Source organism: Simiduia sp. (assembly GCF_058345725.1).
Map to the genome: position 1 here is coordinate 1 of NZ_JBTUOC010000006.1, position 43,092 is coordinate 43,092.

Annotated in this window: 33 protein-coding genes; 23 read left to right on the plus strand and 10 right to left on the minus strand. The window is 53.9% G+C overall.

Annotated elements, in window-relative coordinates:
* The 11 genes from ACW8F6_RS01585 to ACW8F6_RS01635 form a co-directional block, all read left to right on the plus strand.
* Window positions 1-4,774: LysM peptidoglycan-binding domain-containing protein (locus ACW8F6_RS01585; RefSeq protein ID WP_491574084.1), on the plus strand; the 4,774-nt coding region annotated here is incomplete at its 5' end.
* A gap of 117 nt (window positions 4,775-4,891) precedes the next feature.
* Window positions 4,892-5,767: a type 2 periplasmic-binding domain-containing protein gene (locus ACW8F6_RS01590; RefSeq protein ID WP_491574085.1), complete on the plus strand. Its 876-nt coding sequence runs from the start codon at window positions 4,892-4,894 to the stop codon at window positions 5,765-5,767.
* A 171-nt stretch (window positions 5,768-5,938) separates the two neighbouring features.
* On the plus strand, window positions 5,939-8,521 hold the full coding sequence (locus tag ACW8F6_RS01595; protein WP_491574086.1) for a TonB-dependent receptor: 2,583 nt from the start codon (window positions 5,939-5,941) through the stop codon (window positions 8,519-8,521).
* A 78-nt stretch (window positions 8,522-8,599) separates the two neighbouring features.
* Window positions 8,600-9,313, plus strand: coding sequence for a SapC family protein (locus ACW8F6_RS01600; RefSeq protein WP_491574087.1), 714 nt, complete (start codon window positions 8,600-8,602; stop codon window positions 9,311-9,313).
* Window positions 9,314-9,318: 5 nt separating this feature from the next.
* Entirely contained in the window at window positions 9,319-10,881 is a 1,563-nt protein-coding gene (locus ACW8F6_RS01605) for a tryptophan halogenase family protein (RefSeq protein WP_491574088.1), read from the plus strand.
* A 16-nt stretch (window positions 10,882-10,897) separates the two neighbouring features.
* Window positions 10,898-12,409 (plus strand): tryptophan halogenase family protein, encoded by a 1,512-nt coding sequence (locus tag ACW8F6_RS01610; protein ID WP_491574089.1) that lies wholly within the window; start codon window positions 10,898-10,900, stop codon window positions 12,407-12,409.
* A 255-nt stretch (window positions 12,410-12,664) separates the two neighbouring features.
* The gene (gene nagK / locus ACW8F6_RS01615; RefSeq protein WP_491574090.1) at window positions 12,665-13,570 is read left to right on the plus strand and encodes an N-acetylglucosamine kinase; all 906 of its coding nucleotides are present in this window, start codon (window positions 12,665-12,667) and stop codon (window positions 13,568-13,570) included.
* Window positions 13,571-13,587: 17 nt separating this feature from the next.
* Window positions 13,588-15,975, plus strand: coding sequence for a beta-N-acetylhexosaminidase (locus ACW8F6_RS01620; protein WP_491574091.1), 2,388 nt, complete (start codon window positions 13,588-13,590; stop codon window positions 15,973-15,975).
* A 21-nt stretch (window positions 15,976-15,996) separates the two neighbouring features.
* Window positions 15,997-17,316 carry a sugar MFS transporter gene (locus ACW8F6_RS01625; RefSeq protein WP_491574092.1) on the plus strand — a complete coding sequence of 440 codons (1,320 nt, stop codon included), beginning with the start codon at window positions 15,997-15,999 and terminating at the stop codon, window positions 17,314-17,316.
* 86 nt (window positions 17,317-17,402) lie between these two features.
* The gene (locus tag ACW8F6_RS01630; RefSeq protein WP_491574093.1) at window positions 17,403-18,497 is read left to right on the plus strand and encodes an acyltransferase family protein; all 1,095 of its coding nucleotides are present in this window, start codon (window positions 17,403-17,405) and stop codon (window positions 18,495-18,497) included.
* An 83-nt stretch (window positions 18,498-18,580) separates the two neighbouring features.
* Window positions 18,581-19,465: a glycerophosphodiester phosphodiesterase family protein gene (locus ACW8F6_RS01635; RefSeq protein WP_491574094.1), complete on the plus strand. Its 885-nt coding sequence runs from the start codon at window positions 18,581-18,583 to the stop codon at window positions 19,463-19,465.
* Between the two features lie 2 nt (window positions 19,466-19,467).
* Here the strand turns inward: ACW8F6_RS01635 and cobB are convergent, their stop codons facing one another.
* Both cobB and ACW8F6_RS01645 read right to left on the minus strand, forming a co-directional pair.
* Window positions 19,468-20,172, minus strand: coding sequence for a Sir2 family NAD+-dependent deacetylase (gene cobB / locus ACW8F6_RS01640; protein WP_491574095.1), 705 nt, complete (start codon window positions 20,170-20,172; stop codon window positions 19,468-19,470).
* Window positions 20,159-20,698: a PadR family transcriptional regulator gene (locus tag ACW8F6_RS01645; RefSeq protein WP_491574096.1), complete on the minus strand. Its 540-nt coding sequence runs from the start codon at window positions 20,696-20,698 to the stop codon at window positions 20,159-20,161. The genes cobB and ACW8F6_RS01645 overlap by 14 nt, the downstream gene beginning before the upstream one ends.
* Before the next feature lie 106 nt (window positions 20,699-20,804).
* Here ACW8F6_RS01645 and ACW8F6_RS01650 point away from each other — a divergent pair, with 106 nt between their 5' ends.
* Window positions 20,805-22,427 carry a phytoene desaturase family protein gene (locus ACW8F6_RS01650; RefSeq protein ID WP_491574097.1) on the plus strand — a complete coding sequence of 541 codons (1,623 nt, stop codon included), beginning with the start codon at window positions 20,805-20,807 and terminating at the stop codon, window positions 22,425-22,427.
* Window positions 22,428-22,554: 127 nt separating this feature from the next.
* Here the strand turns inward: ACW8F6_RS01650 and ACW8F6_RS01655 are convergent, their stop codons facing one another.
* Together ACW8F6_RS01655 and trhP are read right to left on the minus strand one after the other, a co-directional pair.
* Entirely contained in the window at window positions 22,555-26,178 is a 3,624-nt protein-coding gene (locus ACW8F6_RS01655; protein ID WP_491574098.1) for a hypothetical protein, read from the minus strand.
* A 502-nt stretch (window positions 26,179-26,680) separates the two neighbouring features.
* Window positions 26,681-27,991 (minus strand): prephenate-dependent tRNA uridine(34) hydroxylase TrhP, encoded by a 1,311-nt coding sequence (gene trhP / locus ACW8F6_RS01660; protein WP_491574099.1) that lies wholly within the window; start codon window positions 27,989-27,991, stop codon window positions 26,681-26,683.
* Window positions 27,992-28,101: 110 nt separating this feature from the next.
* Here trhP and ACW8F6_RS01665 point away from each other — a divergent pair, with 110 nt between their 5' ends.
* Complete coding sequence (locus ACW8F6_RS01665; protein ID WP_491574100.1) at window positions 28,102-29,196, plus strand: GGDEF domain-containing protein; 1,095 nt, start codon at window positions 28,102-28,104, stop codon at window positions 29,194-29,196.
* Here the strand turns inward: ACW8F6_RS01665 and ACW8F6_RS01670 are convergent.
* Window positions 29,182-29,970: a glutaminyl-peptide cyclotransferase gene (locus ACW8F6_RS01670; RefSeq protein ID WP_491574101.1), complete on the minus strand. Its 789-nt coding sequence runs from the start codon at window positions 29,968-29,970 to the stop codon at window positions 29,182-29,184. The two genes, ACW8F6_RS01665 and ACW8F6_RS01670, sit on opposite strands and share 15 nt — an antisense overlap.
* A gap of 24 nt (window positions 29,971-29,994) precedes the next feature.
* Here ACW8F6_RS01670 and ACW8F6_RS01675 point away from each other — a divergent pair, with 24 nt between their 5' ends.
* Window positions 29,995-30,609 (plus strand): DUF502 domain-containing protein, encoded by a 615-nt coding sequence (locus tag ACW8F6_RS01675; RefSeq protein WP_491574102.1) that lies wholly within the window; start codon window positions 29,995-29,997, stop codon window positions 30,607-30,609.
* A gap of 26 nt (window positions 30,610-30,635) precedes the next feature.
* On the opposite strand, the gene ACW8F6_RS01680 is transcribed toward ACW8F6_RS01675, so the two are convergent.
* Both ACW8F6_RS01680 and mnmC read right to left on the minus strand, forming a co-directional pair.
* Complete coding sequence (locus ACW8F6_RS01680; RefSeq protein WP_491574103.1) at window positions 30,636-30,950, minus strand: late competence development ComFB family protein; 315 nt, start codon at window positions 30,948-30,950, stop codon at window positions 30,636-30,638.
* A gap of 23 nt (window positions 30,951-30,973) precedes the next feature.
* Window positions 30,974-33,064, minus strand: a complete 2,091-nt coding sequence (mnmC, locus tag ACW8F6_RS01685; RefSeq protein ID WP_491574104.1) for a bifunctional tRNA (5-methylaminomethyl-2-thiouridine)(34)-methyltransferase MnmC2/FAD-dependent 5-carboxymethylaminomethyl-2-thiouridine(34) oxidoreductase MnmC1 — start codon at window positions 33,062-33,064, stop codon at window positions 30,974-30,976.
* Between the two features lie 150 nt (window positions 33,065-33,214).
* On the opposite strand from mnmC, the gene ACW8F6_RS01690 reads away from it, so the two are divergent.
* The gene (locus ACW8F6_RS01690; protein WP_491574105.1) at window positions 33,215-33,613 is read left to right on the plus strand and encodes an MAPEG family protein; all 399 of its coding nucleotides are present in this window, start codon (window positions 33,215-33,217) and stop codon (window positions 33,611-33,613) included.
* A gap of 16 nt (window positions 33,614-33,629) precedes the next feature.
* Here the strand turns inward: ACW8F6_RS01690 and fldB are convergent, their stop codons facing one another.
* Genes fldB through trmL form a run of 3 tightly spaced genes read right to left on the minus strand, consistent with a single transcriptional unit; the run spans window position 33,630 to window position 35,114 of the window.
* Window positions 33,630-34,151, minus strand: coding sequence for a flavodoxin FldB (gene fldB / locus ACW8F6_RS01695; protein WP_491574106.1), 522 nt, complete (start codon window positions 34,149-34,151; stop codon window positions 33,630-33,632).
* Window positions 34,148-34,606, minus strand: a complete 459-nt coding sequence (locus tag ACW8F6_RS01700) for a flavodoxin domain-containing protein (RefSeq protein ID WP_491574107.1) — start codon at window positions 34,604-34,606, stop codon at window positions 34,148-34,150. Before ACW8F6_RS01700 ends, fldB begins: the two co-directional genes overlap by 4 nt.
* 43 nt (window positions 34,607-34,649) lie before the next feature.
* On the minus strand, window positions 34,650-35,114 hold the full coding sequence (gene trmL / locus ACW8F6_RS01705) for a tRNA (uridine(34)/cytosine(34)/5-carboxymethylaminomethyluridine(34)-2'-O)-methyltransferase TrmL (RefSeq protein WP_491574108.1): 465 nt from the start codon (window positions 35,112-35,114) through the stop codon (window positions 34,650-34,652).
* Window positions 35,115-35,409: 295 nt separating this feature from the next.
* Between trmL and pilM the strand changes: the two genes are divergently transcribed.
* The 8 genes from pilM to ACW8F6_RS01745 all read left to right on the plus strand — a co-directional run.
* Entirely contained in the window at window positions 35,410-36,339 is a 930-nt protein-coding gene (gene pilM / locus ACW8F6_RS01710) for a type IV pilus biogenesis protein PilM (RefSeq protein WP_491574109.1), read from the plus strand.
* Complete coding sequence (locus ACW8F6_RS01715) at window positions 36,336-36,959, plus strand: PilN domain-containing protein (RefSeq protein WP_491574110.1); 624 nt, start codon at window positions 36,336-36,338, stop codon at window positions 36,957-36,959. The genes pilM and ACW8F6_RS01715 overlap by 4 nt, the downstream gene beginning before the upstream one ends.
* Window positions 36,946-37,608 carry a hypothetical protein gene (locus tag ACW8F6_RS01720; RefSeq protein WP_491574111.1) on the plus strand — a complete coding sequence of 221 codons (663 nt, stop codon included), beginning with the start codon at window positions 36,946-36,948 and terminating at the stop codon, window positions 37,606-37,608. Before ACW8F6_RS01715 ends, ACW8F6_RS01720 begins: the two co-directional genes overlap by 14 nt.
* Complete coding sequence (locus ACW8F6_RS01725) at window positions 37,601-37,951, plus strand: hypothetical protein (RefSeq protein ID WP_491574112.1); 351 nt, start codon at window positions 37,601-37,603, stop codon at window positions 37,949-37,951. Before ACW8F6_RS01720 ends, ACW8F6_RS01725 begins: the two co-directional genes overlap by 8 nt.
* Window positions 37,952-37,966: 15 nt before the next feature.
* Window positions 37,967-39,673: a pilus (MSHA type) biogenesis protein MshL gene (mshL, locus tag ACW8F6_RS01730; RefSeq protein WP_491574113.1), complete on the plus strand. Its 1,707-nt coding sequence runs from the start codon at window positions 37,967-37,969 to the stop codon at window positions 39,671-39,673.
* Between the two features lie 3 nt (window positions 39,674-39,676).
* Window positions 39,677-40,585 carry an ExeA family protein gene (locus ACW8F6_RS01735; RefSeq protein ID WP_491574114.1) on the plus strand — a complete coding sequence of 303 codons (909 nt, stop codon included), beginning with the start codon at window positions 39,677-39,679 and terminating at the stop codon, window positions 40,583-40,585.
* Window positions 40,582-42,090 carry a tetratricopeptide repeat protein gene (locus ACW8F6_RS01740; protein WP_491574115.1) on the plus strand — a complete coding sequence of 503 codons (1,509 nt, stop codon included), beginning with the start codon at window positions 40,582-40,584 and terminating at the stop codon, window positions 42,088-42,090. Before ACW8F6_RS01735 ends, ACW8F6_RS01740 begins: the two co-directional genes overlap by 4 nt.
* 15 nt (window positions 42,091-42,105) lie before the next feature.
* Window positions 42,106-43,092, plus strand: a 987-nt coding sequence (locus tag ACW8F6_RS01745) for a GspE/PulE family protein (RefSeq protein WP_491574116.1), incomplete at its 3' end; no start/stop codon positions are given.

Here is a 43,092-nt window from a genome sequence, read left to right on the forward strand (position 1 = left end):
CTTCGCCGGTCTGGAAAATGCCAGCGGCAGCAGCAGTGTGTTAACCGGCTCGGCAGCGGTCGACAATTTTGCAGTAAACACCGACGGTACAGTCGCGGGTAATAGCATTCGCTTTAGTGGCATCAGTATTGTGAATGCCGGTGCTGACAACGATACGGTGACGGGCAAATCGGGCAGCAGCTGGCTGCTGTTGGGTGGCAATAGTGCCCAAAGCGACACCGTGACGTTCAATGAGGTCGAGTTCCTGACAGGTGATGCAACGTCACTCACTGTCACCAACTCCAGCGATACACTCGACGTACAGGGCGTTGGTGTTGTTCAGGTATTGGGCATGGAGGTCAGATCTTCTGCGGCTGGTGGTCTAGTGCTCGTGGATATGTCTGGCGGTGATGCAGACAGAGTGCGCGCGCGCGCCGGTCAAAGTTTTGAATTGTTGGATGGATTACACAGAGTTCGAACCGACGGGATTGAGTTTTTAAGCGTAGAGCACGCCGAGAATGGTGGGATCATAGGCAGCGATGGTAACGGACTCTATGAAGTACTCGGGGATAAAAGAATTTCCGCAAATGGTATCGAATTTAACGATGTTGTCTTCTTAAATGCTGGTGATGGTTATGACACGGTAACGGGCTATACCGATACAGAGTGGAATATAACCGGCACTAAGTCGGCCGAGAATTTTGGAATCGTTTTCTCAAATGTTGAATACCTAAACAGCTCCGCCACGCACATTAATGGCACTGACGGTGTTGATAACTTTGTATTGACTGGTGCCAATTCGCTACAAGTTGCAGGTTTGGAAGTGGCATTCACTAACGGCTTGGTGAGTATCGACGGAGGTTTGAGCGACGATACGTTTACCGGGTTGGCCAATACGGTATACGGTTTAAATAGCGATTACAGTGCTGTTAGCGCCAGCGGAATATCGCTCGTTAATATTGCTGAGTTTACTCAGGGCCAGTTGCTTGGTCGTACACTTGCCGACAGCTTTACAGTGTCAACTTCCGGCCAGGTTTCTATCGGTGGCCTAGTGTTTAATGGATTGACCAGTCTCGATGGTAATGGCAGCGGAAATACTGTGTTGTTTGAGGGTGCAGACTCCCTCCAAATTAATAATACGGGATGGGTGACTTACACAACCGCTCAGGATCTTGTGATTTCCGATGTTCAAGCTTACTCGGGTGTTATTGATGCCGTGGCATTGAACTCCGATGTTACCAGCGTAAATATTGCGGCAGACGGGCAGCTTGATGTGGCAGGCGTAACGCTATCCTCATCGGCCAATCCACTGACCTTAAACGTCACGAGTGTCGACACACTCCTGGATTACAGTGCTGTACCGGTCACTGTTGGGGATACCGTCGGTGTACTCGAATCTAACGGGTTAACTGCACGCAATGTAGCGCAGGCCCGAGTGAATTCGTTGCAGGGTAAGAATTCAGTATCCTTAAGTGTGGCAGCTGACGGCACGGTATCTGTGGCTGGCATTGAAATTGTGGGGGTAGACAATTACGACGGTACTGCAAGCACCGACACCATTGCGGGGGGCGATCTCTCCCTGTTAGGTGACACAGGCAGCTTGGCCTTTAGCGGTGTGACGTTTACGGGCGTTGAGTCAGCGACAACCTCCACGGGCAATGTTTACGGTTCAGCGGGCTCAGACTTCGCGACCTTTAATACCAATGGTTCGATCACAGGCAACGGCATCGTTTTGAGTGCTTCGGCGACCGGCGGTTTCAGCCTTGTTGATCTGGGCTTAGGTGAAGATCATGTCACCTTAGTGAGTGGTGCCGCGCAGTTGAGCGCTGACAATCAAGCATTCAATGCTGGCACTACCCTGGTTCGAGGCGTCGACACAGCGACTGTGGCCACAGTACAAAGCACTACCGATACACCCTTTGACTACCTTGCGCAACACAGTGTAAGGGCGCGCAACATTACCTTTGACGGTGTCAGTGCCATCGTCACTTCACTCGGCTCACTCACAGGCGCCGCAAGTGTGCAGCTGCGCACTGATGGATCTATCGATGCGGGTGGCATGCATTTTTCTGGCTTGAATAGGGTATACGCCAACAGCCTGACGTTATCGGCGCTTGATGATTTAGTGAATGTGGATAGCAGCGGCGAGGTATTAACCGGCGGCGTGAGCTTCCTGGGTCTTGCCGAGCTGGATACCGGTGACGGTATTGATCACGTGCAGGCAGCATCGAGCAGTCAGTGGCAAATAACGTCGGGCGCAGCCGAGGTTAACCTGGGCAGCTTGGGGGTTTCCGGCGCGGAAATATTGTCGGGTGCAGAAGCCTTGGAGAGTCTCGTTGATAATCAACAACTGACGCTGTCTGCCAACGGCGAACTCACTGCGGGAAGCCTTACAATTCGCGATCTCGTAAATATTAATGCCTTGGGCGCTAATAGTGCGGTGCAGAGTTATGCGGGAACCGAATGGCAGCTCGCAGCTAATGCGACTCAGGTTACCGGCGGCGGCAAAACTTTTACGGGCTTTGCACTTTACCAAGCCGACGCGGCCACACTGCTGTCGGCGGCAGATAGCGATGAAGTGTTTGCGGTCAATGCGGCTGCCAGCCAGGTGGATGTCGGAGCGCTGGCGTTCAGTGGCGTGACCTTGCTCCAAGGGCAGGCGGGCGACCAGCTAAGCGTTGCGAATAATACCGCCATTCAGCTAACAGCGGTGGATTCGACCTTTAGCCTGGGCGATTTAAGCGTGCAAGGCATTCGGTCGGTGACGGGGTCGTCCATAGCATTGCAAGGTACTGAAGCGGCGGACACCTTTGCCTTAGCTGCAGGCGACAATAGGATTGCCGCCGGTGGAGTGCAATTTACGGGCGTCACAACGGTGGATGCCGGGGCCGGACAAAACCTTCTGGTTGGCAATGCTGAAAGTCGGCAGTACGGCCTTAGCGAAACGGCACAATTGAGTGTTGCAGGCATTTCGCTGAGTGGTATTCGCGAAGTACAGGCGCAAGGTACCAGCGATGTCGTATCAGCAAACGGTGCCAGCTGGCACGCGCAATCTGCCGGGAATGCGCTAACAAATAATGCCAGTCAGGCAAACATTGGCGATGTGTCTGTTTTATTTACGGGCATCGAAGCCATTGAGGGCACTGGCTCACTGTACGGCGCAGACGCCGGCACGCTGTATCAATTCAGTGACTTAAATACACTGCTGTACGGCAATATTACCTACAGTGACGTGAGTCAATTGAATGCCGGTGCCGGCGCAGACACACTGCAGGCCGCTAATTCTGACACTCAGTGGAATCTCAGTAGCACCGGCAGTGTGGCCACCAGCGGTGGTCGAAGTTTAACCTTTAGCGGTTTTGAAACGCTGGAACTCGGCAGCGGCGTTGACTCGGTAACACTGGCCAGTGGCAGCTTTTCCCGCATAGCCACCGGTGCAGGTGCCGACCAGGTACAGCTGGCCGGAGGTGCCCTGGGCACCTTAAATCTCGGTGCGGGCGATGACTATTTGGTCGTTGTAAATAATGCTTTGGCGCCAGCCAGTTTCACGGGTGATGCTGGAAGTGACACGCTGTTGTCGGAGGGTGGCCTAGCCTGGTCTTTGGTTTCCACTGAGGGTAATAACACCCTTGGTGGCTACAGCTTTACGGGCTTTGAATCCCTATTGGACTCCTCGACGGCGGTGCAAGTCGCCACGCTGGCGGCAAGTACATTCAGTGGTAAATCGCTTGCCTCCGGGGGCATGACGCTGGTGTTCGATTCGGCCAGTAGCTTGAATATGACGGCTAACGCCAGTGGCGCAAATGCCGTTAGCGGCAACCTCACAGTGGATGCGTTTACGCTGGCCTCTGCGGGCGATGTCAATTTGACACTGGCCGCCAATGCGATCGAAATATCTCCCACCGTTGGCGCAATAAACGTCGAGCTCGGTATTCAGGGCGATACCACCGTGAAAAGCATTAACGCCGGCAGCGGCAGCATCTTGCTGAAGAGCACAGAGCCAGGTTCGCTGTACTTTGAAGCGGGCAGGGAGAATTTAATCGCGAGCAATGTACAGCTGGGTACTAACGCAGAGCCCTTCCTGGCCATTGGCGACGAGCTAAACCCTGCGGTAATTCGGGCACAGAACAACGTGAAGTTTGTGTCGTTGAGCTACGTAGAGCCGCTTTACGTGGGCTTTATTCCCACCACCACCAGCTTTACGGGTAACCGGATTGAATCGGTATACGGCGCGCAGGCGGCACAGGGTGTGAAAAGCGCTGTGCAAACGGCGGTAGAAGATTTTGCCCAGGTAGACCCCGCCATTTTTGAAGCGGTTAGCCCCTATAGCGCCAGCGCCAATGCTCTCGGCGGCGGCGAGTTTCGCCTAGTCGCCGGTGTATTGTTGCCGGCGGACGCCACCGCAGCCGGTGACTCAGAGGAAGACGAAGAAGAGTCCAAGGAAGACGGGGCCGTTGAACCCTTAATCCTCGAAGTACCCGAGGATGCAGTTAAGCCAGAGCTTAAAGAGGGGTATGAGTCTTCCTATAAAATCGAAAAAGGCGACACCTTTTGGGATATTGCAGACAAATTTCTGAAAAATCCCTTTAAATGGCCTGATTTATGGAAGCAAAACCCTAATGTTCGCAACCCGGATAAAATCTATCCCGGGGACGTGATCAAGATCATTATGATAAAAGGCGATGCATTCCTAACCATTCAGGCAGGGCCTCAAATGGCGCCCGATATCTGCCAGGCAGGTTTTGCACTACAACCTATACAAAGCTCTGCAGCCAGCGAGCGCCAAACCTCGTAGGTAACAGAGCGCATCTGCATACGCGGCCGGCATAATTGCCGGCCGTTTTTTTTGCCGCGCCAAAACCCGCCAGAGCGGTGCTATGCTTTAACGAGTTGATCCATGAGGGAGCAGGTGATGATCTGCACATCCCGGGGCTGTGCCCGCTTTATTGCGCTACAAGTCCTCTTATTTTGCTGTACCGGCTTTGCTTCGCCATTGATCATCGGTGTGCCCTCAGACGTTCTGCGTGATTTCGAACAAGCGTTTCCTTCGCCTGTCGACTATTCGCTCGCGCCCAACTACCAGCATCCACATAACCGCCGCGACGTAGCCGAATTGATGTTGCTTCACCGTGCGCTTTGGTTGGGTGGGTACCGCGGCGAGTACCTGCACAGGGAGGTGGATGGCTATTTGCGCATCCTGCAACAGCTCTCCGAGGGACAGCTGGATGTTACCGGCACCAGCATCTGGGATTTTGATGGACGTACTTTGGCGGAAAGCGTGCTGCTGACTCGGCCTTTAGTGCGCCGCGGTGAATTTCGCGTGGGAATTTACACCCGTGAACAGCACCCGGCCTTGAAGTCCGTGCAATCCCTTGAGCAGCTCGTTGGGCTGTCGGTGGTGACCAATCGAAACTGGAAAATGGACTGGAGTCTGCTCGAGCAGATGGGCTTTACCAATATCCAATATGCAAACAGTTGGGAGTCGATGGTGAAAATGGTCCTAGCTGGCAGGGCCGACATACTGCTGGCGCCCTTTCCGGATAAAGAAAACCTCAATATTGAGCTGGGGGGAGGCGGGCGCTTAGCGCCTATCCCGGGTCTTGCTGTGAGCTTCCCAGGCGAGCGCTTATTACTGGTCAGCAAAAAACACCCCATGGCCCGCGAACTACTGACTTCTATTCAAAATGGCCTTAAGCAGCTGGATACCAGCGGCGAGCTGCACAGAGCCTACGAGGGCGCGGGCTTCTTCAATAGTAAAACGAAAGACTGGCAAGTACTGAAACCCTGACGACAAAAGTGAACCTCAAGCAATTGCGACAAAAGTGCTTGACAACGTTGTCCAGTCGACATACTGTCACCCTACCGACAACGTTGTCTAGAAGGCTCGAAGAGGCGCACGGCGGTTGTTAGGAGTTCTAGGTCATACAAATAACAAGTGTTAGAACAGAAGGGGACAGACATGTCTATTAAACTTAGCGATGCGATCAAAACAGTAAATCGCGCCTTGATCACCTGCGGATCATTGGGCGCACTTTCTATGGTGGCGGCTCCAGCTGTTGCTCAGGAAGCCAGCGAAATCGAAGAAATTCAAGTAATGGGTATCCGTGCTGCTTACCAGCGCTCAATGGATATCAAGCGTGACAGTCGAGCCATTGTCGATGTTATATCGGCCGAAGATATTGGTAAGTTTCCAGATAAAAACGTTGCTGAAAGCCTTCAGCGGGTTCCTGGTGTCACCATTCAGCGTCAGTTCGGCGAAGGCGCTGCCGTGTCAATTCGCGGTGCGGGCACCGATTTGACATTGACGACACTGAACGGGCAAAACGTTGCATCTACCGGTTGGTTTGTTCTTGAGCCGGCCCGTCGTTCATTTAACTATGAGTTGCTGCCGTCCGAAGTAGTTGGCGGCATTGAAGTGTATAAATCCTCTCGCGCAGATCTGCTGGAGGGTGGCGTAGGTGGCACCGTTGTCGTTAAAACGCGCAAGCCGCTGGATCTTGAAGCGAACACGGCCTATGCCTCAATCGAAGGCGGTTACGCCGATGATTCTGAGTCTTGGGACCCAATGCTATCTGGCATGTACAGCTTTAAAAACCAGGAAGAAACCTTTGGCGTGCTGGTATCAGCCGTTTACCAAGAGCGTTCCTTGCAGCGTCAAGGTAATGAGGCGTTCTGGGAGTGGGGTGCCGGTCCCGTTGCATTTACTAACGACCGCAAGCGTTCAGCGCTGACCGCGACATTACAGTACGCGCCAACCGAATCCTTGGACTTCGCATTAAATGTCATGGACATGCAAATGGAAGCCAATAATACCAACTACGCATTGTGGTTGACTCAAGCGGACACCAGCTGGGGTTCAGGTCAGACCACCGATTGGATTGATGGTACCCAAGCAGCAGGTCCGTTGAATGTAGCTTTTTACCAAGCGCGCCCACGTGAAGCCACAATGAATTCAGACGTGATTGATCTGGAAATGAATTTCAGTGGTGAAGGCTACAGCGTGCACGCTCAAATTGGTCAAACAACCTCAACAGGCGGTACCGATTTCGAAGCTGTTTTTGATGACGGTACTGGCGGCACTGCAATCGATGGCGGTACCTATGATTTCACCGGCGGCGGTCAGTCCTGGAGTCTGCCAAACGGCATTCAAGGCGCCTCTCTGTCTGAGTACAACCCCGGCACAGTTGTTATGGGTACCGGCGCAAACTTCAATGCAACGCCTAAAACGGATGATGAATCCTATATTCAGGCCGATTTGGAATTTGATGTGAATGCGGGTCCGCTGACCTTTATTAAAACAGGTTTCCGTTACGCAGAGCATGAGACAACCAGCCGTCAGTTCATCTTTGACCAAGATCCAAACGCGAGCTTGTCATTAGATACGAGTGGTATGGGCAGTTTGATTGATGTGGGTGCAGGTGGCTATTCCATCCTGTTGGTAGACGATGGCGCCATGAAATCTTTGGCTAAATCAACCATCACCGGACGCACTGAAAGCCTTGGTTCCTATCGCCATGTGGTTGAAGATAATACGGCTCTGTACGTAATGGCTAACTTCGAAAGCGGTGACATCAGCGGTGACTTTGGTGTTCGATACGTTCAGACTGACGCCAGCTCAATCTACTATGTAGATGACGTTCGCATGACTGAAGGCGGCGACTATTCAGAGGTTTTGCCTAGCTTGAACGTGAAGATGGATCTCTCTGAAAATCTACTGCTTCGCACCTCGGTTGCGCGCGTGCTGGCTCGTCCTCAGTATGGCGACATGTATTACAACCCCGATATTACGGGTGCTGACGATGATCTTCCGTCGAACCAGTTCTTTATTTTGGGTAGCCCTGGCCTTCTGCCATACGTAGCTAATCAATACGATGTGGGCCTAGAGTGGTACTTTACTGAGAATGCAATGTTATCGGCTGCTGTGTTCAAGAAGGATGTTGCAAACTTTGTAACTTTCTCTAATGAAGAAGGTGTTGCAACGGATGACTTGCCCGCGCCAGGATTTGGCGGTAATTTACGTCCAGATGAACTGGAGTGGACTGTACAGCGCAAGGCAAACGGTAATAAGGGCGATATTAAAGGCTTAGAGCTTCAGTATCAGCAATCTTGGGACAATGGCTTTGGCGCTATTGTCAACTACACTTATACCGATGCGGCTACAACCGAAGACTCCTATACCGATGCTAATATTCAGCTGAGCGATAGTTCTCGCCACGCCTATAACCTTACAGGCTACTACGAGAACGACATGTTTCAAGCGCGTCTATCGTACAACTGGCGCTCGGAGTATATGATTCGCGAAGCAGGTTCATACGGTAATCGTTTGCACGATGACTTTGGGTCATTGGACTTTAGTTCAGCGTGGCATGTTACCGAAGATATCGACTTGAAATTGGATGTGGTCAACTTAACTGGAGCGTCATCAAAACAGTTTGGTAATAACAACTATCCAACGAGTTACAGTGGTTTTGCCCGTGGCTTCCCTCTCTATGAATACGAGCAAGCCCGTCGTTTGATCCTCGGCGCAAGCATGAAGTTCTAAGCGATTGGATTCTGTAAGGGGTGGATTATCCACCCCTTTTTTTTGCAAAAAATATAGGGTATTGATTGGAGAAATATTATGTTGAGCCAATGGGTTCCTTTATCTGAGCAAGCTCACAGCCATATGAAGCTAAAGTCGGGTCTTTGTTTGGAGAACTATAAATCCCAACACTTGTTACCAGTTGTGCTACATGAGCTCGCTAAGGTGGCGGCCGACTTCCCGGTTATATTTGTAAAAAACGCTGAAACTGGCCAGTTTGAAATGGTAGGGCTAGTAGGTGTCAAGAGCGGTCACAATGCGTATGTGGTTGACGATCGATGGCGAGGTATTAGTTTGCCTCTGGTGCTGGCAAGCGCCCCATTCTCTATGAGACCCGTTGAGGGTGATGATGGATTTGTTTTGTGCGTAAACGAGGCAAGTAGCCAATTTAGCGCACATGAGGGCGATTCTCTGTTTGAGCATGGCAGAAAAAAATCTTCCCTACTGGAAAGAAAGGCCAAGCTAGCCATGAGTTTTGTTGAAAGTCGAATTCAAACCAGAGAATACATAAACTATCTGTTAGGTAACAAGTTGTTGATAGAGCAAAATATGACCATTACTCTGGACGAGGGGGAAGACCTTGTGCTGGAGGGAATCTACCTGATAAATGATTCGGCAATTAAAGGGCTTGGAGATGACCTGGTGTTGGATGCAAGACGACGCGGTTATCTGACGGCGATCTATGCACAGATGCTATCCATGCAACAAATGCCGAGGGTGGTGAAATTATCGATGACAAATAAGAACGATTGAGGCGCATGATGGTGTCAGTGCCGGAAATTCGAAACATCGCGGTAGTAGGGGGCGGGACTTCCGGTTGGTTGTCGGCCTGTCACTTGGCTAAGCGCTACGCCGATGAAGGTGCTGCGCAGGTCCGAATTACATTAATCGAATCACCAGATATTCCAACTGTTGGCGTAGGTGAGGGAACGGTGCCTGCAATTAGGGAGTCTTTAAAGGCCCTTGGGATCTCTGAAACAGACCTTTTCAAATACTGTGATGCGACCTTTAAGCAAAGTATTTTGTTTTCCGGTTGGATGACTAATCCGGGCGAAAGTACGAGTGACCACTATCACCACCTGTTTGATTACCCAGACGAGGGGGAGTGCGGTTTTACTCAAGCTTGGTTGCGGGGCCAGGCGGGTGAGCTTAGCTATGCGCATACGGTTGGTATTCAAGCGCAGTTGTGTGACGCAGGTTTAGCGCCAAAGTCGATTTTGCACCCAGAATTTAGCGGTATTGCCAGTTACGCCTACCATTTTGATGCAGCGAAATTTTCCGATTTATTGAAGCGGCACGCCATTGATGTCTTGGGTGTAAATTATGAGCAGGCAAATGTTGTAGGAGTGGTGCTTGCAGCCAACGGCCATGTTGAAAAGCTGAAAACTGATAGATTAGGTGATGTCACTGTAGACTTTGTTGTGGATGCATCGGGATTCAATGCAGCTATTCTTGGTAAAGAGCTGAATGTAGAGTTTATTAATAAGGGCCATACACTGTTTGTTGACGCAGCGATGGTCGCTCAGATTGGCTACCCTAAAGAGGATGCGAGCATCCCGTGTTACACCAAGGCCATAGCGCAATCCAATGGCTGGCTATGGGACATCGGCCTAAGTAGTCGCAGGGGTGTTGGTCATGTATTTTCCTCGGCCCATGTAACAGATGCCCAGGCTGAAAATGAGCTATTGGCCTATATAGGCTCAGATGAAGTTATCACCGACGTGCGTAAAATTCCTATGAAAATTGGCTATCGAAAGCAATTTTGGCAGGGTAATTGCGCAGCCATAGGGTTGTCGCAGGGGTTCGTGGAGCCACTCGAGGCCACGGGATTGCTGATGTTTGATGCGACGGCCAAATTGCTGGCCAAATTGTTGCCCGCATCATTGGAAAATCTACCAGCTGCCGAGCGACGGTTTAATGATAGAGTAAAATTCGCCTGGGATCAGGTGATCGACTTTATAAAATTGCATTACTGTATTTCTCGGCGGACAGACTCAGCATTTTGGAGAGATAACCGAGAGGAGAGCTCAATTTCCACTAGCCTATTGGATCGGCTCTCACTTTGGCGGGAGCGAGCTCCAGAGGAGCTTGATTTCGGCGATGCTTTTGGCATTTTTCACCGTGCAAATTACCTATATGTTTTGTATGGCATGAAATACCTACCTACGAATCTGAGAAATAGTGGCATTCGAAAAAGCGCTGAGGAGGTTAAGCAGGCGCTGTTGGAAAGACAAAGTCATTTTGAGCGTGGGTCGAAAAATCTCTCAGCACATAGAGAACTCATAGAAAAAATAAAGAAATACGGTTTGCAGGCTATTTAGAACGAGGTCCGGCTGAATGAAAAGTATACTGGTTGTCGGCGGTGGTGCGGCTGGCTGGATGACAGCAATTTATCTCAACCGTTATTTTAATCGCGATAAACAAAGTGTCAGTATCACGCTGGTGGAAAGCGAGGATATTGGCGTGATAGGGGTGGGCGAGGCAACGGTACACAGTATCCGCTATTTCTTTGCGGCTTTAGGTATAGATGAGCAAGAGCTGCTGAATGAAACCCATGCAACGCTCAAGCTCGGCATTATGTTTCGCAACTGGATGCAACCAAATACCGCTGGCATGCACGAGTACTTTCACCCCTTTGAGCCAAATGGTGTCGGCGACGGCTTTGATTTGTCCTCGCTCTGGCTGATGAGTGGGCATAGAAAATTTCAGCGCTACGACCAAGGTGTTTGCAGTTCCTCGTGGTTAATTCAAAAAAATTTAACAGCTAAAAGTAAAAACTCCAGACCTTATACCGGCTTAGTGCCCTACGGTTATCATTTAGATGCCGTGCTGATGGGGCGTTTTTTAAGAAAGAAAGCGCTAGAGGCAGGTGTATTGCATCGGGTGTCTACCGTTAGTCGAGTGGACGTCGCCGACGGCCAAATTACCGGCGTACAGACGGCTGAAGGGGTATTAACCGCCGACTTTTACATAGATTGCACAGGCTTTTCAGGCAAGCTGATTGAAGGAGTTAGCGACTCCGAAAATTGGGAGTCTTTTTCCGATGCCTTGCCCTGTGATAAAGCAGTTGCTTTGCAAATTCCCTATCGCGATGGCGAGACCAGCAAACCCTATACAGTAGCAACTGCGCTTTCCAGTGGGTGGGCATGGGAGATAGATTTAACCAATCGCCATGGTACGGGATACGTTTATGATAGCGACTACCTCACGCCGGAGGCGGCAGAGGCAGAATTGCGGGCTCATTTGGGTGTTTCAAAAGACGAGGGCAGCGCGCGCCACCTCACTATGAAAGTGGGTTGTAGGAAGGTTTTTTGGCAGGGTAATTGTGCTGCCATCGGGCTCGCCAGTGGTTTTATTGAGCCGTTGGAGTCTACCGGGCTGCATCTTATTAACATGGGCATCAAATTGTTGGCGACGCATTTGTCCGGCGAGCGAGATGCACAGGTGGTGGCCAACTATAACAAGGCGATGCGTGGCATTTATCAGGATCTAAAGCAGTTTATTGTGTTGCACTATTGCTTGACCGATCGAACGGATACGCCATTCTGGCGTAAAGTAGGGCAGAGCGCTTCTTCCTGCCCCGGGTTACCCGAAAAACTTGCGCTGTGGCAACACAAAGTGTGCGAGTTTATGGATTTGGCCGGTGGATTTACCACAACCTTTACCGACGAAAATTACCGTTACGTGCTTTATGGTATGGGCCATAGGCCAGACTTACGCCTTGCTGCAGATCAGGCTCAGCTAGAGCGGGTGTTGCAGCAACAGCAAGGCCAAAGCGAGCGTCTGTGTGAGTTGGCGCTATCGCAAGCGAGCTTGTTTCCCATTAAAAGCTGTGAAAACCTCAGTTAAACCGTTGACAACGTTGTCTTACTTTCGTATTGTTAGACAACGTTGTCAGGGTATGAAACACTCTTTCGATGTGGGTTTCAGGATCGCGGTGCCTTGCAACCGCCCGCGTTCTTGTTTCTTTCCTCTCGTAGCTATGCTCTTTCTGGGTTGGTGTCCTGTCAGTCCCAACCCAATTTTTTCAGCTATGACAGTAGAAGCTTGCTCGGCAAACGCTGAACAATAAATCAGAATAAGTGACAATGGCTGAGGTGAATAATGGGACAGGTGCCAACAGGAGAAGGTGTGATGTACCTTGGCATTGACGGTGGTGGTAGCAAAACCAAAGCCATTCTAGTGAACGAAGCCAACCAGGTGCTGGGCACCGGTTTGGCTGGCCCGGCCAACCCGCTACACGGCGTTGAGCAGGCCTTTACCTCTATTACCTTATCTGCAGAGCTGGCCCTGGAGTCGGCAGGCTTTAAGCGCAATCATCTATCCAAGCTGGTAGTTGGCGCCGGTTTGGCGGGTGTGAACTTGCCGGATTTGTTTCAGATAGTCGATCAGTGGGAACACCCTTTTGCAGAATTTTATTTAACCACCGATTTGCACATTGCGTGTTTGGGTGCCCACGCCGGCGACGACGGCGCCGTTATTATTACGGGCACGGGCAGCTGTGGCTATGCGCACGTCAATGATCGCTCCTTGATTGTGGGGGCGCACGGTTTTCCCTTTGGCGATAAGGGCAGTGGTGCCTGGATGGGGCTGGAGGCGCTCAAGTACGCGCTCTTGGCGTCAGACAATTTAGCCCCCGAAAGCCCTTTAAAAGCGGCGGTGGAAGCTCAGCTGGATGCCCAGGGCATCGACATGGTTAGCCGCATGGCCGGCGCTACCTCGCGCGACTATGCGCGCTTGGCGCCCCTGGTATTCGAACAGGCCGAAGCGGGCGACGCAGTTAGCTTGGCCATTGTGCAAGACGGTGCCGACTATATTTCCGCCGTTGCGCACAAGCTGTGGCAGGCCGGACCCAAGCGCCTGTCCATGCTGGGCGGTTTGTCGGAGCGGCTACAGCAATGGATGGACAAAGACATTGTTAAAGGCCTTAGCCCCGCCCAGCTACAGCCGGAGTTTGGCGCCGTGCACTTTGCAAAATCTCAAATTAATAAACTCGTAAAAAGCGCGTAATAATGAAGGAATACGGGATGTTTGGCTCTATTAAGTTTTTGGGCACGTTAGTTGGGTTAGCCCTGTGTGTGGCTGCTTGTGGCGAAGCTTCGCGCGCCACGGCGCCTCTGGCGGCGGCGCCGTTAAATTCACACTATGTGGTGGAACCCCAAGCAGCTGTCAGCCAGATTATTCCCGCTCCGCGCGTATTGACGCCTAAAGCCGGTCAGTTTTCATTGCATGCGGGCACCGTGGTGGTGGCAGAGGGGCGGGCAGTGGGTGTTGCCAACTATTTACGCCAGTTGTTGGGCCCGGCCACCGGCTATGAGCTGCCGCTGGTGGCAGAGGCAAAAGCGCAACCATCAAGCATTGCGCTGACGTTGGATGAGCGGGTGCAGGGCGCGGAGGCCTATCTGTTAAACGTCGATCCCGATGGCATTGTGATTCGCGCGGCAACAGAAACCGGATTGTTCTGGGGCGTGCAATCGCTGCGGCAGTTGTTACCGCCAGCTATTGAAACGCAGGCGCCAATTAATCAAGCCCGTTGGCCCATTGCCGCGGTCAGTATCGAAGATTCGCCGGTCTACGGTTATCGAGGCATGCACCTCGATGTCAGCCGCACATTTTTTCCGGTGCAATTTATCAAGCAGTACATCGACTTGCTGGCGCTCCACAAACTCAATTACTTCCATTGGCACTTAACCGATGACCAGGGTTGGCGCATTGAAATCAAACAGTTTCCGCGGCTCACTGAGGTGGGTGCCTGGCGTGAGGGTACTGTGGTTGGTCACACCTACGATAAAACCTATCTCAACGATCAGCAGCGGTTGGGCGGTTTTTACACACAGGCAGAGATCCGCGACATTGTGGCCTATGCGGCGGCGCGCCAGATTACAATCATTCCAGAAATCGACGTGCCAGGGCATGCCTCTGCCATTTTAAAGGCCTACCCAGAGTTGGCCTGTGCAGAACAAGACTTTGATGTGCAGCAACACTTTGGTGTGTTTCCGGCGGTGCTCTGCCCAACCGAGGCAACCTTTGCCTTTTTGGAAAAAGTGTTTGCCGAAGTCATCGAGCTGTTTCCCTCGCCCTACATTCACGTGGGCGGCGACGAAGTCAAAACAGTGCAGTGGGAATCCTGTGAGCCCTGCAAGGCGTTAATGGTACGCGAGGGGCTGGACGATTATTTTGCCCTGCAAGGCTATTTTATCAGTCGTGTGGAGGCCTCAATTAATAAAATGGGGCGCAAAATTATCGGCTGGGATGAAATTCTTGAGGGCAAGGTGGCGGCCAGTGCAACCATTACTTCTTGGCGCGGTATAGAAGGTGCCATTCACGCAGCTAAACACGGGCACGATGCCATTATGGCACCCGGCTCGCACCTCTACTTTGATCACTATCAGTCGCGCGCTATCGACGAACCCCTGGCGATTCACGGGCTAACGCCAGTGCAGGAAACCTACGCGTTTCAGGTAATGCCCGATGAGCTGAAAGACACACCGGCGGCGAAACATATTTTAGGTGCACAGGGTCACCTGTGGACAGAGTACGTGCGCACGCCGGCTAAAGCCCAGTACATGGTGTTGCCAAGAATGAGCGCACTGTCCGAGGTGGTGTGGCGTGGCGACGACGGCAAAAACTGGAAGGATTTTTCCCGCCGCCTGCCGTCGTTGATCAATCGCTTTGAGCAGATGGGGCTCAATGTCGCCAAAACCGTTTATACCGTGAATACGTCTGTTGCTCGCGAAGGTCAGGCATTTGCGCTGAGCTTGTCGACGGATATGCCCGATGTGGACATCCGTTATACGCTTGATGGCAGTTTGCCAAATCACACGAGCAAGATATATCAGCAGCCCTTATCGTTGCCGCAGGGTGGCTATGTGCGAGCCAGAGCACAGCACCGTATTACCGGTGAGTTGTTCGCTGAGCGCCGCTTAACCTTGGTCGCACACAAGGCGCTGAATGCCACAGTGGAAGTCTTAACTGAAGCCGATCGCGCCTGGAATACTAAACCGGAGCTGAGCTTAGTGGACGGCGTATTGGCGCGCGATCAGATTTTTCAGCTGGACGATTGGGCAACCTTTGCCGGCAACGACTTTGCAGCCGTGGTGACGCTGGCCCAGGCTACATCCGTTAGCAGTGTGAATCTGGGCTTTAATCCTGGGCGCTTCCGCGATTTTTACGCGCCCACTCGGGTCAGGGTATGGGGCTCGAACGATAAGGCAGAATGGACGCTATTGGCTGAAAAAGCCGGCGACGTTTTGCTACCCCCGGCACTAAAAGGCAATGCGCTTACCTTGAGTTTCGCCCCTGCGGTTTATGCCCACGTAAAGGTTGAGGCAGAAAATCGCGCCCAACGGTTTTCTACGGAAGATGCGAAACCCGTGCCGGCAACCTTGTATATTGACGAATTAATCATCCAATAATAACGACTTAGGTGGTTTGATATGAGCAGTTCTATGGCAGTTTCTGAATCACGTGAAGGGACACTGATCCCCATGTTGATTATTGGTATTCTATTTTTCATCTTTGGTTTTGTGACGTGGCTGAATGGCTCGCTCATTCCCTTTTTAAAAATTGTGTGCGAGCTGAACGAATTTCAGGCGCTCTTTGTGACCTTTGCCTTTTATATTGCCTATACCTTTATGGCACTGCCAGCGGCACAGGTGCTGAAGAAAACGGGTTATAAAATGGGCATGGTTGTGGGCTTGGGTGTGATGGCGCTGGGCGCATTGCTGTTTATCCCGGCGGCGCAAACCAGCCACTATGCGTTGTTTTTAGCCGCGCTGTTTATTTTGGGCACCGGGCTGACGCTGCTGCAAACGGCGTCTAACCCCTACATCGTGTGCATTGGTCCCCGTGAAAGCGCCGCCATGCGCATTAGTGTCATGGGTTTGGTGAACAAGGCGGCAGGCATTGTGGTGCCGGTATTATTTACCGCCTGGATATTGACCGGCATGGATCAGTTTGAAGAGCCCGTATTGGCGGCCTTGAGTCAAGCAGAGCGTGAAGCGCGCCTGGCCGAGCTGTCTGGCCGGCTGGTAATGCCCTACATCTACATGGCCATTGCGCTGGTGGGGCTGGCGCTGTTCGTCAAATTTTCACCGCTGGCCGAGTTGGAATTGGAAGAGCCTGAAACCCAGGTGGACGATAAGTTTGGCATTCTGGCGTTCCCGCAAGTGATTTTGGGCGCGGTTGCACTGTTCATGTACGTGGGCGTTGAGGTTATTGCTGGCGACACCATTGGGCTTTACGGGCGTGGATTAGGTGTTGCACATTTTGGCTCGTTAACCTCTTACACAATGACATTTATGGTGATCGGTTATGGCCTGGGTGTTGTGGCCATTCCGAAATACCTGTCGCAAGAGCGCGCGCTATTGGGCTCGGCGGTATTGGGTTTACTCTTTACTTTAGGTGTAATGTTTGCCTCGCGGGAATCGCATCAAATGAGTGAGGTATTGTTTGGTTGGTTGGGCGTGCCCACTGTGCCAAACACCGTAATGTATTTGGCGCTATTGGGTTTTGCCAATGCATTGGTTTGGCCCGCGGTCTGGCCGCTGGCGCTCGAGGGCTTGGGTAAGTACACGGGCACTGGCTCGGCGCTGTTAATCATGGGCATTGCCGGTGGCGCAATACTGCCCCTGGCGTACGGACACTTTGCAGAGGTGGGCGGCAACAGTCAGTCTGCCTACTGGGTGATGATTCCCTGCTATGTGTTCATTTTGTTTTACGCCCTAAAAGGCCACAAATTGCGTACATGGCGCTAACCCTAACCACCCATTCACCTATTAAACGTTAAATTGCTTCAACGTTTGGCCGGTATTTATTACCGGCTTTTTTATTGAGAAAAGTTATGGCTGCTACACGTTACATCGCCCTGGATGCCATGCGGGGTTTAACATTGGCATTGATGATTCTGGTCAATACGCCGGGATCTTGGTCGCACATTTACGCGCCGCTACAGCACGCCGACTGGCATGGCTGGACGCCGACCGATCTCGTGTTTCCGTTTTTTTTATTTATTGTGGGCGCTGCGCTGTTTTTTAGCAGCCAGGCCCAGCGCGGCCAGCCGGTGGCCGAGCTTTGGCTCAAAGTGCTCAAGCGCGCCGGTTTGTTGGTGGCCATCGGTGTGTTTTTGGAATACTACCCCTTTCTGGTTTCGCTAGAGCAGTTGCGCCTGCCGGGTGTACTGCAGCGCATTGGCATCGCCTATGGGTTGGCTGCAGCCCTGCAGTTGCTGTGTCGCAACGCCGGTATCGACAATGGCCAAGGCGTCAATATTGGGGTTATTAGTCTGTTATTGGTGGGCTATTCCTGGTTGCTGCGCTGGTCTTCGGAACCCTTTTCTCTGGCCGGCAATCTGGTTCGGCAGGTAGACGTGGCGCTGCTGGGTGCGTCGCACCTGTGGCAGGGAAAGGGCTTGCCCTTTGACCCCGAAGGGCTGCTGAGCACGCTGCCGGCTGTGGCCACAGTGTTGGTGGGTTACGAGGCGGCGCGCTGGCTGCGCTCGGGCAATTCCTTACAGCGATTGCTGATGGGCTTGGTGTTTGTTGGTACAGCGCTAGTGGCTGGAGCCTATGTGTGGCCTGATCCCATTAACAAATCGCTTTGGACATCCAGCTACGTGTTATTAACCGGTGGCCTTGCGCTGATTTGCTTAGCAATCTTATTGTTGACAGAGCAGCACACGGTGGGCGCGCAGGCCCAGAAACCGCTGGCGATTTTGGGTGAAAATCCGCTGTTTATCTATGTGTTGTCTTGGTTGTGGGTGCGCAGTTATGGGCTGATCAAGACCGACGCCGGTACTCTATATGAAACACTCTACGGCGTATTTTTGCAGGTGGCTTCGCCTAATATGGCCAGCCTGCTGTTTGCGTGTGCGCATTTGCTGCCTTTGTGGTTGCTGGCCTGGTGGCTGCACCGGCGCCAGATCTTTATCAAGCTGTAATCGCGCAGGCCCGCAAGACTGTTCACCGGCGGCCGTTGGGGTTAGCATGGGCGCCTTTCTTAGTGCAGCAGTGTGGGCGGGTTATGTCGGGCTTTTTAAAAACTTCGGGCGTGTTGATTGCGGTGTTAGCCGGCGTGTACTGGGTGCTGCGCTTTGCGGTGCCGGTGCAAGTGGTTAGCCATCCTTATTTTAACGACACGGCCTTTGAAGTGATTGCCCACGGCGCAGGGCAGGGGTTGCAACCCAAAAATACCCTGGCCGCCGCTATGATGGCCAATCAGCTAGAGGCCGATATTATCGAAATTGACATTCACGCCAGTAAAGATGGCGTGTTGGTCATGAGCCACGATGACACAGTGGATGACATGACCGATGGCACTGGCCTGATTCGCGAACATACCTTTGCCCAACTGCAGGCGCTGGACGCCGCCACGGGCTTTCGTCGAGACGAAGGCTCGCCACTGGTGGGGACGGGTATTGGTATACCCGCATTGGCGGATGTTTTTACCGCGCTGCCCGAAGCCCGTTACATCATCGAGATTAAACAATTGGCGCCCAGCATTGCGCAGCCTTTGTGCGATTTAGTGCGCGAGCGCAAGCTTACGGAAAAAGTGCTGGTGGGGTCGTTTTTCACCGAACCGCTGGCCGAATTTCGCGCCGCCTGCCCAGAGGTGGCCACGTCTATGTCGCAACCGGAAGTTACCATGTTAGTGATATTGCAAAAGCTGCGCTTATCGCACCTGTACGATGTGCCGGGCGTTGCGCTGCAAGTGCCGGTGGCCTCGGACGGCATTACCATTGTTACGGAGAGCTTTGTCCAAGATATGCAGGCGCGGGGCTTAAAGGTGCACGTCTGGACGATCAACAGTTTGGAAGACATGCGCGCGTTGATTGAGCTGGGTGTGGACGGCATTATTACCGACTACCCAGACCGCTTGAAAACCTTGCTGCGTACCGCCACGCAATAGCGTTAGCAATTATTTTTAAAGCGGCGCACAAATTCCACCACCCGCTGGCTTGCGGACCCGTAGAGCCCCTCGTCAAAGCCGGCGGCATTGTCCGATGGCACCAAATTTATTTCCAGGGTTCGGGCGCCGTAGGCTTTCGCCTGCTGATAGAAACCCGCCGCCGGGTAGACATTGCCCGAGGTGCCAATTGCCACGAACAGATCGCAGGCCGCCAGCGCCTGGTCTATTTCTTCCAGATACAGGGGCATTTCCCCAAACCACACAATGTGCGGCCGCAAGCTACCTAGGCTGTAGCAACTTGGGCAGCTGTCGCTGGCGTCTAGTGATTGGTGCCATTTGTGCACGGCGTTGCAGCGGGTACAGCGCGCCTTGGTGAGTTCGCCATGCATGTGCAGCAACTGCCGGCTGCCCGCGCGCTCGTGCAGGTTGTCGACATTCTGCGTGACCAGCAAAAAATTGCGCCCCAAGTGATGCTCCAGTTCCATCAATGCCACGTGGGCGGCATTGGGCTCGGTCTCCAACAGCGATGCGCGCCGCAAATTGTAAAAGCGATACACCAATTCCGGATTGGTGGCAAAGGCCTCGGGCGTGGCCACCTCCTCCACGCGGTGGTTTTCCCACAGCCCATCGTTATCGCGAAAGGTTTTCAGGCCCGACTCGGCCGAAATCCCGGCGCCCGTTAGCACCACTACTTTAGGTGTCTTCACACAAACTCTCCCGTGTTTCTCGCGCCCAGTTTAGCCAGTTTTCTTCATTACTGATGCCCAGTTTTAGTGTGAGGTAGGGCAATTTAAGGCGCGCCTGCTGGGTATTGCTCAGACTGTGATAATTGGACTCAATGGCCTTCAGCTGCGCCAGGCTTTTCGCATGCAGGCCCATGTGGCGGTCTAGCTCTGCTAACAGGTCGGCCCGGGGCAGGTGTCTGCCGCCGTAGAGCTTAATCAGAAAGGCGTCTTTGTATTTGTGCAGCTTGGCGGGTTGTACCAGCCACTCCTTCAGTGCCTGTTGGCCTTCGGGGGTAACGCGGTAGATTTTTTTGTCGGGGCGATCGGCTTGCGGCGCGGTATCGCAGGCCAGCCAGCCCGCATCGGTCATGGTTTTGAGTTCTTTGTACACCTGTTGGTGGCTGGCATTCCAGAAAAACCCCACCGAGCCCTTAAATTGCTGGCTGAGGTCGTAGCCAGAGGCGGGGTTATCGGCCAGCAATACCAGCAGGCTGTGTTTGAGTGACATGGGGTGGTGATCTCCGTAGTTATGCAAATTCTTGCATATTGATTGGTCTGGCGCTATCTTATGCAAAAAGTTGCATATATAACTGCCTAGTTCTCCGGAGAAGCCTATGAATGCGCAAACCAAGTTGCCAAAACGCACCGTTCGCACGGGGCGTCGCTATCGCTCCGGACGCGCTGCCAACAATTACGATGTCGTGGTGGTGGGCTCTGGTATTGGTGGCCTTTGCACGGCTGCACTGTTGGCCAAGCTGGGCAAGAAAGTGTGCGTATTGGAGCAGCACTATACCGCTGGCGGTTATACCCATAGCTATGAAAATGCGGGCTACGAATGGGATGTAGGTGTGCACTACATCGGCGAGGTGCATAAGTCTTGGTCGGTGTTGCGCCGGATCTTTGATGTGATCAGTGATCACGGTATCCGCTGGGAGCCAATGGCTGCTTGTTACGACCGCATTATCCTGGGCGATGAAGCCTTTGACTTCAGAGCGGGTCGCGTCAACTTTGTGGATGATCTGAAGGCGCGCTTTCCGGAGGAGGGCGCCGCTATCGATGCCTATATAGCGCTGCTACAAGAGGTTAGTGCTAAGGTGCCGCGTTTTTTTGCAGCTCAGGCGATGCCGAAATGGTGTGCGAATCTGTATCGGCCGCTGCGCAAGTGGTTATTGCCCGACTGCGCCTTTCAAACCACGGCACAGGTGCTCGGTACATTAACGACTAATCAAAAACTGATTGCCGTATTAACCGGGCAGTGGGGTGACTACGGGTTGCCGCCCTCGGAATCCAGCTTCCTTATGCATGCCATGGTAGCCAAACACTATTTAGCTGGCGCCGCCTACCCGGTGGGCGGCAGCTGGAAAATTGCCGATGCCATAATCCCTGTCATACGGCGCGCAGGCGGCGAGGTGTTCACCTATGCAGGGGTTGAACAAATTCTGATTGAAAACCATCGCGCCGTGGGCGTGCGCCTGCAAAATGGCGATGAAATCCGCGCGCCGCAAGTGGTCAGCAATGTGGGCTATGTGCCCACGGTGAAGCGGCTTTTGCCCGAAGCCGTGCAGCCGGCATTTCAGTTAGACTCCTTGGCGGTGCCACTGTCGTCGGCGCACTTGTGTGTCTACGCGGGTTTTAAAGGCGACGCCGAGCGCCTGGGCTTAGACAGCACTAACCTCTGGGTGTACCCAGACGCTAACCACGATCTAAATGTGCACAGTCACCGGCAAGATCCCAATTCGGCATTTCCGCTGGTGTACATTTCGTTTCCGTCCAGCAAAGACCCCCAGTGGTCGCAACACTACCCCGATAAAAGCACTGTTGAAATTGTTACCATCGGCAGCCTGAAACAATTCGAACCCTGGCTTGGCAGCCAGTGGAGCAAGCGCGGCGACGACTACGACGCGCTAAAAAAACAGATCGCCGAACGCCTGCTTGACGTGCTCTACAAGCACCGGCCGCAATTGCGCGAGGCGTTGGATTTTTACGAGCTATCCACCCCCTTGTCCACGCAATGGTTTCAGTGGAACGACGTGGGCGAAATATACGGCTTAGATCACACTCCCAAACGTTTTGAGCAACCGCAGCTGCATACAGAAACCCCAATTAAAGGCCTGTATTTAACAGGTGCCGATGTAGTCACCGCCGGTGTCGGTGGCGCACTGATGGGTGGCGTTATGGCGGCGGCGCGGATGATGGGGTGGCGCGGGTATAAGGTGATGGGGTTGTTGAAGAGCTAGCTTAGGTGGATAAATTATTTATGAGTGAGTTGGAAAAATAAAAAGGCCCTTAGTTTCTAGGGGCCTTTTAATCGATGTATGCAGTCAACCAAGAGCACTACATACATCCTAATCGACTAATTACATCCTAATGGACTATGTACATAGCTTTTGTGGTACCGAACATGAGGCGGTCTTTGTCGTCGCCAATATTAGGTCTAAAGTGCATGCTACGGTGCTCAATTCGTCCCAATAATCGTTCGCTCGCCCAGGTTGTCAGGCCGGTAGTGGGCGAGAGGTTAAGGATGCGAGAGTACGGCGTGTAGTGAATATCTACCTCCTCAATCGCCAATAAGACAGACCTGTCTGTTGCAACCGGTACCGCATCTGTGATGGTGTAATTGAGCTGGTGTTTATGCGCCTCGCTGAGTGCAATGCCATCCCACGTCAGTACGAAAAGACTGCTGTTGCTGTAGCTTTGATTGATGCATAGGATTTCTGGGGAGCTATCACCCATGACATCCAAAAACTCTAAGATATCGCATTCATACTCCGTTGCTATTGCAATACTCGTATAGTTACCTCTATCGCCTTCCCAAAGCTCAAGCTGACCATAAGTTGAGGACGCTAGCAATGAGGTGGTTGAGCTAGTAGCAATCACAGCGAAATCCAGCACATAGTCCGTATGGTCAAGGCTATCAATCAGTATTTCATTGTCGATATCCATAATATTGATGGTTTTGCTGTCAACGTAGATAGCTTCCTGAATACCGTCGCTATCATGATCGAAGGCGTCAACCTCATTTATGTTGTTGTAGTAGTCACCTTGAATTTCCCAGTGGATACTGAGGTCGTTCAGTTGCAGCGCTGAGAAAATGCCATCATAGGTTTGCGCGGAGGCTATGAAAATATCGCCTAAGCCATCCTGGTTGTAGTCGGTGACTATTCCATAGCGTCCACCTTCCCAGTTGTCGTGATTTAAGGGTTTGGCGACAAAGGTTCCACTGCTATCTAGCAGCGTGAGAGTTTGGCCATCGTAGCCCGAGTTGGTGGAACTGACACTGAATACTGCATGTTCAGTGTCACCCTCTGATACCGTCCACCCAGTGCCAAAGAAGGCGTCCAATTGTCGCGTGTCATCTTCAGAGATTTCTACCGTCGGCGTGTCATTTAGTTCGGCTAGAATCAGAGAGTCTTTGCCAGTGGAAGATTGACCTGTGCCCCAGACAATCTCCAGAGAATCGTCATCATCCAGATTGGCAACGGCAACGCCCTTTGAGCCGTGTCCTTGAAGGCCGATGGTCCACTTTTCTATTAGCCCCGAACCATCCCAGTCGAATGCCTTCATGCTGCCCCATTGGCAGTCACCACTCAACAGCTCCATTGCGGCGTCAGCGTCCACATTGGCTGCCTTGATCACACAGGTATTGTTGCTGGTCGTTGAATACAGCAGCGATTTGGAGAGATAGGAGTACACGTGCGTTTGGTTCCAATTTCCGCCACCAACGATTTCATCTACGCCGTCATTATCGAGATCGGCAGCCAATATGTAGTTGTCGCCAAAGGCTGATCCTCTGAACCACTGGTTTTCCCAGGTGCTGGTGTCGTACACAAGTCCGGTATTAACTATGAGTTCATAGGCTGAGTCGTTATCTACATTGCCAAAGGCTAGCGAGTAAGTGTATGTGCCAGAAAGAGACTTGGAAAATAGTTCTATGGGCGATTCTCCCAAAGAGATAACAACCAGTTTGGCATCTGAACTGGAATAGCTTGAGGTGGATAAAATTAGTGCCACTTCCAATTGATTGTCAGCATTGAGGTCTATGAATTGCGCGCTGCGTACATAACCTTCCGTCTGCCAGAGCGTTCGGGCTAAAGAATTTACGCTGGCAATGTGATTAATGCCTTTTTGCGTAACGACATAGATTTCATCTGTTTGCTCATCTACCGAAGGGGAGGTATGGATTCCGACAATATCGCCAAGAGTTGGCATGGCGTAGGGGTACATCCAAGTCTGCAAGTAGTTGCCAGTATCCACTTTGATTGTAAATAGGCGATTGCGACCATCGGTAATCAGGAGTTCTGTGTCTTCAGTTTGGGTAAACTTTCCGGGGATTATTCCACCGTTAAAGCTGGGTACTTCCACGCCTGATCGCACAACTGGGCTGGGCATGTCATCGGCGTACACAGATATTGCAACTTGTTGCGTTTCCCCTTCAGCTGCCCCTTCAAAAGTAAAATATACGGTAGAGATGTTAAACAAGGCGCTATTGCTGGCTTTCCATGTAACAACGCCTGACGAGTCAATCGATGCACCGGATGGCGCGCTGATCAGATCGGCTGGACTTTCCTGCGGGCTTAAATCGGGGTCGAACATTAAGGCTGTGAAAGTGACGATTTCGCCGGCGTTTGCTGCGGAAGGGGCCCCTTGAATATCAAGTGTCGCCGGAGTGTCGTGTATTTTGAAGGTGAGCGGGTCTGAGCGAGTGGCGCGCTTCCCGTCACTAGCAGTCATAATAACTTTTACTTCATCGCCAGCTTTGGCTGTGTAGGCTGGAAGTGTGGTGCCCGTCACTCCTTCAACCAAGACATCATTAACATACCATTCAAAGGTGATGGTAAGGTCCTCTGTGGGGGTGTCATTGTCGTAGACATAACCGGCAGTGATGGTAATCGTATCAATCGTTTTGGGTGAATAGGTGTTGAGATATGGCTTGCTAACCATTGGCGCAAAACCCATTTCGTCAATCGCGACGAGTAGGCTGGCAGTCATGTCGGCCGCAAAGAATTCCTGTATGTCGTCAAAATAGGCACCAATATCGTATTCCCCATCTGCATTGGTGTCGATGGTGAAAGATAGGTAGTCACTACCATAGTATTGAGTTGAACCGATAAACTCGAATTTGGCGGTGTCGCCATTTTTCCCTGATATTGTGAATTCACCTGAGTCCACATAATAAAAGCTGTCTAATGCTTCGATTACATCGAAACGGAGTTTACCGTGGGTAGAGATGTATACCTCAGCATCGATATCTACCTCGTAGTCTTTGAAGCTCCTCTGTGCCTTAAGCAGAAAGGACTCCTTAGTCTCGCTTTCTTCAATATAAACGCTGTAATTACTTGAGTAGCCGGTTAAATCGTCGTTCTCGAACTCGTAGAAGCCTGTCGCAACAGTTTGATGGTCTGCCAAATTGAGTCGTGTTTCATCAAAATAAATGATCCCCGAGCTTAAGTCTTCGGAGTTAATAGTGATAATTGCTCGGCCGTTGTACAGCATCTCACTATAGTAATGTGCGCAGTTATTAAATCTCACCTCCAGATTGCCAAGACCCTGTGTGCTGAGTGTGCCCGTAAGGCGAACACTGCCGCTTGAAAAGCAGTTAATGTCCTTGGTGACATTGGTGGAGAAGCCGTCTTCACTAAATGGAAATAAAAAGGCTTCCGATGGCGGGAAGGGCAACTCCATTAGTGGCCCAACCACGATCATTGCTGCAGTTTGTACACTCTCGCCAGTAACAGGTGCATCATCGCGAGTGCCGGTATAAAGACTTTCGGCATAGCTCTGAAAATTTGTCTTCAGTTCGGATGCGCTTTTGTTTTCAGGTGCTTGTTTCACCAGCTCTTTCGCGCTGGGAGTAGGTGTAGGTGTAGGGGTAGGTGTAACAGGAGTAGCACTTGAAGAACTGCCACCCCCTCCGCCACATGCGGCTAAGGTAACAATGAATAGAATGCTGTGTAAAAGTGCGGCAGTACGCCGAAAGAGGTGATTCATAATGTTCGTCCTTGAAAGACCAATCCATTAGTTTCTTGTGTTACTAAACCCAAATTTCATGGGTTATTTGCCTAGTACTTCTTCGCGCGATACTTTGCCCGGGCTTAATGCTTTTGTCTAGTCAAATTTCTCGGGTTGTACTGACTCTCAGGGCATGCCGGGCAGGTGTATGGGTGGTATTTATAAGTATACGTTTGCTACATCTTCAGGTACGCACAAGCGCGCCATTTAAAGCCTCTGCCTTGGTAAGTTAAAACTCAAAGATATTGTCGAGTCGGTGGATGTCTTTCCGCACCAATGTTGGGGCGACTAATGTCTACAAAAATGGCAAGTTGTGGGGGTTGGGGCAGCCCTACTACCGCAGTTAGAGGGCGCCGTTCGCGTTTGATCCTAATCAAGGGGGCATCAACCTGACGGCGCACGCTATGTGATGTGAGTGATTATCCCAAATCTTATACCAAACTGTTTCGCTTGTGAGCGATTAACTGGCTTCGGAAAGTCATCACATATACCGCATCAACATCGCGTAATCCGCTTTCTCGCCCAGCTGCACACCGTCCGGTAATTGAATGCGCACTTGATGCCCGCTGCCTGGGGCGGCGTCTATGGCGTGGCCTTTTTTGTTCTCGATGGCGGTTAGGTGAAAGCGTTGGTTGCCGGCTGGCGTAATCAATTCCACCTGATCGCCTTGCTCGAAACGATTCTTCACATCGAGCGTTAGCCAGTTGTCTTTGACCTCCAGCGCTTCGCCCACAAATTGCTGGTGCACGTTGGCGGAGTTGCCCTGGGTGTAGTTTTGGTATTCGCTGGGTACGTGGCGGCGGTAGAAGCCCTCGGTGTAGCCGCGGTTGGCTAGGTGATCCAGCTCTTGCATTAGGTTCATGTCGAAGGGCTTGCCGGCGATGGCCTCGTCTATGGCGCGGCGGTAGACCTGGGCGGTGCGGGCCACGTAGTAGTGGCTTTTGGTGCGGCCTTCGATCTTCAGTGAGTGAATACCCATCTTTACCAGGCGCTCCACGTGCTGCACGGCGCGCAGGTCTTTGGAGTTCATGATGTAGGTGCCGTGCTCGTCTTCGTAGGCGGGCATGTATTCGCCGGGGCGGCTCTTTTCCTGCAACAGCACCGGTTGTACTTCGTCGTTGGGATCGAACAGTTGCGGCTTATCCACGGCAATCAAATCACCCAGCTCGTTTTCCTTGGCCTCGTGGGCGTTGTATTCCCAGCGGCAGGAGTTGGTGCAGGCGCCCTGGTTGGGGTCGCGGTGGGTCATGTAGCCCGACAGCAGGCAACGGCCGGAATAGGCGATACACAGGGCGCCGTGCACGAACACCTCCAGCTCCATGTCCGGCACCTGGTTGCGAATTTCTTCGATTTCATCGAGCGACAGCTCGCGCGATAAAATCACCCGCGAAATACCCTGTTTGCCCCAGAACTTCACCGAGGCCCAGTTGACGGCGTTGGCCTGTACCGACAGGTGCACCTGCTGCTCGGGCCACTTGTCTTTGACCAGCATAATCAGGCCCGGGTCCGACATGATCAGCGCGTCGGGCTTCATCTCGATCACCGGCTCCAGGTCGCGCAGGTAGGTTTTCACCTTGTCGTTGTGGGGCGCGATATTGCTGGCCAGGTAGAACTGCTTGCCCAGACCGTGGGCCTCTTCTACGGCGGCGGCCAGATTTTCCAGCTTGTTGAACTCGTTATTGCGCACCCGCAGGCTGTAGCGGGGCTGGCCGGCGTAGACGGCATCGGCGCCGTAGGCGAAGGCGAAGCGCATGCTTTTGAGGGTGCCGGCGGGGGAAAGCAGTTCTGTCATGGGGTAACTCATACGTAAATACCAATTGGGCGCTATTCTATCTGAATACCCTTGAGGGGGCAGTGCTTTGGCCGATATTCATAGCGAGGTAATTAACAGGTGGTAACAGCTTGGACTTAGCAGCGGAAAATCAACGACTACAGGGCATAATCGACCGATTAGTCACCCGGATCGACGAAAATCAACGCATTGCCCAGCGGTTTCAGGCCTTTGAATTTCAGCTATTGGAGGCTGCCTCCCTGCCCGAGCTGTTTGAAGTACTTATCCACCAGGCGCCGGCACACTTTAAATTACAGGCCATCAGCCTGGTGTTGTTCGATAAAGACTATGTGCTGGAACAGTTGTTTGAGGCGCTGGATTTAAAGCATTGGGTTCCCAGGGTGCAATTGCGGCACCGGGAGGACTTCTTCGAGCAGCTCTACGGCCAGCGCCAGCAGCCGGTTCTGGGCGAGCTGGATGCGCTGGCGCAGGGGCGGCTCTTTCCCGGCGCCAGCGCTGTCGCTAGTTGCGCGCTCTTGCCCCTGAGGGCACAGGGGCGCCTACAGGGCAGCCTGCACCTGGCCAGCGAGCAGGCCGACCGCTTTACCCCCGACAAAGCCGCCGACTTTCTGCAGCACCTGGGCGCCATTTTGGCGCTTTGCATTGAGCACTGTGTGGCCCGCGAACAGCTCAGGCGCGAGGGCCGCCAAGACCCGCTGACCCAGGTGGGCAATCGCGTTGCCTTTGAGCAGGATTTACACCTGGAACTGGCGCGCGCCGAGCGCAACCACCAGCCGCTGAGCTGTTTTTTTGTGGATTTGGATCACTTCAAAAAAATTAACGATAACTTTGGCCACGCGGTGGGCGATATGTGTTTGCGCGAAGTGGCGCAAGTGCTGCAAGTGGAGCTGCGCAAAACCGATGTCCTGGCGCGCTTTGGCGGCGAGGAATTCGTGGTGTTATTGCCCGTGTGCGATGCCGATCAGGCGATGGAAACGGCCCAGCGGGTGGGCAAGGCTATCGCCGCCATGACCGTGGAAACCACCGCCGGCCAGCCGGTGCCGTTGACGGCGTCTATCGGGGTCTGCAGCTGGGAGCCGCGCAAGCACAAAATTCCCCTAGAGGCCCTGGCCGATGCCCTGTTGCGCCAGGCCGATGCGGCCATGTACCTGGTCAAAAAGGCCGGCCGCAACGGCGTGCGCTGGCAGCCGTTAATTGTTCAATAAGCTGTCGGTGTTGGGTAACTTGATGCGGTAGAGCTTGCGCCATTTTTTACCGGTTACCCAAAAGGTGTCTGACGGCGAGTGATAGGCGATGCCGTTTAAGGTGGCCTCCTGCGGCAGGCCGGCCCAGTGCAACCGGCTTTCTGCGGCCACCAGGTCGCTCAAGTCAACCAAGGCAACCACCGCGCCCGAATTGGGGTGAATGGCCATCATGCGGTTGTCGAACCAAATGTTGGCCCAAATCAGCCCGCGCGCGAATTCCAGCTCGTTCAGGCGATTGAGCGGCTTGCCGGCCAAGGTCACGGGCAGGCTTTTTAGCGGGGCAAAGTGGCTGTCGCGCCAGGTAAGGGTGTGGCTGCCGTCGCTCATAATGAACGCCTGCTTAGCCCAGGTGAGGCCCCAGCCTTCGCCCTCGTACTGGGCCAGCGCCTGCAGGGAAAAGTCTTCGGGCGCTAAACGTTTAGCGATGCCCTGGCGCCAGGTAAGCAGCCACAGCTGCTGGTTCGCCAATGCCAAACCCTCGGCAAAATCCTTGCGGGGCAAATGCGTTAACGTGGGAGCAAGGCTGCTTTCTGGGCTGATGGGGTAGCGCTGAATAAACGATTTACCGTAGCCGCCGCTGGATTCAATGAACTCATCGCCGCTGATGATTAGTCCCTGGGTAAAAGCCAGGTTGGGGTGAGGCCGGCTGTCTAGTAATTCGTAAGCAAGGGGCACGGGCGCGGCTTGCACAAGACTTGCCATGACAAGCAACACGATTGCCAGTACATTAGGCACGCAATTTTTCCTGGGAGAGTGTCGTTGAGTCGCATTAAATCATTTATTTGGCTAACCCTGCTAGGCGGCCTGGCCGTGGTTTTGCCCCTGTGTATTTTACTGCTGGTGGCGCTGTGGTTTTACCAGCTGCTCAGCAATTTTTTGGCGCCGGTCAGCGCCTGGCTGGCTCCCTACGCCGGGGTGTCGGCCACTGTGGCCGATGTGACCGTGATCATGGGTATGTTGCTGAGTTTTTGTTTAATCGGTTTGCTGGTGAAAACCAGCGTGGGTGCCTGGATTCACCGGCAGTTGGAACGGGTGCTCAAGCGCGTGGCGCCGGGCTATAAAACCATCAGCGATGTGGTGGGCCAGTTTTTGGGGGGCGGCTCTAGCAGCTCGCTGCTGTCTGGCGAGGTGGCCTTGGCGCGCATTTACGGCGCCCAGGTGCCGATAACCGTGACCGTCATTGTAACGGCCAGACACGACAACGGCGACTTTACGGTATTCATGCCCACGGCACCCATACCCACCTCGGGCGTGGTCTATCACTTGCCAGCAGAGTGTGTTGAATGTTTGCCGCACATTTCCGTGGAGGCGGCCATGCGCACCATCATCGCTTGTGGTGCTGGCTCGCAGGCGCTAAAACCGGCAGTCAATTAGCGGCGCTCAGATTAAAGCGTGTTTAGTTAAAGGTTTTCATTTTCACTTTCGCGCAGCGTGACGTATTTAATGGCCTCCTTCACCGCCTTGCGCACCTTCTTTTGCATTTCCTCTTGCTCTTGGGGCGACAGGAAAAAGCTCATATCTACATCGTGCCGGATGTAGCGGGGCGGCAAATGGTTTAGCGCCACACAGGCAACGTCGGCCATAAAGTCTGCATCTTCGAGCGCGCGCTCGCTGCGCTTGGCGATTTCGTCCAGTACCAGGGGTTCGTAAAAATTGTGGATGGAGTCTACGCCGACGGGCAGTTGTTCCCGGCGTCGGCCAGCGTGTAGCAGCATAGGTGTGTCCTCGTGGTAAACCCCTAAAGTGTAGAAGACCTTGGCGGCCGGCGCTTGCCTCGGGCTATGTCGCGCAGCAGAAAGCGGGCCGGATGCAATGCTTTGATGAGTTCCGGGTGCAGTGGCGGTGGCGTGTTGTCGGCCAGCGCGGCCAGGTATTCGGCGCACAGGGGCGTGTAGGCCAGGCCGCGCGAGCCGTGGGCCAGATTAACCAGCAGGTTAGGCCAGTAGTGGGGTGCGCGCGGCACGGCGGCGCGGGCATTGCGCGCGAGCGGCGCGTACACCTGGGTCATGGCTTCGGCATCGGCAAGCGGGCCGACAATGGGCAGGTAATCGGGGGTTGTGCAGCGAAACCCTACCTTGCCGTCGGTTGGCTGCAGGCTTGCTGTTGGCAGGTCGGGCAACAGACCTTCTAGCTGCTGCAGGTTTTCGCGATGGTCGGCATCGGTCACCGCCGGGTGGGTGTTCTTGAGTGTGAAGGTGGCGCCCAGGCTGTGTTGCCCTTGATAGGCCGGCGCCAGGTAACCCTCGCGGGTAATCACGCAGCGCAAATCGCGGAGCGGCGCACGGCTCGGCACCTGTGTCACCTGGCCGCGAATGCTTTTTAAGGGCAGGTGGCTCAGCTGCTCGAACTGCGCGGCCTGATAGGCGCAAGCCACCACCAGTAAATCGGCGTCTAGGGTTGCGGCCTGGTCTGAGACCAGGCGCCAGCGATCCGCTGGCAGCGGCACTAGTTGCGTGGCGCGCCAGTGAAAGTGGCAGTGGATGCCTGGGTGATCGAGCAACCAAGTGCACAGTGCGGGTGGATTTAACCAACCTGCCTGCGGTAAAAACAAGCCGCCGTTGGCCACCGGCAGCCCGGCCAGGGCGCTGGCCTCTTCGGCAGAAACCCAGCGGGCCTGAGTGCCGGGTAGCGGCGTGCTGGCGGCTTGTTGATGAGCGTCGTCACTTGCGCCTGCGCTTAATTGCAGCACGCCGCAAGCCGCGCCCTGTTCAGGGTGTTGCGCCCAAAATGCCTGGTAGGCCTGTTGGGCGTAATTGAGCGCGGCCAAATTGAAGCGCCCCTGCGGGTGGCGCTTGGGCGAGAGCTTGGCGTATACCACGCCCTGCGCATTGCCCGAGGCGGCCGTGGCGGGGCCGCTGCCGGCGTCGACCACGGTGACCTGCCAACCGCGCGCCGCCAGTGCGCGGGCGGAATGACAGCCGGCAATACCGGCGCCAATGACCAGTGCGTGTTTGCCGGCGGGGCGGCAGTGGGTGAGCTGCCAGGGCGTGCTGGGGCGCCCGTGTGTGGGTGGGGCGACGTCTGCTTTGGATTCGGGCCGGCCCGTAAAGCTGGCAGTGAGCATTTCGCGCTTGCGCCCAAAGCCGGGGGCTTTTTGGGTGGCAAAGCCGGCGGCGTTAAGGCCACGGCGCACCAGGCCGGCGCTGGTAAAGGTGGCCAGTGTGGTGCCCGAGTGCGACAGCTTCGCCATGCAGGTAAAGAGCGCGGGCGTCCACATGGCGGGATTTTTGGCCGGCGCAAAGCCATCTAAAAACCAGGCGTCAACCTGACAGCGCGGAGCAATAAAATCTGGGTGCTGGTGGTGTAAGCAGTGGCCGAGGCCGCGGGTGGCATCGTCGATAATCAGGGTCAGACGGATGCGACCACCGGCCAGCGAAAGCGCATATATTTCATGTTCCAGATGTTCTGGGTAGACGGCCAATAACGACTGGGCATGGGCTTCGAGCGCGGGCCAAAGGGAGAGTGCCTGTTGCAGTTCGGCTTTATTCAGCGGGTACTTTTCGACACTGAGGTAGTGCAATGTAGCCGTGGCTGGGGCTGTGGTTAGCCACAATTCCATCGCCGCTAAAAAATTCAGGCCGGTGCCGAAACCTGTTTCTGCCACAGTGAAGTGGTCTGCGTTTGCCAGTGCCCGCCAGCGCTCGTCTAAATGGTTGTGCTGTAAAAACACATAGCGGGTTTCTGCCAAACCGTCGGCTTTGGAAAAGTAGACATCGTCAAAACGCGCGGAATAGGGCAGGCCCGCTTGCCACTGCAAGTTGCTTTGGTTGGCGGTTTCAGTGTGCGCGGTGATATCTTTGTCGGCGTCGGAGGCGTCGGGTGTGTGCACGGATCGGAGTTTTCCTTGACGGGGTGATCAGTATGTCATTTTCAATGTGGGGAAAGGCTGTAATTTTTCGTCCAATAGGTTAGATTCTGACACCATAAGGTCGCCGTGCAAGGCGCCGTTAACAATAACTGAGTGATCTTTGGACCCATTATGACTTACCCCTTGATTGTTTCGCCCCTGTACATCGCACTGTGCGGTTTGTTAATTCTGGTGCTCGCCATTCAGGTTGTGCGCAGCCGGTTGAAGCACCGGGTGGGCGTGGGGGCAGGCGGCCATCCCGAACTGGAGCGGGTAGTGCGCGTGCACGGCAATGCCACAGAATATGTTCCTATTTCACTGCTGCTGTTAGTGGCCTTGGAGCTTACGGGCGGCGCATCTTGGCTGATTCATACTTTTGGCTGCAGTTTATTTGTGGGGCGCCTGTTGCACGTGTGGGGCCTTGGCCACAGCGCCGGCCCCTCCAAACCCCGCCAATTGGGTATTCTGATCAACTGGCTGATGATGCTGGGGACCTCGGTGTTAATTTTGTGGCGTTTGCTGCTGCCTTAAGGCGATCCTATTTAACCTAGAGCTGCCACGTCTCGATCAACCCATCGCACCACTCGGCGATACGTGTGTCGCTCAGCTCAAACTGGTTTTCATCGTCGAGCGCCAGGCCGACAAACCACTGTTGATCGTCTGTTAGCGCCTTTGACCCTTCAAAGGTATAGCCGGCTACTGGCCAATAACCGGCAGGGTGTGCGCCGGCGGCAACGAGCTTGTCGTGCAGGTATCCCATAGCGTCTAAAAACCACTCGGGGTAGCCGATCTGATCGCCTTGACCAAACAGGGCTATGGACTTACCCGCCACATCCACGCTATCCAACTCTGGCCAAATATTTTCCCAGTCTTCTTGCAGTTCGCCGTAGTCCCAGGTGGGTATGCCCAGAATTAAATAATCGTAATTATTCGCCAGGGCAATGGGGTGATCAGCAATGTTGTGGCAGTCCACCCTTTCGGGGCCCAGGTGGCGCAGGATTTTTTCGGCGGTCATTTCCGTGTAGCAGGTGGAGCTGCCGTAGAACAGGCCGATAGGTGCGTGGCTCATTGCGCGTCTGCCCAGCTTTCCAGCCATGTGTCCAACCAACTCAGTGCTAGCGCCTGTGGGTCTTCGCCGGTCATAGCGTCGATTATCAATGGCTCGCCGTCGCGCACGGCACCGATGTCGGCCAAGGCAGCATCCAAGCGGTGGCCGGCCTCGGCAAAGGTGGGGTAGCAGCTGTCGCCCAGAATCACCATGCGATAATGCTGGCCGGCAATGGCCGGATATTCCTGGGTTAATTGCGCGTAAAGTCCTTGGATGTTGTCGGGCAGATCGCCGGCGCCGGTATTGGAGGTACAAAACAGCCACAGGGCGTCTTTGTTATCCAGCAGGTCCTTAGCTCTGGGGCAGTTCTCCACGCGCGCGTTGTGCCCTGCGGTTTCCAGTTTACGTGCCAGCGCCTGTGCAACGCCTTCGGCGGTGCCCATCACTGTGCCTACAAAAAGAATCACGTTTGCCATTGATTGTTCTGCTCGTCGATAAATAAGGGCGGCATTTTAGTGCTTAACGCGCCCCGGTAAAACCCAATTGGCGCCAGGCTTCGTAAGCGACGATGGCGACGGCATTCGATAAATTGAGACTGCGGGAGTTGGCAACCATGGGGATACGCAATAGATTGTCGGGTGCAAATTCCTCCCGAATGTCAGCCGGCAGGCCCCGTGACTCGGGCCCAAACACCAGCCAGTCGCCCGCTTGAAAGGAGGCCTCAGCGGGGGCTATAGTGCCTTTGGTGGTGAGAGCAAACAGCCGCGCTGGGTTTGCCCGGGCGCGGCAGCTGGCCCAATTCGGGTGGCGCTGCACCGCTGCCCATTCGCTGTAATCCAGGCCTGCGCGCCGAAGCTTTTTATCCTCCAGCTCGAACCCTAGAGGGTCTACGAGGTGTAGTTGTGCGCCCATATTGGCACACAGGCGGATGATGTTACCGGTATTGGGCGGAATTTCGGGTTCGAAAAGGACAATATTCAACATGGCTACGTGTCGTTCCAAGGCGGAAGGGTGCGTGCGAGCACCAGTTAAGTATTCGCCTAACATACTTGCGGGAAGTTATTGATATAACTACAGTTATAACAGTTTGGGGCTATTCTACGGCAATTGCGGCCAATTCTCATTCATAAAAAATTAGCCGAGCGATTTAATCCCGCAATTGTGCAACCCGTGAGGCCCCGCCCATAGGGGGTCACTTTAAGGTGGTTAATGCGCGCACCATATGGCCAACGGTAGCCGCAATCCGCCCATAGCAGGGTACCATTTGAGGAAACACTGAGTGCTTAAATCGTTGTGGTCTCGGAAGCTACCGCCAGGATTAGCCGGGCTTCAGTTCCGCCCTGGCCAACTTAACTTTGCCCATTGTGTTCGCGAGGGCGAACAACCGCAGCTGCGCTTGTGTGAAAATCTGGATACGGACGACACTTGGCCTGCGCGCACGCAACTATTGACCGAAAGGGTCAAAACCCTGGGGCTGGCCGGTGTGGCGTGCAATCTGGTGTTGGAGCCCGAGCACTACCAGTTATTTATGATGGATGCGCCCAAAGTGCCAGCCGAGGAATTGCGCGAGGCCATTAAATGGAAGGTGAAAGATCTAATCAGCCAGCCCCTGGAGGAGACGGTCATCGATGTGATGCCGCTACCGGATGATTGCGGTCGCGCCGAACAAAACTTGGTGTACGCCGTGGTGGCAAATCGCAGCTTTGTGGTGAATGCGATTGCCGCCATTACCGACGCCAAATTAACACTCAGTAGCATCGACATCGATGAAATGGCCGCCAGAAATCTAGCGCAAGCGGCTGCACCGGGCCCGCGCGGGGTTGCGCTGGTGCATTTAAACCAGGGGCAGGGTGCCATGACGTTGGTCAAAGAGGACTGTTTGTACCTGTCGCGCAGCTTTGCCCTGAATTACCAGGCCGGATTGCTAGACGACTTGCCGGTAGACGCACTTATTTTGGAGCTGCAACGATCCTTCGATTATTACGAGCGCCAGTTGGGGCAAGTGCCCCCGGCGCAAATCTGTTTGTACGGCGAGCATGTCACGGCCGACAAAATTACCGATGAATTGCGTCAAGCATTTTTTGGCGTGGAGTTCAGCGTGCTGTCGATTGGCGCATTGGTGGCGCCCGACGAACAATTCGACGAAGCAGTGCTGCAGCATTGCGCCTCTGTTATTGGTGCCAGCTTGCGACAGGAGTCTGCGGCATGAGTTGGCAGCAGGTAAATTTATATCTTCCCGAACTGCAGCCCAGCCAGGAGCTGTTAACGTTTAATCGCCTCCTGGGTGTGTGCGTTGTGGTGATCTTGGCATTGGCGATCATGAGCACACTGGCAACCTTTGAGACGGGCAGCCTAAAGCGCGAGATCGAGGCCAAGCAAGCGGCCATGGATCAGGGGCAGGCAGCGATTGCGCAAGTGTTGGCGGTGTTGCCGCGCAGCCAGGCGGCGCAAGTGCAGCGCGAACTGGATGAGCTGCGGGCGGAGTTGGCTCGACGCGAACGTATCTATGTGCTGATCAATCAGCAAGACGTGGGTAATAGTGATGGTTTTGCCGGCCAGCTGTATGCGTTGGCGCGCCAGCATCAACCTCAATTGGCGCTGCAATCTTTTGCACTGCAGCGCGGCGGCCAAGCGGTCGACCTTCAGGGTGAGGCCTTATCCGCCGAGGCAGTACCACAATATATTCAGCGCCTGCAGTACGAGCCCGCCTTCGAACGGGCGGTTTTCGGGCGTCTAGTGTTGGAGCGACAGAGCAGTGGTCGGGTGACATTTGCGCTGCAACATGGCGAGCAAGTGCAAACTGCCGGAGGCGCCAATGGACAGCGTTAATCAATACCGCGCAAAATTTGAGCAGCTCAACAGTCGCGAGCGAGGCTTAGTGTTGCTGGTGGCCGTGGTACTTATTTACGGCCTTTGGAGTATTTCACTGGGCAGTCTGCAGGACGCAAGCCAGCGACAGCTCCACTCCCAGTTGAGTCAATTAGAGCAGGATTTGCAGGCGCAAACGCAACAGTTGACTGAGCTGCGGGCTAAACAGGGCATCGATCCCGATGCAGAGCTGCGTCGCCAGCTGGCGCAAACCAAGCTCGATATTCAGCGCATAGACAACCAGTTATCGGGATTAAGTGTGGGGCTAATTCCTGCTCAGGAGTTGGCCAAGGTGGTGGAAGGCGTTCTTGTGCAGTCTAAATCACTCAAGTTGTTGACGCTGGAGACGCTACCCATTAAACAATTGGCGCTTCAGGACGCCAATGTTGAAAACAATGCGGATCTTGTCACCGGCGTGTTTAAGCACAGTGTGCGGGTGAAGTTAGAAGGTAACTATTTTGCGATTGCACGCTACCTGACGGCCCTCGAAAACTTGCCGTGGCGTTTTTATTGGGCGAATCTGCACTACGAAGTACAGCGCTATCCCAATGCCGTTACAGAGTTAGAAGTCTATACCTTATCTACAGAGCGAGGAAATTTGGGTGTTTAGTTCCCGCAACATCCGTGTAAGGTTTTTGCGCGTGATTGCGATGCTGGTTGCGGGCTTTGGTGCGCCGATGCAGGCGGCTGAGCAGCCCCTGGCCGACCCCACGCAGCCGCTGAATTTTCAAGCCAGTACTCGCGCAGCCGTCAGCTATCACCTGAACTCGGTCTTTATTTCCGAGCAGCGAACAAGGGCGATAATCAACGGGCAGCTGGTGGGGGTGAACGATCAGGTGGGTCAGGCCAAAGTGCTGGAGATTAACCCGAGTAGCGTGGTATTGCACACGCCAGAGGGGCGCAAGACTTTGCAATTGCATAAAACGATAAAGCGCGCGCGCAGCGGGCAATAGGACGTCATGGTGAAAATGAACGCATACTCAGCAGTAACATTTAGAACCCTGTACCGACAGTGCTTGCTGTTGTCGGCAGTGGTTTTAACCGCATGTACCTCTGCGTCTCGGGAAGACCATTTCTCCATCGAAAAGGAAATGGCGGAGGTAACTGCTAGCACACCGCAAAAAGCCGCACCACAGGTGCCCGAAAGTGTCAGCGACAGTTTGCTCAATCGCCGCGCAGTTCCGAATGCTGTTGTTCCCCGATTTGATGTGTCCGTAAACGACGTCGAGGCCAGGGCATTCTTTATGGGGCTCATAGACGGCACCGAAACCAATGTGGTGGTGCATCCAGGCGTGGCAGGAAAGTTGTCGCTTAACCTTAAAAATGTCACGGTTCAACAAGTGCTGGAGGTGGCGCGAGACATTTACGGCTACGAGTTCAAGGAACGCAACGGTATCTACACAATTTATCCGCTTGAATACCGCACGGAAATGTTTCCCATCAATTACCTGGATATTCGCCGAGTGGGTATCTCAGATACGTCGGTGCCGGTGGGGCGTTTGGACTCGGGCAATAGCAGCAATAGCAACAGCAGCGGTGGCAATCGTTCAACGGGTGGTCAGTCGGGGTCGACCAACCCCAATTTGCTGGGTATGTTTGGTGGCGCCGAGGCTGGCCAGGGCGGAGGTTCTATTTCTGCGGGTTCGCAGGTTCAAACCCTGTCTAAAACCGATTTTTGGGCTTCTCTGCGTGAAACGCTTGTGGCGATTATAGGCGGCGAGTCCGACCAGCGGCGCGTAATGATATCGCCGCAGGCAGGCATGGTGGTTGTGAAGGCGCTGCCGGGTGAACTGTTTGCCGTGCGCGAATTTCTTGAGCGCTCGGAGATGACCGTCAAGCGACAGGTGGTGATTGAAGCAAAAATTCTGGAAGTGAAATTGCGCGACCAGTTTGATGCGGGTATAAACTGGAATGCCATCAGTGGCCAATTGATGCTGGCGCGCAATGTATCAGAATTTGAGTCGCCCAATAATATTACCCTGGCGGCGGAAACTGGCGAGCTCTTTTCCTCCCTGCTCAAAGTAAACGATATTTCTCAACTGCTGGATCTCTTGGAAGAACAGGGTAATGTGCAAGTGCTTAGTAGTCCGAGAATTTCCACGGTAAACAATCAGAAAGCGGTCATTCGCGTGGGATCTGATGAATTTTTTGTGACGGGGTTGTCAAATAATACGACCTCCAATGCGTCGTCCACTACCAGTACGCCAAATATCGAGTTGGCGAGTTTCTTTAGTGGTATTGCCTTGGATGTAACGCCGCAAATCGCCGCCACCGGCGAGATAGTGCTGCACATTCATCCGGTGGTCAGTAATGTGAAAGACCAGGAGAAAAATCTCACGATAGGTGATGAAAAATTCTCGCTACCGCTGGCTGTGCGCGATATACGTGAAACTGACAGTATTGTGCGCGCGGAGAGCGGGCAGGTGGTGGTGCTGGGTGGTTTGATGCAGGAAGTGCTGCAAGAGGTTAACGGCAAAACACCGCTGCTAGGTGACGTACCTGGTGTGCGCGCGTTTTTCAACAAGCGCGATTATCAAAAAGTGAAGACGGAGCTGGTTATCCTGTTGCGGCCCACTGTCGTGGATGCCAATACCTACCAGCAGGATATCGAGGCGAGTAATCGACGCGTGAAAGCGCTTGGTAAAACCTACCGCGATATATTCGGCAAGGAGTGACCGGTGTATACCGACTTTTTTGGTCTTAACGAAAAACCGTTTTCGCTGACACCGGACACACAGTTCTTTTTCAATAAGCTCAGTCACCGGCACGCGCTCAATACCATGCTGGGCGCTATTCAGAACAACGAAGGTTTTATCAAGATAGTGGGCGAGGTGGGCACGGGAAAAACGCTCCTGTGCCGCAAGTTATTGTCGCTTTTGGGTGAGAACTATCAGGTGGTCTACATCCCTAATTCTTATCTGACACCAAACGAACTAAAGGGCTTTGTCGCTTCGGAGATTAACGCCGAATTTCACGTGGAAATGCCAGCATATCAACTAATGGGGGCTATCTATCGCCGATTGCTTGCCTTGGTGAAACAGGGCAAGCAGGTGGTATTAATCATTGATGAAGCGCAGGCCATGCCCCGAGACACCTTGGAAGCGCTGCGTCTACTGACGAACCTTGAAACCGATAAGCGCAAGCTGTTACAGGTGGTATTGATTGGACAGCCGGAATTGGATACCACCTTGGCGCGTACCGATTTGCGGCAGCTCACCCAGCGCATTGTTTTTACCGCCGCGTTGACGCCCTTGAGCCGGCGAGGCGTTGCAGAATATGTTGATTTTCGGCTGAATTCTGCCGGGCGCGCCGATCCGTTGTTTTCACCCCTGGCGCTATTGATGATTTATTGGGGCTCCGGAGGCATACCTCGGCTGGTTAATTTGCTTGCCCATAAGGCGATGATTGCCGCTTTTAACGAAGGTGAGTCGAGCGTCGGGCGAAGGCAGGTGGCCGCGGCACTACAAAGTACGCCAGAGTCTACGGTATTTGGTCGAGCCCTGGCACTGGGCGGACATTGGCTGTGGCCAATCATCGGTGGGGCGAGCGGCGTGGCGGCCTCTGCCATGCTGGGGGCCGTGTTGTGACTCAGGAACAAGCGACGGCACAAGCTGCAGGACTAAATGCGCAGCGGCTGGTGGACGATCTTCCTGACCCTGTACCTGGTTTTGTGGCGCAACCGGTGGCGCTGACGACCCATTCGTCGGGTAAGTCGATGTTACTGGTGGCTGGCGTGCTCGCATTTATTGTGGGGTTTGGCGGGCACCAGTGGTGGCTCAACGAAGTGTCGTCAGCAGCGGATGTTGCCGTGGCCGCCGCGACCACAGGGGTTACCGGGAATGATCCCGTCGATTTATCAACCCGCACAGATTTGCCGGCAGCGGTTCCTTTGGCTGGCGAGATAGCTTCACCTGCCTTGCGGCCGCAACCCGTGTTGCGCACGGCGCAAGTGCCGGGCGGGGATCCAATAGACCCGCCAGATGAACATCGAGGACATGGCATCGCCACTGTTGTGGATACGCCACAGCAGGCGGCCCATGCAGGACCATTTGGTCAAGCTCCAGCGGCGGGCCGCGCCCACCTTGCTCGCGCCAATAATGCTTCGAATCAAGGGGGTGGTCGCGATGACCCGGACACCCAGGCGCGCGAATTGCGGCGTTTGCAACTGGCGTTATTGCATCAGAAAGCTGAAGCAGCGCTGGCAAAAGACCGTCTTACCACGCCATTGAGCGATAGCGCAGTGTATTACTACCGAGAAATGTTGGCACTGGATGCGCAAAATCCCGTGGCCAAGGCCGGCTTATTGCGCGTTGCCGAGCGCTATCGAGAGTTCTATCGCCGCCTGTTGGCGCGGGGTGATCAGCGTGGCGCGCAAGATATGTTGCTACAGGCGCAGGCACTGGCACCGGAGACTGGTCACCAGATTATCGACACAGATACACCGGTTTCATTCACAGCGCCCAGCAACGCGCCCGCGCCGACGGCAGCAGCTCCGGTGCAATCCCCTGGCGTGGTGCAATCCGATAGCGCGCGGCGTGTTCAGCTTTTGCAATTGGCGCGTCAAGCGATCCATCAAGGTCGCCCTCAAGATGCCATTACCGTGCTGACCAGTGAGTTGCCGCAAGCCTCCACAGACGGCGAGTTGGTTGAACTTCTGCACCAAGCCTATGTGAATGCGGGCCACCTAAGTGACGCCGTGAATCTCCGGATCACATTGCGCGGTGCGGTGGCTGGCTATCGCTTGGCTCGCATGCACAGTAGCGAGTTGCTGCAGCAGGGTAAGGTGGATGAGGCCATCAATGTGTTAGAGCGCCAACTGCCCGAATATGAAGAAGACGGCAGCTACTATGGTTTGCTCGCGGGTCTCTATTACAAGGCGGCACGTTATCGGGATGCGGCGCAGGCCTACGAAAAACTGCTGGCACTTAATCCGGAACTCGGCAGCTACTGGCTGGGCTATGCCGTGGCACTGGATGCACAGGGTGATGCGCGCGCGCTGCAGGCCTTCCAGCGGGCAGCGCAAACACTGTCTTCAAATGACGCAGCTAGAGAGTACGTTTTGCAGCGTGTACGTGAACTAGGGCGTGGCTAAGGGTGGGGAGTTATCGTGACTGAAGGAAGGCAACGAGTTCGCATAGGCGATTTGCTGGTGGCCAAGGGCATGATTACCGATGCCCAATTAGAGCAGGCCTTGCGCGAGCAAAAGCTCTCTGGGCGCAAGCTCGGCCGTACGCTAGTGGAGCTCGGTTATGTGGATGAAAACGCCATGCTGACGTTGTTGTCCACACAGCTTAAGATTCCGTTTATTGAGCTTAAACAATTTCGCTTCGACAAAGCCCTGATTCAAACCTTGCCAGAAACCCAGGCCCGCCGTTTTCGGGTAATGCCACTAAAAGAAGACGCCAATGGCATTTTACTGGGTATGGCAGACCCAACCGATATCTTTTCGCTGGACGAATTGCAGCGCATTCTGAAGAAGCCCCTGCACCCAGCAGTGGTGCGCGAGGCAGAGCTGCTGGACGTACTCGACATTGCCTACAGTCATCAAGATCAAATCGCCAGCCTCGCCGAGGAGCTGGATACCGAACTTGAAGAAACCGCCATCGACTTGGCCGATGTGGTAACTGATGCTGGTCAGGAAGAGGCGCCAGTGGTCAAGTTGTTGCTACATATCTTTGAGGATGCCATTAATGCCAAGGCATCGGATATTCACATAGAGCCAGATGAAACTGTGCTAAGGATTCGGTTGCGCATCGACGGCGTTTTGACCGAGCAGGTGATGAACGAGCGGCGTATTGCGGCGGCCCTGGTGGTACGTTTGAAACTAATGTCTGGGTTGAATATTTCAGAAAAGCGTCTGCCCCAGGACGGTCGTTTTAATCTGAAGGTGAAGCGGCGCAGTATCGACGTGCGTTTATCGACCATGCCAGTGCAATTTGGTGAATCGGTGGTGATGCGATTGATCGATCACTCAGACGGCGTGCGCTCACTCGACGACGTGGGTATGCCGCCGGCGTTACTGACTACTTTTCGAGGGCTCATTAAGCGCCCCAATGGTTTGATTCTGGTGACAGGGCCCACTGGTAGCGGCAAG

What these genes read in the sequence shown, in the direction of transcription:
- ACW8F6_RS01590 (WP_491574085.1), top strand. Translation starts at nt 4,892, where the DNA reads ATGATCTGCACATCCCGGGGCTGTGCCCGCTTTATTGCGCTACAAGTC.
- ACW8F6_RS01595 (WP_491574086.1), top strand. Translation starts at nt 5,939, where the DNA reads ATGTCTATTAAACTTAGCGATGCGATCAAAACAGTAAATCGCGCCTTG.
- ACW8F6_RS01600 (WP_491574087.1), top strand. Translation starts at nt 8,600, where the DNA reads ATGTTGAGCCAATGGGTTCCTTTATCTGAGCAAGCTCACAGCCATATG.
- ACW8F6_RS01605 (WP_491574088.1), top strand. Translation starts at nt 9,319, where the DNA reads ATGATGGTGTCAGTGCCGGAAATTCGAAACATCGCGGTAGTAGGGGGC.
- ACW8F6_RS01610 (WP_491574089.1), top strand. Translation starts at nt 10,898, where the DNA reads ATGAAAAGTATACTGGTTGTCGGCGGTGGTGCGGCTGGCTGGATGACA.
- nagK (WP_491574090.1), top strand. Translation starts at nt 12,665, where the DNA reads ATGGGACAGGTGCCAACAGGAGAAGGTGTGATGTACCTTGGCATTGAC.
- ACW8F6_RS01620 (WP_491574091.1), top strand. Translation starts at nt 13,588, where the DNA reads ATGTTTGGCTCTATTAAGTTTTTGGGCACGTTAGTTGGGTTAGCCCTG.
- ACW8F6_RS01625 (WP_491574092.1), top strand. Translation starts at nt 15,997, where the DNA reads ATGAGCAGTTCTATGGCAGTTTCTGAATCACGTGAAGGGACACTGATC.
- ACW8F6_RS01630 (WP_491574093.1), top strand. Translation starts at nt 17,403, where the DNA reads ATGGCTGCTACACGTTACATCGCCCTGGATGCCATGCGGGGTTTAACA.
- ACW8F6_RS01635 (WP_491574094.1), top strand. Translation starts at nt 18,581, where the DNA reads ATGTCGGGCTTTTTAAAAACTTCGGGCGTGTTGATTGCGGTGTTAGCC.
- ACW8F6_RS01645 (WP_491574096.1), bottom strand. Translation starts at nt 20,698, where the DNA reads ATGTCACTCAAACACAGCCTGCTGGTATTGCTGGCCGATAACCCCGCC.
- ACW8F6_RS01650 (WP_491574097.1), top strand. Translation starts at nt 20,805, where the DNA reads ATGAATGCGCAAACCAAGTTGCCAAAACGCACCGTTCGCACGGGGCGT.
- ACW8F6_RS01655 (WP_491574098.1), bottom strand. Translation starts at nt 26,178, where the DNA reads ATGAATCACCTCTTTCGGCGTACTGCCGCACTTTTACACAGCATTCTA.
- trhP (WP_491574099.1), bottom strand. Translation starts at nt 27,991, where the DNA reads ATGACAGAACTGCTTTCCCCCGCCGGCACCCTCAAAAGCATGCGCTTC.
- ACW8F6_RS01680 (WP_491574103.1), bottom strand. Translation starts at nt 30,950, where the DNA reads ATGCTGCTACACGCTGGCCGACGCCGGGAACAACTGCCCGTCGGCGTA.
- ACW8F6_RS01690 (WP_491574105.1), top strand. Translation starts at nt 33,215, where the DNA reads ATGACTTACCCCTTGATTGTTTCGCCCCTGTACATCGCACTGTGCGGT.
- fldB (WP_491574106.1), bottom strand. Translation starts at nt 34,151, where the DNA reads ATGAGCCACGCACCTATCGGCCTGTTCTACGGCAGCTCCACCTGCTAC.
- ACW8F6_RS01700 (WP_491574107.1), bottom strand. Translation starts at nt 34,606, where the DNA reads ATGGCAAACGTGATTCTTTTTGTAGGCACAGTGATGGGCACCGCCGAA.
- trmL (WP_491574108.1), bottom strand. Translation starts at nt 35,114, where the DNA reads ATGTTGAATATTGTCCTTTTCGAACCCGAAATTCCGCCCAATACCGGT.
- ACW8F6_RS01715 (WP_491574110.1), top strand. Translation starts at nt 36,336, where the DNA reads ATGAGTTGGCAGCAGGTAAATTTATATCTTCCCGAACTGCAGCCCAGC.
- ACW8F6_RS01720 (WP_491574111.1), top strand. Translation starts at nt 36,946, where the DNA reads ATGGACAGCGTTAATCAATACCGCGCAAAATTTGAGCAGCTCAACAGT.
- mshL (WP_491574113.1), top strand. Translation starts at nt 37,967, where the DNA reads ATGAACGCATACTCAGCAGTAACATTTAGAACCCTGTACCGACAGTGC.